The sequence below is a fragment of the Rhizobium sp. Root1204 genome (assembly GCF_001424965.1).
Taxonomy (GTDB): domain Bacteria; phylum Pseudomonadota; class Alphaproteobacteria; order Rhizobiales; family Rhizobiaceae; genus Pararhizobium.
Window position 1 is genome coordinate 1 of record NZ_LMCZ01000003.1, and the last position, 57,457, is coordinate 57,457.

At 58.2% G+C, this 57,457-nt stretch carries 50 protein-coding genes and 5 pseudogenes (1 of these 55 cut by a window edge); 28 read left to right on the forward strand and 27 right to left on the reverse strand.

Translation table 11 applies throughout. From position 1 onward, the window contains the following. The 3 genes and pseudogenes from ASC96_RS32450 to ASC96_RS04520 form a co-directional block, all read right to left on the reverse strand. Window positions 1-98, reverse strand: a pseudogene (locus ASC96_RS32450) (aldehyde dehydrogenase family protein); the annotation flags it as partial. 59 nt (window positions 99-157) lie between these two features. Further along, window positions 158-204 (reverse strand): annotated as a pseudogene (locus tag ASC96_RS33680) (hypothetical protein); the annotation flags it as partial. Window positions 205-302: 98 nt separating this feature from the next. Further along, window positions 303-1,064 carry an SDR family NAD(P)-dependent oxidoreductase gene (locus ASC96_RS04520; protein WP_060502053.1) on the reverse strand — a complete coding sequence of 254 codons (762 nt, stop codon included), beginning with the start codon at window positions 1,062-1,064 and terminating at the stop codon, window positions 303-305. Window positions 1,065-1,554: 490 nt separating this feature from the next. On the opposite strand from ASC96_RS04520, the gene ASC96_RS04525 reads away from it, so the two are divergent. Continuing rightward, complete coding sequence (locus tag ASC96_RS04525; protein WP_060501831.1) at window positions 1,555-3,753, forward strand: methyl-accepting chemotaxis protein; 2,199 nt, start codon at window positions 1,555-1,557, stop codon at window positions 3,751-3,753. A 196-nt stretch (window positions 3,754-3,949) separates the two neighbouring features. After that, a complete protein-coding gene (locus ASC96_RS04530) occupies window positions 3,950-4,162 on the forward strand; it encodes a hypothetical protein (RefSeq protein WP_060501834.1) in 213 nt (70 codons plus the stop codon). A gap of 229 nt (window positions 4,163-4,391) precedes the next feature. Here the strand turns inward: ASC96_RS04530 and ASC96_RS04535 are convergent, their stop codons facing one another. Further along, the gene (locus ASC96_RS04535; protein WP_060501836.1) at window positions 4,392-5,006 is read right to left on the reverse strand and encodes a TetR/AcrR family transcriptional regulator; all 615 of its coding nucleotides are present in this window, start codon (window positions 5,004-5,006) and stop codon (window positions 4,392-4,394) included. Window positions 5,007-5,112: 106 nt separating this feature from the next. Between ASC96_RS04535 and ASC96_RS04540 the strand changes: the two genes are divergently transcribed. The 4 genes from ASC96_RS04540 to ASC96_RS04555 all read left to right on the forward strand — a co-directional run bounded on the left by ASC96_RS04540 (window position 5,113) and on the right by ASC96_RS04555 (window position 8,696). Further along, window positions 5,113-5,970 (forward strand): DUF3313 domain-containing protein, encoded by an 858-nt coding sequence (locus ASC96_RS04540; protein ID WP_060501838.1) that lies wholly within the window; start codon window positions 5,113-5,115, stop codon window positions 5,968-5,970. Window positions 5,971-6,040: 70 nt separating this feature from the next. Then, window positions 6,041-6,895, forward strand: coding sequence for an NmrA family NAD(P)-binding protein (locus ASC96_RS04545; RefSeq protein WP_060501839.1), 855 nt, complete (start codon window positions 6,041-6,043; stop codon window positions 6,893-6,895). Window positions 6,896-6,980: 85 nt separating this feature from the next. Beyond that, window positions 6,981-7,448, forward strand: a complete 468-nt coding sequence (locus ASC96_RS04550; RefSeq protein ID WP_060501841.1) for a hypothetical protein — start codon at window positions 6,981-6,983, stop codon at window positions 7,446-7,448. Window positions 7,449-7,901: 453 nt separating this feature from the next. Then, complete coding sequence (locus ASC96_RS04555) at window positions 7,902-8,696, forward strand: alpha/beta fold hydrolase (protein ID WP_348270793.1); 795 nt, start codon at window positions 7,902-7,904, stop codon at window positions 8,694-8,696. 585 nt (window positions 8,697-9,281) lie between these two features. Here the strand turns inward: ASC96_RS04555 and ASC96_RS04565 are convergent. Then, a complete protein-coding gene (locus tag ASC96_RS04565) occupies window positions 9,282-9,875 on the reverse strand; it encodes an NAD(P)H-dependent oxidoreductase (protein WP_060501848.1) in 594 nt (197 codons plus the stop codon). A 129-nt stretch (window positions 9,876-10,004) separates the two neighbouring features. Between ASC96_RS04565 and ASC96_RS04570 the strand changes: the two genes are divergently transcribed. Then, window positions 10,005-10,328, forward strand: a complete 324-nt coding sequence (locus ASC96_RS04570) for a helix-turn-helix domain-containing protein (protein WP_244481888.1) — start codon at window positions 10,005-10,007, stop codon at window positions 10,326-10,328. A gap of 160 nt (window positions 10,329-10,488) precedes the next feature. Here ASC96_RS04570 and ASC96_RS04575 read toward each other — a convergent pair whose 3' ends face one another. From ASC96_RS04575 to ASC96_RS04620, 10 genes are all read right to left on the reverse strand, one after another. Beyond that, window positions 10,489-11,244: an SDR family oxidoreductase gene (locus ASC96_RS04575; protein WP_060501853.1), complete on the reverse strand. Its 756-nt coding sequence runs from the start codon at window positions 11,242-11,244 to the stop codon at window positions 10,489-10,491. 18 nt (window positions 11,245-11,262) lie between these two features. Then, window positions 11,263-12,021, reverse strand: coding sequence for an SDR family oxidoreductase (locus tag ASC96_RS04580; RefSeq protein WP_060501854.1), 759 nt, complete (start codon window positions 12,019-12,021; stop codon window positions 11,263-11,265). A 10-nt stretch (window positions 12,022-12,031) separates the two neighbouring features. After that, on the reverse strand, window positions 12,032-13,066 hold the full coding sequence (locus ASC96_RS04585; protein ID WP_060501856.1) for a proline racemase family protein: 1,035 nt from the start codon (window positions 13,064-13,066) through the stop codon (window positions 12,032-12,034). A 10-nt stretch (window positions 13,067-13,076) separates the two neighbouring features. Then, window positions 13,077-14,552, reverse strand: a complete 1,476-nt coding sequence (locus tag ASC96_RS04590) for an aldehyde dehydrogenase family protein (protein ID WP_060501858.1) — start codon at window positions 14,550-14,552, stop codon at window positions 13,077-13,079. 33 nt (window positions 14,553-14,585) lie between these two features. Next, the gene (locus tag ASC96_RS04595) at window positions 14,586-15,812 is read right to left on the reverse strand and encodes an FAD-dependent oxidoreductase (RefSeq protein ID WP_156397411.1); all 1,227 of its coding nucleotides are present in this window, start codon (window positions 15,810-15,812) and stop codon (window positions 14,586-14,588) included. Between the two features lie 62 nt (window positions 15,813-15,874). Then, the gene (gene dapA, locus ASC96_RS04600) at window positions 15,875-16,753 is read right to left on the reverse strand and encodes a 4-hydroxy-tetrahydrodipicolinate synthase (protein WP_060501862.1); all 879 of its coding nucleotides are present in this window, start codon (window positions 16,751-16,753) and stop codon (window positions 15,875-15,877) included. Window positions 16,754-16,782: 29 nt separating this feature from the next. Then, window positions 16,783-17,448 carry an amino acid ABC transporter permease gene (locus tag ASC96_RS04605; RefSeq protein ID WP_060501864.1) on the reverse strand — a complete coding sequence of 222 codons (666 nt, stop codon included), beginning with the start codon at window positions 17,446-17,448 and terminating at the stop codon, window positions 16,783-16,785. 9 nt (window positions 17,449-17,457) lie between these two features. Further along, complete coding sequence (locus tag ASC96_RS04610) at window positions 17,458-18,120, reverse strand: amino acid ABC transporter permease (RefSeq protein ID WP_060501866.1); 663 nt, start codon at window positions 18,118-18,120, stop codon at window positions 17,458-17,460. Window positions 18,121-18,130: 10 nt separating this feature from the next. Next, the gene (locus ASC96_RS04615; protein ID WP_060501867.1) at window positions 18,131-18,913 is read right to left on the reverse strand and encodes an amino acid ABC transporter ATP-binding protein; all 783 of its coding nucleotides are present in this window, start codon (window positions 18,911-18,913) and stop codon (window positions 18,131-18,133) included. 62 nt (window positions 18,914-18,975) lie between these two features. Then, complete coding sequence (locus tag ASC96_RS04620) at window positions 18,976-19,809, reverse strand: transporter substrate-binding domain-containing protein (RefSeq protein WP_060502054.1); 834 nt, start codon at window positions 19,807-19,809, stop codon at window positions 18,976-18,978. Between the two features lie 200 nt (window positions 19,810-20,009). Between ASC96_RS04620 and ASC96_RS04625 the strand changes: the two genes are divergently transcribed. From ASC96_RS04625 to ASC96_RS32460, 3 genes are read left to right on the forward strand one after another with little or no spacing between them, the layout of a single operon-like run. Continuing rightward, window positions 20,010-20,729: a GntR family transcriptional regulator gene (locus tag ASC96_RS04625; RefSeq protein WP_060501870.1), complete on the forward strand. Its 720-nt coding sequence runs from the start codon at window positions 20,010-20,012 to the stop codon at window positions 20,727-20,729. A gap of 3 nt (window positions 20,730-20,732) precedes the next feature. Continuing rightward, complete coding sequence (locus ASC96_RS04630) at window positions 20,733-21,521, forward strand: pyrroline-5-carboxylate reductase (protein ID WP_060501871.1); 789 nt, start codon at window positions 20,733-20,735, stop codon at window positions 21,519-21,521. A gap of 28 nt (window positions 21,522-21,549) precedes the next feature. Next, window positions 21,550-21,711 carry a hypothetical protein gene (locus ASC96_RS32460; protein WP_156397381.1) on the forward strand — a complete coding sequence of 54 codons (162 nt, stop codon included), beginning with the start codon at window positions 21,550-21,552 and terminating at the stop codon, window positions 21,709-21,711. An 8-nt stretch (window positions 21,712-21,719) separates the two neighbouring features. Here ASC96_RS32460 and panD read toward each other — a convergent pair whose 3' ends face one another. Then, window positions 21,720-22,172, reverse strand: coding sequence for an aspartate 1-decarboxylase (panD, locus tag ASC96_RS04635; protein ID WP_060501874.1), 453 nt, complete (start codon window positions 22,170-22,172; stop codon window positions 21,720-21,722). 664 nt (window positions 22,173-22,836) lie between these two features. Between panD and ASC96_RS04640 the strand changes: the two genes are divergently transcribed. From ASC96_RS04640 to ASC96_RS04670, 7 genes are all read left to right on the forward strand, one after another. Next, entirely contained in the window at window positions 22,837-24,069 is a 1,233-nt protein-coding gene (locus ASC96_RS04640) for an MFS transporter (RefSeq protein ID WP_060501876.1), read from the forward strand. A 291-nt stretch (window positions 24,070-24,360) separates the two neighbouring features. Continuing rightward, window positions 24,361-25,620, forward strand: a complete 1,260-nt coding sequence (locus ASC96_RS04645) for a M20 family metallopeptidase (RefSeq protein ID WP_162246320.1) — start codon at window positions 24,361-24,363, stop codon at window positions 25,618-25,620. Between the two features lie 237 nt (window positions 25,621-25,857). Continuing rightward, the gene (locus ASC96_RS04650) at window positions 25,858-27,399 is read left to right on the forward strand and encodes an ABC transporter substrate-binding protein (protein ID WP_060501879.1); all 1,542 of its coding nucleotides are present in this window, start codon (window positions 25,858-25,860) and stop codon (window positions 27,397-27,399) included. 17 nt (window positions 27,400-27,416) lie between these two features. After that, window positions 27,417-28,364, forward strand: a complete 948-nt coding sequence (locus ASC96_RS04655) for an ABC transporter permease (protein ID WP_060501881.1) — start codon at window positions 27,417-27,419, stop codon at window positions 28,362-28,364. After that, a complete protein-coding gene (locus tag ASC96_RS04660) occupies window positions 28,357-29,199 on the forward strand; it encodes an ABC transporter permease (protein ID WP_082511942.1) in 843 nt (280 codons plus the stop codon). The genes ASC96_RS04655 and ASC96_RS04660 overlap by 8 nt, the downstream gene beginning before the upstream one ends. Next, window positions 29,199-30,833, forward strand: a complete 1,635-nt coding sequence (locus tag ASC96_RS04665) for an ABC transporter ATP-binding protein (protein ID WP_060501883.1) — start codon at window positions 29,199-29,201, stop codon at window positions 30,831-30,833. Before ASC96_RS04660 ends, ASC96_RS04665 begins: the two co-directional genes overlap by 1 nt. A gap of 38 nt (window positions 30,834-30,871) precedes the next feature. Continuing rightward, on the forward strand, window positions 30,872-32,131 hold the full coding sequence (locus tag ASC96_RS04670) for a M20 family metallopeptidase (RefSeq protein ID WP_060501885.1): 1,260 nt from the start codon (window positions 30,872-30,874) through the stop codon (window positions 32,129-32,131). 375 nt (window positions 32,132-32,506) lie between these two features. On the opposite strand, the pseudogene ASC96_RS04675 reads toward ASC96_RS04670, so the two are convergent. The 3 genes and pseudogenes from ASC96_RS04675 to ASC96_RS04680 all read right to left on the reverse strand — a co-directional run. Then, window positions 32,507-32,755: pseudogene (locus tag ASC96_RS04675) on the reverse strand (ABC transporter permease subunit); the annotation flags it as partial. A 1-nt stretch (window position 32,756) separates the two neighbouring features. Beyond that, window positions 32,757-33,041: pseudogene (locus tag ASC96_RS33685) on the reverse strand (hypothetical protein); the annotation flags it as partial. Window positions 33,042-33,068: 27 nt separating this feature from the next. Continuing rightward, window positions 33,069-34,382, reverse strand: a complete 1,314-nt coding sequence (locus tag ASC96_RS04680) for an MFS transporter (RefSeq protein WP_060501887.1) — start codon at window positions 34,380-34,382, stop codon at window positions 33,069-33,071. A gap of 123 nt (window positions 34,383-34,505) precedes the next feature. On the opposite strand from ASC96_RS04680, the gene ASC96_RS04685 reads away from it, so the two are divergent. The 3 genes from ASC96_RS04685 to ASC96_RS04695 all read left to right on the forward strand — a co-directional run bounded on the left by ASC96_RS04685 (window position 34,506) and on the right by ASC96_RS04695 (window position 37,941). After that, the gene (locus ASC96_RS04685) at window positions 34,506-35,237 is read left to right on the forward strand and encodes a LuxR family transcriptional regulator (RefSeq protein ID WP_060502056.1); all 732 of its coding nucleotides are present in this window, start codon (window positions 34,506-34,508) and stop codon (window positions 35,235-35,237) included. Between the two features lie 216 nt (window positions 35,238-35,453). Then, on the forward strand, window positions 35,454-36,524 hold the full coding sequence (locus tag ASC96_RS04690; RefSeq protein ID WP_060502057.1) for a class I SAM-dependent methyltransferase: 1,071 nt from the start codon (window positions 35,454-35,456) through the stop codon (window positions 36,522-36,524). A 181-nt stretch (window positions 36,525-36,705) separates the two neighbouring features. Continuing rightward, window positions 36,706-37,941, forward strand: a complete 1,236-nt coding sequence (locus ASC96_RS04695; protein ID WP_060502058.1) for a hypothetical protein — start codon at window positions 36,706-36,708, stop codon at window positions 37,939-37,941. 175 nt (window positions 37,942-38,116) lie between these two features. Here ASC96_RS04695 and ASC96_RS04700 read toward each other — a convergent pair whose 3' ends face one another. After that, window positions 38,117-38,386 (reverse strand): helix-turn-helix transcriptional regulator, encoded by a 270-nt coding sequence (locus ASC96_RS04700; protein ID WP_060501890.1) that lies wholly within the window; start codon window positions 38,384-38,386, stop codon window positions 38,117-38,119. Between the two features lie 296 nt (window positions 38,387-38,682). Here ASC96_RS04700 and ASC96_RS04705 point away from each other — a divergent pair, with 296 nt between their 5' ends. From ASC96_RS04705 to ASC96_RS04725, 5 genes are all read left to right on the forward strand, one after another. Further along, window positions 38,683-40,275: an ABC transporter substrate-binding protein gene (locus ASC96_RS04705; protein ID WP_060501892.1), complete on the forward strand. Its 1,593-nt coding sequence runs from the start codon at window positions 38,683-38,685 to the stop codon at window positions 40,273-40,275. Between the two features lie 10 nt (window positions 40,276-40,285). Continuing rightward, complete coding sequence (locus ASC96_RS04710) at window positions 40,286-41,257, forward strand: ABC transporter permease (RefSeq protein ID WP_060501895.1); 972 nt, start codon at window positions 40,286-40,288, stop codon at window positions 41,255-41,257. 11 nt (window positions 41,258-41,268) lie between these two features. After that, the gene (locus ASC96_RS04715; protein ID WP_060501897.1) at window positions 41,269-42,144 is read left to right on the forward strand and encodes an ABC transporter permease; all 876 of its coding nucleotides are present in this window, start codon (window positions 41,269-41,271) and stop codon (window positions 42,142-42,144) included. Then, window positions 42,141-43,820, forward strand: coding sequence for an ABC transporter ATP-binding protein (locus ASC96_RS04720; RefSeq protein WP_060501899.1), 1,680 nt, complete (start codon window positions 42,141-42,143; stop codon window positions 43,818-43,820). Before ASC96_RS04715 ends, ASC96_RS04720 begins: the two co-directional genes overlap by 4 nt. Before the next feature lie 105 nt (window positions 43,821-43,925). Next, the gene (locus ASC96_RS04725; RefSeq protein ID WP_060501902.1) at window positions 43,926-45,161 is read left to right on the forward strand and encodes a CapA family protein; all 1,236 of its coding nucleotides are present in this window, start codon (window positions 43,926-43,928) and stop codon (window positions 45,159-45,161) included. A 110-nt stretch (window positions 45,162-45,271) separates the two neighbouring features. On the opposite strand, the gene ASC96_RS04730 is transcribed toward ASC96_RS04725, so the two are convergent. From ASC96_RS04730 to ASC96_RS04765, 7 genes are all read right to left on the reverse strand, one after another. Further along, window positions 45,272-45,844 (reverse strand): hypothetical protein, encoded by a 573-nt coding sequence (locus tag ASC96_RS04730; protein ID WP_156397389.1) that lies wholly within the window; start codon window positions 45,842-45,844, stop codon window positions 45,272-45,274. 128 nt (window positions 45,845-45,972) lie between these two features. Continuing rightward, the gene (locus ASC96_RS04735) at window positions 45,973-46,650 is read right to left on the reverse strand and encodes a hypothetical protein (RefSeq protein WP_060501906.1); all 678 of its coding nucleotides are present in this window, start codon (window positions 46,648-46,650) and stop codon (window positions 45,973-45,975) included. A gap of 812 nt (window positions 46,651-47,462) precedes the next feature. Next, entirely contained in the window at window positions 47,463-49,175 is a 1,713-nt protein-coding gene (locus tag ASC96_RS04745; RefSeq protein ID WP_060501910.1) for a phospholipase D-like domain-containing protein, read from the reverse strand. 46 nt (window positions 49,176-49,221) lie between these two features. After that, complete coding sequence (locus tag ASC96_RS04750; protein WP_060501912.1) at window positions 49,222-50,049, reverse strand: S1/P1 nuclease; 828 nt, start codon at window positions 50,047-50,049, stop codon at window positions 49,222-49,224. Between the two features lie 467 nt (window positions 50,050-50,516). Continuing rightward, window positions 50,517-53,780 (reverse strand): error-prone DNA polymerase, encoded by a 3,264-nt coding sequence (locus tag ASC96_RS04755; protein WP_060502059.1) that lies wholly within the window; start codon window positions 53,778-53,780, stop codon window positions 50,517-50,519. Next, window positions 53,780-55,291 (reverse strand): DNA polymerase Y family protein, encoded by a 1,512-nt coding sequence (locus ASC96_RS04760; protein WP_082511943.1) that lies wholly within the window; start codon window positions 55,289-55,291, stop codon window positions 53,780-53,782. The genes ASC96_RS04755 and ASC96_RS04760 overlap by 1 nt, the downstream gene beginning before the upstream one ends. Next, window positions 55,212-55,967 (reverse strand): ImuA family protein, encoded by a 756-nt coding sequence (locus tag ASC96_RS04765; RefSeq protein WP_060501915.1) that lies wholly within the window; start codon window positions 55,965-55,967, stop codon window positions 55,212-55,214. The genes ASC96_RS04760 and ASC96_RS04765 overlap by 80 nt, the downstream gene beginning before the upstream one ends. Before the next feature lie 208 nt (window positions 55,968-56,175). On the opposite strand from ASC96_RS04765, the gene ASC96_RS33500 reads away from it, so the two are divergent. The 3 genes and pseudogenes from ASC96_RS33500 to dinB form a co-directional block, all read left to right on the forward strand. Next, the gene (locus tag ASC96_RS33500; RefSeq protein WP_060501917.1) at window positions 56,176-56,436 is read left to right on the forward strand and encodes a hypothetical protein; all 261 of its coding nucleotides are present in this window, start codon (window positions 56,176-56,178) and stop codon (window positions 56,434-56,436) included. A 79-nt stretch (window positions 56,437-56,515) separates the two neighbouring features. Then, window positions 56,516-57,157: pseudogene (locus tag ASC96_RS33690) on the forward strand (SOS response-associated peptidase); the annotation flags it as partial. 45 nt (window positions 57,158-57,202) lie between these two features. Further along, window positions 57,203-57,457 carry the 5' portion of a DNA polymerase IV gene (dinB, locus tag ASC96_RS33695; protein WP_060502060.1) on the forward strand. The gene runs 828 nt beyond the window's last position, so only the first 255 of its 1,083 coding nucleotides appear in the window; its start codon is at window positions 57,203-57,205; its stop codon lies off the right edge, out of view.

A 57,457-nucleotide genomic window follows, 5' to 3' on the forward strand; every position in this document is an offset into this window, starting at 1 on the left:
ACAACGCCGCCAAGGCAGACGTATTTGATTTCCAGAAATTCCTCGAGACCGTACTTCGATCCCTCCCGGCCAAGACCCGAAAGCTTGACACCGCCGAACCACAACGCCGCCAAGGCAGACGTATTTGATTTCCAGAAATTCCTCGAGACCGTACTTCGATCCCTCCCGGCCAAGACCCGAAAGCTTGACACCGCCGAACCGCAACCGATGTGGTCACGGGCTACCGTGTCTTTCAGAGTCCAGGCGGGAGCGTCACAATCGGTTCTCCAAACAGCACCGCACGGAAGCCCCTTCATTGGGACTCAGCGGGCGGTGTATCCGCCGTCGGCCAACTGGACCGAACCTGTGACGAAACTCGCACGATCAGAAAGCAGAAAGACGATCATGTCGGCGATTTCCTGCGGCGTTGCCATGCGCTGCATCGGATGACGTTGGGCGACAAGATCTCGTTCGGCCTGAGGCCGAACCGCCATCAGAGGGGTGTCGACATAGCCTGGCGCTACTGCGTTGATTCTGATGCCCTTCTCCGCGTAATCCAGAGCCGCAGTTTTGGTGAGCCCTGCGACGCCATGCTTCGCGGCTGTGTAGGCCGAAGTATTCGCGACCGCGATCACACCGCAAATAGATGAAAGGTTCACGATCGCCCCACCCTTCCCGTGTGCGAGCATCTCGATGACCTGCGAGCGCATGCAGTTGAATACCCCTGAAAGGTTGACGGCAAGGCACAAATCCCAGTCATCCGGGCTTTGCTCGTGCAGCGGCCCTCGCGGCGTGGCGATTCCAGCGTTGTTCACGGCAAGCTCAAGCGGCCCCAATTGCTCAACGGTCGCGTTGATCGCCTTCGCTACCGACGCGCGATCGCTTACATCGAGTTCGACAGCCAGCGCCTTCTGCCCCATGGCCTTCAATTCGGAACACACTCGTTCTGCGCCTTCCATGTCGCGGTCGGCAACAGCGACACTTGCTCCGAGGATTGCCAGGGTCCGGCAAAGCACCGCACCGATGCCTGACGCGCCCCCCGTTACGAAAGCGGTTTTTCCGGTTATGCCAAGATCGAAGCTCATGCCGTCCTCCAATTCAAAATGCGATTTCATTGGCGTCACAAAGCGCGCCACCATGAATTTGACCACAGCCAGGGAAGTACTGGGGCTCCTCCGACGGAAGGCTTGATCGATTAGTGCGTCCTTTGTCGACGTCGCGATTCAACCTCGCCGCTGGCGCCAAATGCCGGCGAAGGCCCTTCGCGCTGTTCGTCGCTAACGACGATGTTCGACCCATCGGGACAACCTCTCAAGTCGCGTGAACTTCTCATTTTTGTAAATAGATTGCCTGTCCAAGAGTGCCATTTCGCATGACTGCAGGCGACAGTCCATTGCGCCAAAATCATGATCCCACCGGCATAACCATACTTGTCACGAAACCGTTCTCCTGTCCGGCGGATCGCATGATGATGACCTTGCGATCCGAAAAACGATTTCCTCTCAAGCATTATTATTAACTAGTTAAGTATTTCGCTGCAAATTGCCGAAAGAGTCAAGAGTGGGAGCCTCTCGCATGAAACATTTTCTTGGGACCGTTTCGGCCAAACTTGTGTTTACGACCGGTGTGGCCATTACGGTTATTTTTGCGGCTTACACGGCCATCGCTGCTTGGAACACCAAGCTTCAGACTGAAAGGGCAGTCATGGTGCTCGCCACCGAGAAAGCATCGGGGGTCACGCAGGAGCTCGCAAAGAATATTGCGCAGGCAACGTCTGCTGCAGCAACCCTTGCCGGCGGTCTGACGGGCTATATCGAGGAAGGTTCACGCAAGCGCAGCGATATTATCGCCTTGCTGAAAACGATCCCGCCACAATACGAGAGCGTCAATGGCGCCTGGATGTGTGACGTTGTCGGCAACAAGAGTCCGAAGCCGCTCTCTGGGCCGGAAGGCCTCAATCCGGAGGGGAATTTTGCAGCATACTGGGCCAAGGGCCTTGACGGCAAAGTGGGGTTTTCAAGCTTTTCCATTTCACCGGACTGGGAATTCTACGCGACGCCTGTCAGAACGGGCAAATCCGTCATTACTTCGCCATTTACGTCAAATCTCAAGCAGCTCGTGACGACTGTATCCGTACCTATTAGAATAGACGGTCAAATGGTTGCGCTAGCTGGCGTCGACATTAAACTTGACGACCTGACGGGTGCGCTCGGCGAGATGCGCCCCTTTGGCGGCGGACACGTCATGCTGCTTGCCAATAACGGAAACTGGCTTGCAAACCCCGACAAGAACAGCTTGATGAAGCCATACGCCGATCCGGGTGCAGATCAAGTGCAGCAAGCATTGTCAGATGGCAAGATGCAGGTCGTCAGGGACATGCCGAATGGTGTGGTTCGGTTGATCTACCCGTTCACCGCGCCCGGCATGAACACGACCTGGGCCGCCGTCCTCGATGTTCCCGGCTCTACCTTTACCGATCCGGTCTGGAGCCAGATCCGCAGCGCCCTCGTTGGAGGCCTGATCATCCTCATCGTGGCGCTCGCAGCCATCCAGCTTGCATCGCGTTCGATCATCGGGAGGCCGCTGGCTGCAGTCCTTGCCGGCGTGAAAAGGATGAGCGCTGGCAACTATTCAGACGTGATCGATAGCCGCAACCGAACCGACGATCTAGGAACATTGACCACCGCTCTGGAGAAATTCCGTCAGGATCTCGCCAGTGGTGAAGCAGCTAAGGTCGAACAGGAAGAACTGCAAAGGCATGTCGAAAGCCAGCGGCAACGTCAGGCGGATGTAGACAACGCTAAGGCCGAGGACCTGCGCCGCTTCGTCTATCTGGTTCAGAACGGCTTTGACGCCCTTGCGGCGGGCGATCTGACAGTACGCATGAAAGAAAGCGTGGCGCCGGAATTCGAAATCATTCGACAGAACTTCAACAGCTCTGTCTCCTCGCTAGAAGACGCGATCCGAAGCGTGATCAATGCAGTTGCCACAATCCGCTCTGGCCTTGGGGAAATCTCTACAGCTTCCAACGATCTCGCGCGGCGCACTGAGCAACAGGCTGCTTCACTCGAAGAAACCGTTGCGGCTCTCAGTGATGTGACCCGCGGCGTGAATGGCACGGCAGAAGGTGCAAGTCGCGCCCAGGGTACCGTCGCCACGGCCCGCGTCAATGCTGAAAAGGGCGGCGAGATTGTCACTCGCGCCATTTCGGCCATGACCGAGATACAGGGTTCCTCCGCCAAGATAGGCAACATCATAAGCGTCATCGATGAGATCGCTTTTCAGACGAACCTGCTCGCGCTTAACGCAGGCGTCGAGGCGGCTCGCGCGGGCGAGGCCGGCAAAGGCTTTGCCGTCGTTGCGCAGGAGGTGCGTGAGCTTGCCCAGCGTTCCGCGCAAGCTGCAAAGGAAATCAAAACGCTTATCTCCACCTCATCAACTCAGGTCGAGGCAGGCGTTCAACTCGTGTCTGAATCCGGCACATCGTTGAAGGAGATTGTCGGCCAAGTCGTGGCGATGAGCAGCACAATCAGCGACATCGCGATCAGCGCCCGCGAACAGGCTTCCAGCCTGCGTGAGGTTTCTTCTGCTGCCGATCAGATGGACAAGGTAACGCAACAGAACGCCGCAATGGTAGAAGAAACCACCGCGGCCGCGCAGGGCCTTGCCCATGAGACCGACACTCTGGCTGAGATGATTGCTCGCTTCCGCATCAGTGAGAGAAGCTGGAAGCAGCAGAGCCTTGACAGCCAGAGCTATGCCATGGCGAGTTGAGCAGCAAGGTTTCCGCAGAAGAGCGACCAATGCCGGGACATGTCCCGGTATTGGTTGTTGCACAAGGCCACCCTGCGGCGGCCTCAAAACGTCGTGCTATAGGCGGCGAAGGCTGATGCCACCAAAACGACTAAGGCACGTCAGTTCGTTGCTCTGCCACCGTCATCGCTCTAGGCGAACAGACTGATGAGGGCGTATGGCGGTACGTTGGAAAACCGCGCGCTTCAACATGGAGGCATTCGCGGCCATCGCCGCCGAGGTGCCGGCCAGCCGCATCGGCGTCCGGGTCTCTTCGCTCGCCAGCTACAACGACGCGCAGGATCCCGACCCGGCGCTAACTCGATACGGTGGGCGCGGGCTATTTGCACGCAGCGGACCAGAACGCCATGTTCGGCGTCTTCGAACTTGATCAGGTGTGGTGCAGGTGCGGCGGCATTACAGCGGTGCCATCGTCGCCAGTGGCGGGCTGACGCCTGAAAGCGGTGCGGAAGGTATACCGATTACCCGCCTTGGGCGCTTGACACGTTTCCCGCATGGTCTCGCGAACATTCCCGAGCCGCGGGGCCTCATCATCGGCCCAATTCGTCCTCGGCCGAGACAATCCGTGAGTTCGACGAGTCTGGCAACCATGACATGCTTCATCCCTGCAACGATGGTCGTCGAGACGGTGTCAGAAAACGGGCTACCATCAAGCGGAAGAGATCGACGCTCCTGCCCAAGTCAAGCTCCGGATCACGCAGCGACCAGGTTCTCAAGCCGTTGAACAGATCGAACAGCAGCGCCGCCGCCGCGTCCGGGTCAAGATCCGGATCGATCTCGCCGCGCAACTGACATCTGCGTAGCAGATCGGCAAGGAGCTTACATGTAGTCCGGTTTTTCTCCAGAACGATGCTGGCCAAAGCCGGGTTTCGGCTCGCTTCGGCGACTAGATCAAAAAACAGACTTCCCTTGTCCGGTTGTTGGCATGTCACATTGCGCCCGATTTCGGAAATCAGGGTATCGATGGCATTTGCACCCTGGAACATATGCTCAAAATAAAAGCGCGTGTCTTCAAGCTGCATTTCCGCAATCGCGGCGATGATTTCCTCCTTGCTCGCGAAGTAGTGATAAAGGTGGCCCGGGCTGATACCCGCTTCAGCGCAAATCTTAGCGATACTGGCTCCCTGGAAACCATCGCGCGCGAAACAGCGTTCGGACGCGTCGAGGATCTCCCGCCGCTTTTTCTCATGCTTGACGGTATCGACCGTTCTCATTCCCCATCCCTCAAAAATAGAGCAATCACTCTATCTTACCTTGACGGAGAGGCCAAGATGGAAATAAATAGAGCGATCACTCTAATTGTGAAGGCGCGGCATCAGGATGAACAGGGTCAAGGGATTGGGCGGGGCGTCGGCGATAATGACGCTGATGGTTCTCACGGCTTGCGCCACCGCACCAATGACCGAAGGTGGGACGTTGTCGTCCTATGAGAACCTCGCTCGGTCAGACGGGGTCGTCACCAGATCACGGCTTCGCGTCGACCGGGCAAAGGTGCTCTCCGCCAGGACAGTGCGTATCGTCTCGACTATGTTTTCCGATCGCGCGGCACCGAAGCTGTCCCAAACGCAGCGTATGCTGGTTGCAAATGTCGTGGACCGTTCATTGTGCATAGGCCTGAGCGATCGATTTTCGGTAGTCGACAGCGGCGCCCCTGCGGACCTCACTATCCATGCGACGGTGACGCATGCAACCGCCACGGACAAGCTGGCTGCGGCAGCTTCGAAGGTCGTGGGGTTCATTCCCTCGGCTCTCGGTGCCAACGGGATTCCAGTGCCCCGTATCCCTATCGGACTGGGCAGCCTATCGATCGAGGCGGAAGCAACGGACGCTACGGGCAAGCAGGATGCCGCAATGCTCTGGGGACGAGGCGCCAACGCTCTGGCAAGTTCCCCAAAGGTTTCGGAAGTCGGCGATGCCTACGATCTGGCTTCGGCATTCGGCGCGGACTTCAGCGGGCTGCTCGTGATGGGTGAAACACCGTTCGGGAAGCTGGGAAAACTCCCCTCGCTCAAAAAACTCGGCACCTCTCTCGGCGGCAGGCCTAAATTTGTCGCCTGCGAATCCTTCGGTCGCAATCCGGGGCTGACCGGCATCGTCGCAGGCGGCATCGGGCTTCCTCCGGAATGGTCCGACAAGGGTGCCACGTCGAGAACGGGTGCTGTGTCGACAACGCAATAAGCCGGGTTCGATCAACGTCGAAAAAAATGGGAAACCGTTCTTCTCATAAAACGGTCGTCAGGAGACAACAATGAAGAAAATAACGGTGTTCGGCGCCACGGGCATGCTGGGAAAGCCCGTAACCGTGCAACTGGTGAATTCCGGTTATGATGTCACCGCCCTTGTCCGGGATGTCGAGGACGCAAGACACGCCCTTCCCTCAGGCGTGACGTTCGTAAAAGGTGACCTGCAGAATCTGGCGGCCTTGAGGAAAGCGATGGACGGTGCAGACGGCATCTATATCAGCGTGTCCAACAAGAATATGAACCCCCGCTTTAACGCCGAGAAACACGGGATTGACAATATATTGAAGGTCGCCAAGGAGTTGGACATTGGTCATGTCGTGTTCCTGTCATCGTTCCTGGCGAGAAATTATCGAGGAGACTGGTGGGTTTATTGCGACAAGAAGGGCGGGATCGATGCCGTCAAGCAATCCGGATTGGCCTACACGATCTTCTACGCGTCCAATTTCATGGAAAATTTCTTTCACGGCATGATCATGGGCCGCAAAGTGCGGATTCTCAGTCATCCAATTGACAACAAATCGTATTGGATTGCGGCCGCGGATTACGCGAAACTGGTTGCAGCGGCATTCAGGAGCGATGTGTCGTTGAACAAGGAGTATGCGGCGCAGGGCCCGCAAGCATTTACGATGCGAGAAGCTGCGGAAGAGTTCGCGAGAAACTACGGGAAGCGGCAGCTCACGATTGGTTCGACGCCGTTCAAGATCATCAGACTTCTCGGCTATCTGATCCCGTCGATTGGCGTCGTGGCGAAAATGGCGGAAGTCAACATTCATAACAACGAGACTTTTGAGGCGCGGGAAACCTGCGACGAGCTCGGTGCGTCGGCGACCACCTTGGCGGCCTTTGCGAGCGCGGCGTGAGCGCCGCCATTACCCCCATTCAAAAAGCTGAACAGCCGGCACACACAGGCGCTCCCATGTTAATGGGGCGCTGAGAGGATCGACGATGACCCGACTTTCGCAAAGCCCCCCGCAGGAACCCGTTTTGATCTTCCTGCCAGTGGGGGCTGGTGACGTGATCGCTGCGAGACTGGCTGAACATGGCTATCGATCGACGGTGATATCATCCATTGCGGACGTTGCGTCAGCCCTGTCCACCCAAGCACATTGTCTTGCCATCACCACGCGTCCGGACATCGACATCGTCAGAAACATCCGATCCATACCGGTCGTCAATCTCGAGGTGTTTTTTCACTCTTCTCCTTCGCGGGACGGTTTGATGAAATCATCCAAGCAATTCGACAGCAAGGCGTTTCTTGCCAGGATAAGGGCACTTACCGAGCCCCGTCCGGCAAGAACGGAAATGATCGTATCCCCAGCGGGCGATGGCCTTGCTCTCAAAGTAACGACCAAGCGGTCGAAACCCTTCAAGTCCTTGCTGGAAGGCCTCGCTCCCAAGTGCGCAAAGACTTGATTCTTGAAACGACCATGGAGCGGCTCCAGTCGTGACCCACGAGGATCGAGATAGTCAGCCACCACTTTGTGCTTGCACGCGAGACGACATTGAGCAGGATCAATGAGAGCCATCTTCACATATCCTTGGAAAACGCGAGGGTCGCGTATTTCCCTTATCGCCCTCTTGGCCCTTGAACTCACGGCCTGTGCGACGCGACCCACTGCCTCCGTCCTTCAACCGAATGACGGGGCCGGGGGCGCGCGGCAACTCACTTTATTCGCTGCTACCAACAGGATCAAACACGGGCAGGGCTTCGGAAGTGGCCGCAGTCGCTCCCTGACGTTCGAGAAGTATGTTGTTTCGATTCCACCTACGCACAGGACGTCTTCCATCGAGTGGCCGAAAACCACACCCGATGCTCGCCGGGACTTCGTTGTCATCGAGCGAAAAACCGTCGACGAAAGGCAATTTATGGCGACCGCAGGCAGGCCGGTCAAAGATGGTCCGGTCGGCCTCTTTGTGCACGGCTATAACTACACCTATCAGGAGGGCCTCTTTCGGCTCGCACAAATCGCCGTCGACGCGAAGATCAAGGGTAGCCCGGTTCTGTTCTCCTGGCCATCGGAGGGTACTCTTGCCGGCTATATCGCCGACAGGGATGCAGCACTGTACTCGCGGGACGATCTCGTATCAGTGATCTCGTCGTTGGCCGCGCAACCGGGTGGAAAACCGATCATCCTGTTCGGGCATAGCATGGGAGGTTTCCTCATCATGGAGGCCCTTCGACAGTTGAAGCTTAACGGCCGTGAGGACGTACTCAAACGACTTGCTGTTTTTTTGGCGGCGCCGGACATCGACACCGACGTATTCCTTCGTCAGCTTGAAACGATCGGGCCAATGGTCGCGCCTTTGACGCTATTTGTCTCAAAGGACGATAGGGCGCTTCTTGTATCGAGCTTGTTTGGGAGCGATAGACAACGGGCCGGTCGCCTGGATATCAACGATCCAGCAGTGACGCAGGCTGCGCAGAAGTACCGTCTAAGAGTAATCGACATAACGGCATTGCCGGGACCGGACGAAACCGGGCACAACCGTTTTGCCAACCTGGCCGGGCTCGAGCCTCAATTTGCTTCTTTCAAAAGTCAACAAGGCGCGTCCCCCGCCGAGGTCGGCGCTTTCGTTTTTGATGCGGCTGCCATCGCGGTGGCGAGTCCGTTCAGGTTGGTGGGAAAGATAGTGACGGTCTCGGCAGCAACACCGAAGTGATCTCCCCGACGGAGGAAGACGCATTGAATAAAGCACCTGCCCTCGGCACTACTCGGGGGAAGAAAACACCCGGCTCACTCCTATTGTTCTTGCCGGATGACATGCGTCGTGGTCGTCGCCCCTGCGCGTTTTTCGGGGCGCGGTGCCGGCAGCATCAAGCCCTGTCTGCAAAGGCGTCATCTCCGGATGGGGCGATACTTTAACTGCATCCACCTTATGCCGTCCCAGCTAACTCGCGGTACAGTTCGACTTTGGGGGGCATGCTCGTCAATCGCTGCAACAACGTTGGCCGCCATCGGGAGGTTCTTCTTCTCCGCCTCCCAGATCGCCCTGAAGCGCTCGACGGTCTCGCGCACCGTGTCGATGACCAGCGTCTCACCCTAATGGTGGTCGTGTCAGGAATTCTATTGTCGGAAATCGCTCGGCGAGTGAGAAGACAGGTTTGGATTTTAGTGTTGCCTGATGGGTATCGGACCAGCAGCCCTGTTCGGGCTGCTGAGCTTGACGTCTCGAATACGCCGGTTACGATCATTGCCTAGCCACCCAAGGCTTCCGCCGGCGCTGGGCAGTCCCACGTACCTCCGATCAGACCTCGGCCGCCTTTGCCGCCATCGTCGCCTTGGCCCACCAGACCAGTTCGTCCAGCGCTGTTTTTGCCGCCGGCAGTAGGTTCGCTTCGATCTCCGCTATCGGCTTTTTTCCGAAGGCCGGATGAATGGCCATGAAATCGCCGCCGCCGATATGGACAGCGGCATGCGTAGAAACCATTTGCAGTTCCACCCCGATCCCCCGAAGATGTTCGACCGCGCGCGCGGCGCCAGTTCCACCATAGCCGATAGCGGTGAAGGGCTTGCGAACCCATTCCTTGTAGGCTTGATCGAGCGAGTTCTTGAGAACGGCTGTAATCGAGTGGTTATATTCTGCGACGACGAAGATATAGCCGTCGTAGCGTCCGACAGTTTCCTGCCAACGGACTGCTTCCGGGTTCTGGCTCGGCATCCACATGTTCGATGCCATCTCGTCGAAAAAGGGGAGCGGGTGATCGCGCAGATCGATTAGTTCCACGTCCATATCAGTGCGCGCCTGAGCCTGTTTCAATATCCATTGTGCTGGCGTGTCGGCAAATCTAGTCGGTCGAGTTGAACCGATGATAATGGCGATCCGGGGGTTAGAATTCAAAGTTAATCTCCTGTATGCCGGTTTCCAATAGTAACCAGATTACGTATTGTTTGTGGGATCGGACAAGGAGGCACTTTGTTGAAACCAGATAACCACGAGGATACCGCCACCTGCGATCACATCAGCCGGATGCTCGCGCGGATCAGCGATAAGTGGACGCTGCTGGTCGTGCGTGTGCTGGGTCATGGGCCGCTGCGCTTCAACGCACTGCGTCGCGAGGTGGGCGAAATCAGCCAGAAGGTGCTGGCATCGACGCTTCGTGAACTTGAGGAGAATGGTTTCGTCTCCCGGACCGTCACGCCCGTCAACCCGCCTCAGGTGGAATATGCGCTGACGGATCTCGGGCGGGAGTTCCTGGATCCTGTTCGGGGCTTAGCCGAATGGGTCGTTGCAAACTCCACGCGCATGGATGCGGCGCGAGCCGCATATGCCCGACGCCGCACGACTGAATGATAAACTCTCGAATGTCGGTATCGTAGTTTGATCCCATCCTCGGTTCCTAACAAGACTGTTTAGACGGTGGTCTGGAATAGGTTCGAAGACCGTTCGAACCCTGTGACATAGCGAAGTTTACGTAGTTCAAGGTTGCTGCTTCTGCGTTATGGCGGATTCACTAGGCTACAGCCTGGCCTCCTGTAATCTCGACCAACGATCCGCACATAAACGCCGCCTCATCGGACGCCAGAAACGCGACGAGCGCCGCGACTTCTTCGGGCTTACCGATACGCCCAAATGGCACGAGCTTGTTCAGATCGGCGATGGTGCGGCCCGACCGCTTCACACCCGCTTCCAGCATGGGGGTATGGATCTCACCGGGGCAGACTGCGTTGACCCTAACCTTATCCGGAGCGTAGTCACGCGCGAGATTCTGCGTGAAAGCCGCGACGGCGGCCTTCGTGGTATTGTACGCGATGTGGTTCGGCGCTGGATAAAGTCCCCACTGCGATGCGGTGTTGACAACGGCGCCTCCACCCGCACCGATCATGTGCGGAAGGACAGCACGGCACAGGTGAAACATTGAATCCAGATTGACGGTGAAGCTGATGTCCCAGTCCTCGTCCGACAGTGACAACAGGTTACCGCGCCGGTTGATGCCAGCGTTATTGACCAGTACGTCTATCCGGCTTTTCAGGCTGAAGACCTTGTTGATCAGGTCGAAGCATGCAGCCTTTTTCGATATGTCGGCAGCGATCGCGATTGCCGCACCACCTTCTGCCTCAATGAGGTTTGCTGTTTGCGCGGCGGCTTCGGCGTTCACGTCGGTGATAATGACGAGCGCCCCTTCCGCAGACAAGCGGCGCGCGATCGCCGACCCTATTCCGCCGCCGGCACCGGTAACGATCGCAACCTTGTCTTCAAACCGTTTCATGACATCTCCGTCTTGCAATTATCGAAGGTAGCTTCCGCCGTTAACGTCGAGTGTCGCGCCATTAAGCGAGGCTTGTGTTGGACGCAGCACGAACGCCACGAGTTCGGCTATTTCCGACGGGGTAGCCATCTCGCCGATCGGAATGTCGGCGACGGCCGCTGCCTTCCCGTGGGTGGCGATAAAGTCTTCCGCCATATCCGTGCGCACCCAGCCTGGAGCGATTGCGATCGCCGTCACGCCGTCCTGCCCGAAGCTGCGGGCGATGGACTTCGTCAAGTTGACAAGCGCAGCCTTGGTCGCCCCGTAGGGCATCGCATCGGCCGCGTAGCCACGCTGACCCGCTCGGCTTGCCATATTGACGATGCGACCCCCGCCGTTCGCCTTGAAATGGCGGATGGCCTCCTTGGAAAGATCCGCAGCCGCAAAGAAATTGATCTGGAATTCCTTCTGCCACGCGGCTTTCCAGTCCTCGGGCGAGGCGTCGACCGAAGTTTCCATACGGATCCCGGCATTGTTGACAAGTCCATGCACCCGTCCTGCGTCGCCGATAACCTTGCGCCAGAGTTCGAAGGGACCGTCCGACGTCGAAAGGTCTGCTTGCACGGTCAATCCGTCACCGCCGATACGGGCGAGAAGCGCCTCCGCCCCGTCTTTATCGCGACCATAGTGAATGATCGGACGGGCGCCCTCGACTGCCAGCCGCTCAATGATTGCCGCACCTATCCCACCGGATGCGCCTGTCACCAGGATTGTCTTCCCTTCAAGCGAAGTGCTCATCGATCTGTCCTCATTTTAACAGACCGACCTGTGGTCCCCAGGTGTCGGACAGTGCGAACCCCGTTGCAAACGGGTCGTCGTCCGAAAGGCGCAGCTCGGAACGTCCATACACATAGCCGCGACCGGTAATGCGCGGCAGGATGGCCTTGCGTCCACCAATTTCGGCCTCGCCTATCACTTCCGCCAAAAACTCTCCGCCGATGATGGAGCGCGATATGCGCCCGTCGCCCGGGGATACCATGCCTCGCGCGTAAAGAGTGGCCAGGTTGGCCGAACTGCCCGTGCCGCAAGGGGAGCGATCAACCCGGCCTGGCTGGAGCGTCGTGCACGTCCGAACGGCGCCGTCCGGCTCCTGGTCGCGGAACATCACGTAAGCGATCTCGTTCACGCCGGGAAGCGTGGGGTGGGCGACATCGATCTGTTTGGCAAGAAGCCGTCTCAGCTCTATTCCGGCCTCGGCAAGCGCATGCGCATTTCCCGGCTCGATCGTCAGACCGATTTGGTTGACATCGACCAATGCATAGTAGACCCCGCCGAAGGCGACATCGACCTTGATGCTGCCCCAGACCGGTGTGTCGAGCTCACGGTCGAGCAATTCGGCAAAGCACGCCACGTTATCGAGGCTGACGCTCAGGCAGCGGCCGTTCTCACAGCGCGCGCGAGCAACGATGAGGCCGGCCGGAGTGTCGAGCCGAACCGTCGTCTCCGGCTCCTGCATCGATATCCGTCCGCTCTCCAGCAGAGCGGTGACGACACAGATACAGTTGCTGCCCGACATCGGATGGGCGCGGTCGGCCTGCAGGACGATGAAGCCAGCATCGGCGTCGGGACGCGTCGGAGGCACGAGCAGGTTCACCGACATGGCGACATTCGCGCGCGGCTCGAACGTGACGAAACGGCGGAGGCTGTCGTCCACCGTATTAACATGATTCATCTTGTCGAGCATGGTTGCGCCGGGAATCTCTGCAGCGCCCCCGACGAGGACATGGCCGAGTTCGCCCTGGCAGTGCACGAGCAGTATGTCGAGGGATCTTTTGAAAAGCATCGGGCAACCTCTACTTGATATACCAGCCCCACGGCTTGTCCGTGACGTATTTGGTGATCTGCTTGGTCTCGAGATAGTTTTCCAGTCCCCAGCGTCCGAGTTCGCGACCGATGCCGGATTCCTTGTAGCCGCCCCAGGGCGCTTCCGTGAAGGTCGGCTGCGAACAGTTGATCCAGACGATGCCCGCCCGGAAGGCCGCGGCCACGCGCTCGGCGCGGATGTCATCCTTCGACATGACGGCGGCGGCAAGTCCGAAGCGGGAGTCGTTCGCCAGATCGATCGCCTCCTCTTCCGTCTTGAACGGCTTGACGCACACGACCGGACCGAAGATCTCCTCCACCCAGGCGTCGCTGTCGAGGGGGACGTCGGTCAGGATTGTCGGGCGAAGATAGTACCCCTTGTCGAAGCCTTCCGGCCGGGTTCCGCCGCATGCAACGATCGCCCCTGCCTTGCTGGCGCCCTCGATCGCGGCGACAACCTGCTCGTGCTGACGCTTGGATACCAGCGGTCCGAGAAGGACGCCGTCATCCATGCCGTTGCCGATCGTGATCTTCTCCGTCTCTTCGATGAGGCGCGCCAGCAGGGCTTCGTAAATCGCTTCATGAACGAGGACACGCGAGGTCGCGGAGCAAACCTGTCCCTGATTCCAGAAGATGCCAAACATGATCCATTCGACCGCCTGCTCGATGTCGACATCGTCGAACACCACAAAGGGCGACTTACCGCCAAGCTCCAGGCTCACACGCTTGATGTCGCGGGCGGCGGCGGCCATGATTTTCGAGCCGACCGGACCCGACCCGGTGAAGGCCAGCTTGTCGACCCCCTTGTGATCGACGATCGCCTGGCCGGCCACCAATCCGGCCCCTGTCACGATGTTCAGTACGCCCGCGGGTAGCCCGATCTCGTCGGCTACGGCGGCAAGTTCGAGCGCTGTGAGCGACGTCTGCTCTGCGGGCTTCAGAACGACCGTGCAACCCGCAGCCAGCGCCGGGGCGACCTTCCAGGCCGCCATCAGCAGGGGATAATTCCAGGGAATGATTGCCCCTGCGACGCCGATCGGCTCCTTGACGGCCTTCGAGGTGAAGCGGTCATCAGCAAGCGCGATCACTTCTTCCGCATTTTTGTCGAGTTCCTCGGCAAGGCCTGCATAGAAGTCGAAGCATCCTGCGGCGTCGGCGATGTCCCAATCGGCCTCCGGAAAGGGCTTGCCATTGTCGAGGACCTCCAATTTGGCGATCTCGGACTGCCTGGCCCGGATCCCGTCGGCGATCGCGCGAAGGTATTTGGCTCGCTGCGCCCCGGTCAGTTTGGGCCAGCCATCCCTGTCAAAAGCGCGGCGCGCTGCCTTGACGGCGATGTCGACATCCTCGGCGGTGGCGGCCGAGATCGTCTGGATCAGCTCTTCAGTAGCTGGATTGATGACGTCGCACGTGCCGCCCTTGACAGGCTTGACCCATTGGCCGTCGATGTAGAGTTCGTTGCGCATGTCTTTCCCTTTTGCCTTGATTCTGCGCCGTTCTCAGAAACGGTCGACGCGGTAAGGTTTCATGTCCACGGGCGGGTCGACGCCCGTAATGAGATCGGCCATCAGCCGGCCCGTCGTGGCGGCATAGGTAAGGCCGAGGTGTCCGTGACCTGTTGCGTACCAGACGTTCCGGTGCCTGGCGGAGCCTCCCATGACCGGGACGGTGTCGGGCAATGCCGGTCGATGGCCCATCCATTCCGTCGCCTGTCTCGCCTGAAGGTCTGGCAAGGCTTCCTTCGCGCGCTTCACCAATACCTTCGCACGGCGATAGTCGGGAGGAGCATCGAGGCCGGCCATCTCGACCGTACCGCCGACGCGAATGCCGCCCGCCGTCGGCGTGACCATGAAGGCACGGGCCGGCCAGATGATCGAATGACGCATCGAAACGCCGGGATCCATGATCTGCGTATGGTATCCGCGTTCGGTTTCAAGCGGTATGTGTTCCCCCAGAAGGGCGGAAAGCCGGGCGGTAAATGCGCCGGCAGCGAGAACGATCTTGTCGGCCTTCAGCGCGCGCCCATCGCCCAGCGTCACGGTGGAGACGCTGTCGTCCTGATGATCGAAACCTTCAACCGCGCCCCGCACAATGACGCCACCCAGAAACCGGAATTTCTCCGTCAGGGCAATCACCAGCTTGTAGGGATCGGCGACGGACCGGTTGTCGGGAAAGAGCACGGCCTTGCCGATCTTCCTCGTCAGCGCCGGCTCAAGGTCCCGAATGGCGTTGCCGCCGAGGATCTCATGCCTGAACCCGAACCGCTTGAGGATTTCGATATGCTGGCGGTCGGCGCGGAATTCGGCTTCGTCCGTGTAGAGGCTCAGGCACCCTTCGGCGCTCAGCATGTGTTCGAGCCCGGTTTCCTTCAACAGGGCGTCAAGGTCCTCGTACACGCGCCCGCACAGCGCGGCGCCCGCCGATTCCAGCTCCCGCAGCTTTGACGGGCGACTGGCTGCCAGGAACCGCAGGAACCATGGCAGAAGCTTTGGCATATATCCCGGCCGGACGCGGACAGGGCCTTCCGGATCGAGGAGCCACTTCGGCATCTGCGCCCATATGCCAGGGCGCGAAGCGGGCATGAACTCGGTCACCGCAATGCTCGCCATGTTGCCATAGGATGCGCCTCTGCCGGGCTCATCCCTGTCCAGGAGGGTGACGGTCTCGCCGCGGCGCTGGAGTTGGTAGGCAATGGTGGTGCCGATAATTCCGGCACCAACGACCATGATGGATGACACGACCAACCTCGCAAAAAATGGGGAAAGGGCGACAGGCGCCGCCCCGAGTTCTACCAGTTGAGAATGGGTTGCATGGCCGTCTTGAACTCGGCCTTTTCGTCGGCGGACAGTTCGCCGAGCGGGGCACGGCAGTTTCCGACCGGCAGGCCTTGAAGCTCGCAGCCATACTTGACCTTTTGCACGAACTTGCCACTCTCGAGGATGTTCATCGCGCGATAGAGCACGACCATCTTGTCGCGCGCCTTTTCCAGATCGCCCGAGCGGAAGGTCCTGTCGAGATCGACACATGCCTTCGCCATGCAGTTCGCCGGGCCGCAAATCCATGCGTTAGCACCCCAGAACATGAAATCGAGCGCGATATCGTCGGACCCGGAGATAAGATCGATGCGGCCCTTGTAGCGGGCGTGAATGTCGATCGCGCGCTGAAGCGACCCCGAACTCTCCTTGATGCCAAGCACACGCGGATCATCGGCGAGCGCGTCGAGGATGTCGAAGCCGATCTCGACGCCGTCCTTGTAGGGATAACTGTAGAGAACAAGATTGACGTCGGTCTCGTCGAGCACCGTGCGGAAGTGGGCAAGCAACTCCTCCTGCGTCGGACGCGTGTAGAAGGGGGTAGCCAAAAGGACGGTGTCGTATCCAATCTCCTTGGCGCGCAACGTGTTCTCGATGACCTCACGTGTTGCCGGCGCATTGGTGCCGGCGATCAGGGCCTCGCCTTCATTGGCGAAGCCCTTGACGAATTTGAGGACCTCGTCGCGCTCGACGTTCGAAAGCGCGGAGTATTCCCCCGTCGAACCCATCGGCACCCAGCCAGTGACGCCGGCGGCGCGCAGGGAGGTCAGGTGCTTTTCGAAGGCTTTGAAATCGACCTTGCCGTTCGCGTCGAACGGAGTGATGAGCGCGGGCATGACGCCGGACAGTTTCATGGAAGTCTCCTGTATTGAATCGATTGCGATTAGATTGCGAGTTTCCTGAGGATCCGGCTCTCGATGACCGAGACCGCGCGGGTCAAAGGAAAAGCGATGACGAAATAAATCAAGGCGACGACCGTCAGGACTTCGACGGGACGTGCCGTACTGCTCGAAATATTCTGACCGACGAACATCAGGTCAGCCATGCCGACGGCTGAAACGAGGGCACTCTCCTTGAACAGGCTGACACAATTGGAAAGCAGCGTGGGGACCGCACGCAGCACAGCCTGGGGCAGGATGACGTTGAGCACCTGCGTGTTCTGCGGCAGGCCGAGTGCAACGCAGGCGTCAAATTGTTCCGGGCCGATCGCCTTGAGGCTCGCACGGAACGTCTCGCTTGTGATCGCGCCCATATACAATGCCAGTGCAATGATGCCTGACGTAAGGTTCGAGAGCTCTACGCCGAGGACAAGCGGCAGGCAGAAGAAAATCCAGAAAAGCTGGATGAGCACGGGCGTGCCACGGAAGAATTCGACGTAGATGCCGGATATGGCACGGAGACCGATGTTTCCAGACGTTCGAGCAAGGCCGACCAGGAAACCGAGCGAGCAGCCCAGCACGATGCAGATCGCCGTCAGCTTCAGTGTCGTCCAGAGCCCGAGCAAAAGCGCATGTTCGAAGCGGAAAAGTATCGAAAAATCGAGTGTCATGGTGGCCTCCTAGCTAACGAGTTGCTGGCGGCGGCGCTCAAGCAGACCGACGATTTGGGTGACTGGAAAAGATACTGCGAAGTAGATCAGGGCGACCACGGTGAATGTCTCGATGGGTCGGTATGTTTCGGTCGCCAGGTATTTTCCCTGGTACATGAGGTCCTGGATCGCAACGATGGCGACCAGCGCGCTCTGCTGGAAGATCACGATGCCGTTCGTCAGAAGGACAGGCACGGAAGCGCGGAATGCCGTCGGAAATACAATATGCACGATCCGCTGCAAGGGATTGAGACCGAGCGCTATGCCCGCATCGAGCTGTTCGCGGGGGACCGCCTGGATCGAGGCCCGGTACGCCTCGGCGTTGAACGCCATGAGATTGAGGCCGAGTGCCAATATGCCCATTGTTATCGGATCGAGAAAAACATCGAACAGCATCGGCACGCAATAGAAGATCCAGACGATCTGAACGATGGCCGGGGTGCAACGAAAGAATTCGACGAAAAGCATGAAGGGCAGCTGAACGATCCGGAGCGGACTCATGATCAGAAGCGCGAGACCGAAACCGAGGACGATCCCGATCAGATTGGCCGCCGCCGTCAGCTCCAGCGACACCCACAGCCCTTTAAGGAGTGGGGCAAACGACACGGAATTGAAATCGAACGTATAGTCCATCGGTCGCCTCCTACTGCTTGATATGAAAGACGCGGTCGATGAATTCCTTCGTGCGCTCCTCCTTCGGAGCGCCAAGCACCTGTTCCGGCGGTCCGTCCTCGACAACAACCCCGCCGGCACAGAAGATCACGCGCGATGCAATATTCCTGGCAAACCACATGTCATGGGTCACGATCATCATTGGCATGTTCTGGGCGGCGAGTTGCAGGATGACCTGCTCGACCTCGCTGACGAGTTCCGGGTCGAGAGCCGACGTTACCTCATCAAACAGCATGAGCTTAGGATCGAGCATCAGCGCACGGGCAATGGCGACGCGCTGCTTCTGCCCGCCGGAGAGTTGTGCGGGATAAGCCATGGCCTTGGCGCCGAGGCCGAACCGGTCGAGCAAGGACTGCGCACGCGCCTCGGCCTTTGCCCTGGGCTCCCCGCGAACCTTGCAAGGGGCGAGAACGAGATTCTGGACGACGTTCAGATGCGGGAAAAGGGTATAATGCTGAAACACCATCCCGATCGAGCGGCGGACGTCCGTGTCGATTGACGTCTTCCTGTCAGCTGCCTCCGAAGAAATGTAGGGCTTGCCATCGAAGCTGATTGATCCGCTGTCGATTTTCTCAAGGCCCATCATCACCCTGAGCAATGTGCTTTTGCCGCCGCCGCTCGGGCCTATGACAACGACACGCTCCCCCGGTTTCATTTCGATGTCGATGCCCTTGAGAACCTGGACAGCACCGTCGCCGTAGCTTTTGTGAAGCGCCTGCATTTTGACGAGGGGAAGGCTGAAAGACATGGTCATGGCCGATCTCGGTTTTCAAAGAGAAAAAGGAAGCGCCGGCGACGAACGCCGACGCCCGCAACTTACTTTGCTCCAGCGAGGACTTCGTCGACAGCCTTGTGGATCAGCTCCTCGACGTGGCCGGTGGCGACTTTCTCTTCCAGGAAAATGTTCACGACATCGACGTCTGCTGCCGACAGATCGTGCGGCAAGCCAAAGGCGACACCCTGCTTGGCGAGCGCCGGCGTCGGGTTCATGGCAACCGCCCAGTCAGGATTGGACTGGGTGAAGAGCTGGTTGGTGTCGGAGGCATCGACCAGGATGTCGGCTCGCTTCGACGTTACCGCCAGGCGCGTTTCATCATTGCCGGGCAGGCGCATGATGGTCGCGGTCTTCACCGCCGCTGAAATTGCCTTGTCCTGTGCCGTTCCCGACATGACGGCAAGCGTCACGCCTTCCTTGTCGATGTCGGCGACGGTGGCAGCGCCGGCAGGGATCTTCGGGTTGTCTTTATTGTAGGCGAGCGAGATCTGGTACTCCATCGCCGGGACGGAGAATTGTACGGCCATGGCACGCGCCGGCGTGCGGTTCAGCGCAAGCGAGACATTCCATTTGCCGGCCTGAAGACCGGCAACGATGTTGTCCCAAGTCGTATCGACAAATTCCGGCTTGACCTTCAGCGCGTCCGCGAACTCCTTGCACAGGTCGGCGAAGAAGCCGGAATACTCGCCGGTTGCCGGATCACGCATGACGTAGGGAGGAGCGACAGCGGCACCACATTTGAGAACTCCAGCTTTCTGAACGCCCTGCCAATAACCTTCGGCCGTCTGGGCGAGAGCTGTAGTTCCTGAAAGACTTACCATCAGAGCGAGCGCGGGCGTCGCCCGCAAGGCGGACGTTATCAACTTCGAAAGCATCGGCATTCCTCTTTTGCTGTGCGCAAAGCGCGCGGGTTCCACTCGTCGGCTTCAGCCGTTTCTTTTGCTTTTCGTGTCGGCTTGGTGTCGACTGAGCAATATGTGTCAACAGCGTGTCGACAAAGTCAAGCGGAAAAATTACATTGCCCGAGCTGGGAATTTCTGGCCCAATGGCCCAACTGCGAAGGAAAGGGACTTAAGTGTCTGACGAGTCTGAAGTGAAACGGGTCCGGGGTACCGGTTGGAAAAGCGTATACGACACGCTTCGCAACGAGATTCTTGCGCTGGCCCTTCCCCCTGGCCAACTGCTGGACGAGACGACGTTGGCAGCGCGGTTCGACATGTCGCGGTCACCTGTTCGCGAGGCGCTGATCCGGCTCGGGGCAGACGAACTGGTCGTCACGCTGTCGAACCGAAGCACAATCGTCGCACCGATCGAGGTTGCGACGTTTCCAAAATATGTCGAGGCCCTCGATATCGCCCAGCGCATGAATACGCGGCTGGCGGCGGCCCTTAGAACCGACGCGGACCTCAAGGTAATTGCAAAGCGTGACAAGGCATTCGCAGCCGCGGTCAAGACAGGCAATCATCTGGCGATGTCGGAGGCCAACAAGGATTTCCATATGGCGATCGCCTACGCTGGCAAGAACCAGTATCTGGCCTCGTTTTACGACAAGCTGCTCTCCCAGGGGCAACGCATGCTGCACCTGCATTTCGAGTACCTGGAGCGGACCCACGAGGGCTACCTTCTGACAGACGAGCATAGTCAAATGCTGGACGCAATCCGCGACCGGAATGTGGATCTTGCCGACGAACTCGCACATGCCCACACCCGCCAGTTCCAGGATAACTTCATCAACTTCATGCGCGAGAATTATACGACCGACGTAGCGCTTGGCCCATTGCGCGCGGCGGAGTAGATCATGACAATGAAAAGCATCGGATTCGTTGGAACCGGAGCAATCACCGAGGCGATGGTCAGAGGTATCTTGGCCGAGCCGGCCTATGTGTCGGAAATTTTTGTCTCACCTCGCAACGCCGACATCGCGACAAGGCTCGCGGTTGAATTCAACGCCGTCCAGATTGCGAGCGATAACCAGGCTGTAATCGATCGAACCGATGTCGCAATTCTTGCCATACGCCCTCAAATCGCAGAGGAGGTGTTGACGGGGCTCACTTTCAGGAGTGGTCAATCAGTCATTAGCGTCGTTGCGGCGACAGAACGCCAAAGTCTCCTTCAATGGATCGGCGCTGACGTCCATCTCGTACAGGCCATACCGTTACCCTTCGTGGCGGACCGGCAAGGCGTCACGGCGCTCTATCCTCCCGACGAGGCGGCAGCGGAATTGTTCGACACGCTTGGCCGTGCCATCCAGTGCAATTCCGTCAAGGAATACGATCTCCTTGCTGCAGCAAGCGCACTGATGTCGACCTACTTCGGATTCATGGAAATCGCAGTTGACTGGTTGGAAAAGAACGGCCTGGAAAGGGCGAAAGGACAGACCTTCCTTGCACCACTATTTCACGGTCTCGCCCTGCGGGCAGACCAGCCTGACATAGTGTCGTTCGAAGCTCTGAGCAGGGAGTTCGCGACAAAGGGCGGACTGAACGAGCAGGTCCTTTCGCAGTTCGGCGGTTCCGGCGGCCGCGACGCGCTCTGGTCCGCGTTGGACTCTGTCCTGGCTCGAATCGAAAGGGCCAAGCCCCGCTAACCGGCTGCGACAAGGAGCCGCCGGGGTAGTGTCGCTGATCACCTACGCCTTGAAGGGATGCGAACCGGCGGCCACGCGTCGTCCTTATCTGGAATCCCGCATTTTCACCCTGATCACGTCGCAGTGCAGCGACGCTTCGATCGAAAGGACGCAGTCGCTTGTTGAAAGCGCCCGCGGCTTGCGCCTGTAGCGAGCTTGCTACGCACCAGACACCATCAGCGGTACGGGCAAAACGGTGCTTGCCTCGTCGAGGATGCTGAACGTGTATCTCCCCTCAGGATCGACATTGACTGAGTAGCTCAGGCGGTCGCGTACATGATTGCTTTCGTCGAACGTTAGCACTTTCGGTTTCAATAAAGTAATTCGGCTTTCGTCGAGATAAACCGAGTTGCAAATGATGATCTGATCGCCGGGCTGACAGGTGCGCGCTGCGGCTCCGTTGAGAATGCAGCATCTCGAGCCGCGTTGCCCAAGGATGACGTAAGTGGAGATCCGGGCGCCGGAATTCTTGTTCCAAATCTCCACAAACTCCATGGGCAGGATGCCGGCTTCCTCGCAGTGATCAGGGTCGAGCGTGATTGATCCATGATAATTGAGATTTGCCTCAGTCACGTAAATGCCATGCAGTTTGCCTGCGACCAGCTTTCTCATAATTTCCTCACCGTCACTTTCGTCGGCGCTTTATTAGAGGAAAGCTCACTCCATCGGAAGGCCAAATAGTCAGGCGTAAGTAGAGTTCCCTATGAACGAGCGCATATCATGCCGTCGCCTTTCTGTTGATTCCGGGCGGCCGGCTCACAGCACGCAATCGCCGTGCCACACTGAAATCCCGCGTCTTCACCTTGATCGCATCGAGATGCAGATAAGGATCCACGTTACTCCTCGACCGCGGCCCCTTGGGCAATCCCAGCGGGTCGGGTGCCGGTCCTGCAGGATGCACCGCTCCGGAATATGAAACAACACATCATTGGTGACGACCATTGGAACGCGCGAAGCGGCTGCCATAGTCGACAGTTCATGCAGTCGCATCTGATCGTTCGGCCGGCGACGCAGCGTCAATGCCAGATATGTGTCGAGACACCCGTCCCGGACGGCGCTCAGCCGCGTCAACCTTTCGGCAGATGACGAATTGCGCGGCCACTGGATTGCAGCCTTCCTTGATCCGAGGTGCTGAAATCAGCGGAGTTGATCGCAAGCGCCAGAAGTCCGGCCTGATTGCGCCAACCCCTACAACTCGGGCGATGAGGCCACGAGATAAGCAACACCTTCAAGCCAGGCCAAGTCTGGCCCTTTACGATACAAGCGGTAGGTATGCATGCCAAATCTCAGCAGCTCCGGTGAACGAATTGCGCTCTACACGGCACTGACTTCGCTTAGTGCGATCAGCATCGACACTGTCCTGCCAGCCTTGAGGTCGATCGAGACAGACCTGGGCTCCGGAACCTATTTTTCTCCCCCACATATCGTTTCGCTGTTTGTCGTCGGCATGATCTTCGGCGAGCTTTTGTTCGGTCCCGTTGCAGATCGGCTCGGCCGAAGGAAGGCGATGTTGATTGGCTTGGGCATTTTCATTGTGGGGACATTGTTGGGGGCGATCGCGTCATCGCTTGAGGAAGTTGTCCTCGCGCGTATTATTCAGGGAATTGGCGCGTCCGGCCCCAAGATCGCATGCCGGGCCACAATACGAGACCAGTTTGCGGGCGATCAGATGGCACGCGTGATGTCTTTGATCTTCGGGTTGATGGTGGTCATTCCGATGTTCGGTCCGGCTGTAGGCCAGTTTTTGATGTCATTCTGGAATTGGCGCGCCATCTTCGTGATGTACGCCGTAGCTGCAATCGCCCTCGGAGCATGGGCTGCCTTGCGCCAGCCTGAGACCTTGCCGCCAAATCAGGAGGTCGACAGTCACCCTAGGACTGTGCTCGTCAACATCGGAAAAATAATCAAGAACGGTCGGGTCATGTCGATGACGGTTGCCATAGGCCTGATTTTCGGCGCCGAGCTGGTCTACCTCAGCACAGCGGCCGACCTGTTCTTCGAGGTCTATGGGATCGAGAAACTCTTTCCGGTATATTTTGCAGGGCTTGCGCTGGGGATCGGTATCGCCTGCTTCATCAACGGAATGTTGGTCGAGCGCTTTGGTATGGAAAGCATCACGCGGATTGCGTTGTCGCTATTCTCCCTGTTTTCGCTTCTCCTCCTTGCCGCTAGCGTTTTCTACGACGGCGCGCCACCCCTGTGGATGTACTTCTCTATTCTGTTGGTGGCGTTCTTCTGTCTAGGGCTGCTGTTCGGCAACATGGGAGCCTTGGCGATGGCCTCCCTTGGAAACATTGCGGGTCTGGGTTCATCAATTGTTTCGTCTGGATCAGGCGTCGTGGCCGTTGCTTACGCTTTGGTGATCGGTATGCTCCGCCAATCGCCTCTAACTGCACTTGCTATCGCACTAGCGATAGCTGGTGTCGCGTCCCTACTGCTGGTGGAGTTCGCTCTGAGAGCGGATGCGCAACCGTTGAGCCCGGCCAATCGCAAATGCCTTGCTTGTTGACCGTCCTTTCATGCTCGTTGAAATCGATTGAGCCTTTTCGCAGACAACCCTGTGGCATTCTCAGACCAGAGAAACGTCGCTCTCATACATGGGCGATCCGTGCCGTATCTGCGACGGTGCAACACCGCATACCAAACAGACGGCGCAGTGACATCCGGGTTGTAACCGTTTGGACGCAGCTGAAGCGATGAAACGTCTCGTCGCAACTCACATCCTGACCCAACACTCATGCCCGCCTCATGTCAAAAGTCGGTTTGGCCGAGCGGATCAATCAAAATGGAAGGTTTGAAAATGACGGATATTTCGGCCGATGCAACGGCTGCGCTCGCACAGGTCAACAGGGGCGAACTCGTCGATCTCGCATGCGACCTTGTTCGAACTCCGAGCGTGAAAGGTGATGAGGCAAAGCTTGCCCACAAGATGGCAAAATGGTTTGAAGAACGCGGTTATGACGTTTGGCTCCATGAACTGGACCACGGCCTCGCGCAAGTCATCGCCACCCTCAAGGGCACCGGGGGTGGCAAGAGCCTGATGTTCAACGGACACCTGGACATCGATCCGGTGACAACCTTTGGCTGGTCACGTGATCCATTCGAACCGCACGTAGACGGAAATCGCCTTTATGGTGCCGGCATCATTAACATGAAGGGTCCGGACGCAAGTTTCATCCATGCTGCCGAGGCTATCCGCAAGTCCGGCGTGAAGCTCAAGGGCGATCTCGTCGTCGCTCTGGTTTGCGGCGAGCTTCAGGGCGGCTACGGCATGGAAGAATTGCTGAACACCGGGTACCGCACCGACATGGCAATCTGCTGCGAACCGTTCGGTACGTGGAACGTTCTGACGATGAATGTCGGCGTCACCACATTCGCAGTCTCAGTCAAAGGCAAAACCGAGCACATCATGTATAAAAAGAATGGCGTCGATGCCATTCAGAAGATGCTCAAGGTCATCCCGGCGATCGACGCGATCGAGTTCACATACGAGTATCGAGCCGACCTGCCGGATGTGCCGGCTGTCCACGTCGGCGCGATTATCGGCGGCCGCGGCGATAACTACAATCTGAAGGGTCCGAACTACGTCTCGGATTATTGCACCGTCCTGGTCGACGTGCGCTTCCTGCCGGGCCAGACCATTGAGACTGTGCGCCAAGACTTCATCCGCGCAATCGACAAGGCGAAGGCACTCGATCCGGAGATAGAATACACTGTCGAAGCGCCGCCGCCGGCTTACTTCGGGACCGGACTGACGCGTGGCCACGAGCCTTTCGAAATATCACCTGATGAGTACATCGTTCAAACGGTGGTAAAGTACCGCTCCCAAGTGATGGGAGAGCCACCTGAACTGGTTGGCGTCCACAATCCTGGCTCCTATTCCGGCGATGACACCTCTCACTTGTGGCGTGCCGGCATTCCTTGCGTTCTGTTCGGCCCTGGTCATCCCAACGGCATCAAGAGTGCTTTCGCAGACGAATTCATGGATATCGACGACATGGAGGCGCATAGCAAGATTCTCGTGCTCACCGCCCTCGAGGTCTGCAACCTCGACGCATAACCCCGTAGATGGCGGCGGTCTCGTAGCTATCCACAACGCCAGCTCGGCGCCCCATATCGGTATATTTGTATGCTGATTTATCACCGAGCTGGCACTCTCGAACACTCCTTCTAAGCGGCATCCTCGGAGTCGTTTTGTCACTCTGGGTCAACTGAACAGTCGCTCTCGTTCATGGTGTCAGCGCCGATCTCTGTCAGACTTCCGCCAACACAACAGGGGTCCAAAAAGGAGACTGGGATGCTTTCGACAAATCGAAGAAATCTATTGAAATCCGGCGCGGCCGTGGGGGCGGCACTGCTTTTGTCCCAGGGCTCGTGGCGCAATGCCGAAGCCCAGGAAGACGGCGTTCTTCGGATGGCCTGGTCGGGATCAGCCCAAATCCTGGACCCGGCAGCCCAGAACCTGCTGGATGAATTCCAGTTCACTCGCCTGGTGTATGAAACATTGACAGAAATGGGACCGGATTTCATCCCGAAGCCTCTTCTGGCCACTGAGTGGAGCGCCAGCGAAGACGGGCTCACCTGGACCTTCAAGCTGACGCCTGACGCCAAATTCCACTCCGGAAAACCGCTAACTTCCGCTGACGTGGTATACACCTACTCGCGGCTTACTGACCCCAAGACAGCGCTCGTCGGAACGAGCTTCTTCGATGCAATCGCCAAGGTGACCGCGTCCGACCCGCATTCCGTTGTATTTACACTGAAGTACCCCTACGCAGACCTTCTGACGGCCCTGGCGGGCAACTACGGCTCGATCATTCCGGACGGATCGACAAAAGAAAGCCTGTCGACGAAACCCGATGGAACAGGCCCCTTTGTCATGGCCGAGTTCGTTCCTGGCGCAAGGATTGTCTACAAAGCAAACAGGAACTATCGCACTCCCGGCGCAATCGGTCTGTCGGAGATCAGGCAGGAGACCATCGCACAGGGAAATGCGCAGGTTTCGTCGTTGACTGCCGGGGAGGTAGACCTGATCAATCAGGTGTCCCCGCAGCTAGTTCCGTCCCTGGAGGGACAGACGGATGTAACGCTCCTGAAAACTCCGGGAGCGGGCTTCCACAGCATTTATATCAACACGTCGGATGAACGCTTTGCCAAGTCGCAGGTCCGCGAAGCAATGAGGCTAGTCATGGACCGGCCGGCCCTCGCCCAGATTGCCTACTCCGGGCTCGGAGAACCATCTGCGGACAATGTCATTCTGTCCTCGAGCCCCTATTTCGATGCGGCAGTCGTTCCGCCCGAAGTGAACATCGAGAAAGCGAAGACTCTTCTCGCCGAGGCGGGTTATCCTTCCGGTTTCGAGGCGAACATTTATACAACGGCCGAACGCTACGGCCTCCAACAGATGGCTGTTGCCTTTGCTGCGATGGTTGGCCAGATCGGGATCAATCTGAAGATCGTGACCTGGACGAACGGCGACCTCGGCACACAGGCCTATCGACAGAAGGAACTCGTCACGTTCTACTGGACGCTGCAGTCTGGAGCAGACGCTTCTATTGCCCCATTCTATGAGTCCAACGGTTCCTACAATGGCGGAAAGAGCACTGCACCTTTCTTCTCCGATCCGGAGATCGATAAGCTCATCCTGGCAGGCAAGGCGGAGCTTGATGAAAACAAGCGCAAGCAGATTTACTCGTCATTGCAGAAAATCATCGCCGATCGCGGGTACATTCTAGTGCCTTATGAAATTCCTCTTGTGGTCGCCGTGTCCGATCGCCTGAAGAATTTCCATGCGTTTCCGCGCGGGTTCCACGACTTCAAATACGTCACTTTGTCGTAATTCTCGGCGGCCGGAAAATGCTTAGATTCACTCTTCGTAGGCTGGTGTCGCTTGTCGGCACTCTGCTGACGATATCACTGCTGATCTACCTCGCGGGGTCTGCGCTGCCGAACGACGCGGCGCAGATGCAGCTCAACGTTTATGCGAATGACGCCAACTTGGCTGTCCTTCGTGAGCAATTGGGGCTGAATCTGCCCCTTTGGCAACGTTACCTGATGTGGCTGCGCCATGCTCTGAGCGGAGACCTGGGAACTTCACTGAGTTTCCATTCTCCGATCGGACCGTTGGTCTTCGCACGCTTATGGCAGAGCGCGATACTCGCGTTCGGCGCGATGTTGGTCAGCGTTCCGCTAGCCATTCTTCTGGGGACGCTCTCGGGCATCTATCGTAATCGTTTTCCCGATTATGCAATGACGGGCGTCGGACTATTGGGGGTATCCGTTCCAGAGTTCGTCTGGGGCGTTCTCCTGATCCTGCTGTTTGCGGATACCCTGCATCTGTTGCCGCCGACCAGTATCAGCAGGGGTTCGCCGTTGTACACGCCACGGGTTCTGGTTCTTCCTATCCTTACGTTGACCTTCCTCACGCTCGCCCAGGTCGGCAGGCTAATGCGATCCGGGGTTGTCTCGACTCTGCGTGAGGATTTTGTCCGGACGGCTCGTCTCAAAGGAGCCGGCGAGAGACAGACGATTTTCCGTCACGTTTTGCCAAACGCGATCGCGCCGGCGATCAGCGCGATCGGACTTAACTTCGGATGGATGTTCGGAAGTCTGGCCGTCGTTGAGACGCTGTTCTCATACCGTGGGTTGGGCGAACTGATTGTGTTTTCCGTTCAGAACCGAGACATACCGCTCCTGCAGGCCGCAGTCCTTGTGGTCGCGCTTATCGTGTGCCTCGGCAATTTGATCGCCGACCTCGTCATAATCGGACTCGATCCGCGCCTTAGGAAATCACTCAATGGTTGATCACACTTCAAGCCTCGACGTGGTACCAAGCCGTCGCTTCAAGCTTCCTCGGCAAATGAGCGTCCCGGCATACGTCGCAATTCTTGCGCTGCTGGTGGTCGTGATCGCAATTGTCGTGGGTCCGTTCCTCTCTCCATACGGAGCGGCACAGATCAATCCGATGGATGCTCTGCAGGGTCCGTCATGGAGGCACTGGCTGGGAACGGACCAGTTCGGTCGAGACATCCTCACCCGCATAAGTGTCGGCGGCGGAGCCACTTTGGGCCTGGCGCTGATTTGTACTGTCGCCTCGATGACCTTCGGCACTGCGATAGGACTTGTATGCGGCTACTACGGCGGTGCGGTAGATCAAGTGCTTATGCGTTTGATGGACGTCATTCTAGCAGTACCAGCGCTCTTGATCGCACTGCTGATCCTCGCCGCTTTCGGCAGTAGCATGCCTACGCTCGTCGGCGCGATCACCGTGATGTTCATCCCACCGGTTTCGCGGGTGGCCAGGACCGCCGCGATGCGTGTTGCGCATCTTGCCTACGTCGATGCGGCACGTGTCCGACGTGAAAGCTCGGTCGGCATCATGGTCCTGGAACTTCTCCCGAACATGCTTCCTGTATTGGCTGTAGAGGCAGGGATACGTCTCAGCTACACGATCCTCAACCTTGCCTCGCTCGGTTTTCTGGGCCTCGGAGTTCAGCCACCTACACCTGACTGGGGCCTGATGATCAGCGAGGGCAGCGCCAATCTTACGACCGCCCCTTGGGTCGTTGCGGGACCCGCGGCAGCCATTGTGATCCTTGTTCTTTCTGTAAACATCCTACTTGATGAGTTCGCAAACTGATGTCGTACAATAGCGCCGCGAAGGAACCAGCTGTAGAAATTCGCAATCTGAGTATTCGCTACAGAGGCTCGAACGGGCTTGCGATAGAGGGTCTGTCGCTGACGTTGGAACCAGGGGAATGCCTGGGGATCGTCGGGGAGTCCGGCTCAGGAAAATCCACCGCCGGACTGGCGATAATGGGATATCTCCCCGCCAGTGCCGAAATCCTGTCCGGTGAAGTCCTGGTAGCAGGCTCCGACGTCACCAAGCTGGACCGTCGCAAACGCCGCGAGCTTCGGGGCCGTCGGATATCGATGGTCTATCAAAGCCCGATGACCGCCCTAAACCCATTGATGACCGTCGGCGATCAAGTCGCCGAGGCCCTGACCGTTCATGGTCACTCAAAGGCGCAAGCGCACCAGGCGACGGTGCGGTTGTTTGAGCAGGTGCGAATGCCTGATCCGGCAGACATCGGCCGTCGCTATCCTCACCAGCTCTCGGGCGGCCAGCTGCAGCGTGTGGTTATCGCCATGGCTCTGTCTTGCAAACCCGATCTCATCATCATGGATGAGCCGACCACGGGGCTCGACGTCACGACGGAAGCAGCAATCCTCAGCCTGATTGACGACCTGAGACGAGAAACCGGCACCGCAATTCTGCTCATCAGCCATAACCTGGGCCTGGTGGCGAAGCATGCGGACCGGGTTGCGGTGATGCTCAAAGGATGCGTTGTGGAGCAAGCGTCGGCTCGCGAGCTTTTCGCGAACCCGACCCACGAATATACGCGTGCGCTCCTGGAAGCCGTTCCTAAGATCGCCGAACCGAAAGGTGGAAGGGTTTCCACCGTGAAGGATGGTGCGGCCCCTACCCCGAAGGAAACGGTCCTTGGCATTCGATCACTGAACGTCACGTTTCCCGCCCGCCGCAGCAACAATGACAGCCCCAAAATATTCAAGGCATTGGATCACGTTGATCTAGACCTCCACAAGGGTGAGATTCTGGCGATCGTCGGCGAGAGCGGTTCCGGGAAAACCACTCTGAGCAGGGTTGTGGCGGGTCTGCATCGCCCCGACTTCGACAGCCGAATTGACCTTCGGCCCTCTTCAACCGCCTCATCTGATGTCGCGATGGTCTTCCAAGACCCGACAAGCACCCTGAACCCCGCGAGAACAATCGGTTGGACACTGAAGCGCACCCTTGCTTCGGCGGGCGTTGCGCGCGACGAAAGGGCGGATCGAGCGGCGAAGCTGCTCGAGGATGTGAAATTGCCAGCCCATTATATGTCCAGGCTGCCTCGCGAGTTGTCGGGCGGGGAAAGGCAGAGGGTAAGCATTTCCCGGGCGTTGGCACAGAATCCGTCGGTATTCATCCTTGATGAACCGACGTCTGCGTTGGACGTATCGGTTCAGAAATCTGTCTTGAATCTCCTGCTGGAGCTACGAGACAGGTACGAACTTTCGATCTTGTTTGTAACGCATGACCTTGGCGTCGTTCGCTACATCGCTGACAGGATCGCGGTTCTCTACCGGGGTGAGTTGGTCGCAGTTGGTGATGTCGAGGAGGTCTTCGAAAAACCCGATCATCCATACGTAAGCCAGCTGATCAACGCCAGCATGGCCAATCAGATGCCGCGTCGCGACGAGCTGGTTGCCTAAACTCGCCCCTAAGAAACTCAAATTGAAAGGCATGAACCATGTCCGATAATTCGGCCGTTGCAACGGCTGCGCTTGCGCACATCGACCGAGATGAGCTGGTTGACCTCGCTAGCGAGCTAATCCGCGTCCCGACCGTGAAAGGCGATGAGGCCAAGTTAGCGCGTACCATGGCAAAGTGGTTCGAGGAACGCGGCTATGAGGTATGGCTACAAGAACTCGACCATGGCCTGGCACAGGTCATCGCAACTCTCAAAGGCTCGGGTGGAGGCAAGAGCCTGATGTTCAACGGGCACCTGGACATCGATCCGGTAACAACCTTCGGCTGGTCACGCGATCCATTCGAGCCATTTGTTGACGGCAACCGTCTCTATGGTGCCGGCGTCATCAACATGAAGGGTCCAGACGCGAGCTTCATTCATGCTGCAGAGGCGGTTCGCAAATCCGGCGTGAAGCTTAAGGGCGATCTCGTTGTCGCCTTGGTCTGCGGCGAACTTCAGGGCGGCTATGGCACTCAGGAACTGCTGAAAACCGGGTTCCGCACCGACATGGCGATTTGCTGTGAGCCGTTCGGCACCTGGAACGTCCTGACGATGAACGTCGGCGTCGCGAAATTCGCAGTTTCAGTGAAAGGCAAGACTGAGCATATCATGTACAAAAAGAATGGTGTCGACGCCATTCAGAAGATGCTCAAGGTCATCCCGGCCATCGATGCGATCGAGTTCACGTACGAATATCGTGCCGACCTGCCGGATGTGCCGGCCGTGCACGTCGGTGCGATCATCGGCGGTCGCGGAGATAACTACAATCTCAAGGGCCCAAACTACGTGTCGGACTATTGCACTGTCTTGTGCGACGTGCGTTTCCTCCCTGGTCAGACGATCGACACGGTCCGCGAAGACTTCATCCGCGCAATCGACAAGGTGAAGGCACTCGATCCGGAAATCGACTACGTGGTTGAGGTGCCACCACCGCCGTTCTTCCGGACCAGCCTGACCCGCGGCCACGAGCCTTTTGAAATATCGGCCGACGAGTACATCGTCCAGACGGTGGTGAAATACCGCACCCAAGTGATGGGAGAGCCACCTGAACTGGTCGGCGTCCACAACCCGGGCTCCTACTCCGGTGACGATACGTCCCACCTTTGGAAGGCCGGCATTCCCTGCGTTCTGTTTGGCCCTGGTCATCCCAACGGGATCAAGAGCGCTTTTGCTGACGAGTTCATGGACATCGACGACATGGTAGCGCACAGCAAGATTCTCGTGCTCACTGCGCTCGAAATCTGCAATCTCCAGGTCTGATCTGGTCGTGGAATCGATGTATCCCGGCCCGCTGGGCCGGGATCGCTTCTGCATACAGACGTAAGAATGCGATGGCTTTCTAGCCGCCACTTCGTTTTGATTGCGATCAGAGCGCTCAGCCTTTAGCAGCGGGCAGCAATCAGTCTGCTCGCGTATACCCACCAGACCGATGGCGCACATCCCAAAATCGGAAACCCGATTATCAAGGCCGACTCCGGCGTTCGGCACCAACCACCCGACAACACGAGCACAGAGAGAGCTGCGAACGCCCCAACAGCGTACCCGGTCAGCGAATCGCCGCAACAAGGCGTCGAAACGAGGCGAAGGCATAACCACTATCGTCGCCGCCAAGTCGGCTAACGCTGTTATTTAGACGCGCTCCATCGCCGGCCTTAAGCCGACATGCCAATAAAGCTTCACCGGAGATAAGCCCAGGCACTCCCCTGCCTCCCATTGGCCTTTTTGAATGGAATCAAAACCGGCGCGCATGATCTCGGCGGTATATGCGCCGACATTGATCGTCAGAGCGATGATCGCCACTGTGATCGCCGAAAACGAGAAGCCAAGGCTCGACAGGCCAAAATAGACGAGAAAAATCTGCACTACGAAGGGTGTGTTGCGGACAAACGACGACATTGGCAATGCCTTTCTCCTCCTCAATAGTCATGAACATCACGCCCTTGGCACTGCCCGGCTTCTGACGGACGAGAACAAGGCCTGATGTCGTCAACCATCGCCCGTCTCGCGCGGCTGTTGCATCAGCGCAGGTGACGATGTTTCGGCGGGTGAGATCGTCGCGCAGGAAGCTGACCGGATGGGCACGCAACGTCACACCGGTATGGCCATAGTCCTCCACGACATTGGCACCTTCGGTCGTCTGCCCAAGCGCCACATCCGACTCCTGCAGTTCGCTATCGCAGCTAGGAATACAACCAATTTAGGCCAGGCTCAGGACGAGATTGTTGAAAATTTTCGTGGTTACCGGAGTTGGCGATCCGGACGGCGACCAACCTAGCCTCGGCGCCGGCGAATTAAAAATCTCGCACTCGCGCGCGACCCGCGTGCCAGTTCTCGTATATGGAGGAGGCATTCGTGTCCCGGCTGCAAAGAAGAGCGCACCGGCGGCCGCGAACCCGGCGAACAGAAGAAACATCGCGGGCCCTCCAAGAATGCCAAGCGTCGCGCCCCCAAGCGTCGGCCCAACAAAACTACCAATTGTCGAGATGGAATGAGCGCCGAAGTAGCTCCCTCTGTTTTGCGCGCTCGAGATGCCGTCAACCAACATGTACTCTGAAGGGACGATAAGGATTTCGCCGGCGGTGAAAATCACCATCGAAATTGCGAACCCCGCCAAGCCCGTAGAAACTAAAAAGCCCACTTGGCTTACCAGAAGCAGAATGCACCCCGTCACGAGTGCGCTCAACGCGCCCCTACGTTCAATGAAACGTCGGGCAAAAGGATTGCCGCTCAAAACGACCACACCGTTGATCGAGACAAGATAGGCAAAGATTTCAACACCGCCCGCCAAGTTGTCAGCGAGGTATGGCGCTAGCGTTGCCGTCCATTGCCCATGCACCGCAATGAGCAACGTGCCACCACCAATGAAGTGGAGCAAGCGCCGGTCGCACACCGCGGCCCTGATACCTGCGATCAACTGCACTGGCTTGGGAGGGTAACTGCCGGTGCAAATAGATGATGGCAGATTTAGCAGTTGCAGGACGAACGCGAGCGTTGCGTAGACCGCGGCGGCGGCAAGAAAGAGCGGGGTGGAGACAATGCCGGCTGCAATGCCGAGCAGAGGACCGATGGCCCAACCAATGTTTGATGCCGTGTAGCGCCATGAGAAGTATTTAAGGCGAACAGGCTCGGCACACAGGTCACTCATCAGGGCGCGCGAAATCGGCCCGTAGATTGAAATTGCGACAGCAGCAACGCATTGGGCGAGACAGAATACGAGTATCGTTTCCGCAAGCCCCAATGCGACCGTTGCGAGTGAGAGCGTAATCAGGACGAGCGTCAGCATCGCCTTGCGGCCCGTTTTATCTGAAAGCGATCCTACGAACGGCCCGGCAAGAGCCCCTATCAAGGGCCCCAAACCTAACAGAAACCCAATCATTGCGGGGCCAAGGCCGAATGTCTGCTGCAGCTTTATTGCAAGGAACGAGAAGGTCATTGCCCTTGCAAGGGTGACAATTCCTGTTCCTGCAATAAGAAACAGGACGCCGTGCGGTATGCCTTTCCGCTTGTCCATAAAATCCACTCATCTTTTTGGCAGTTTTGAAGCCACGGCGACCTCCCCGCATGTCTGATTCCCCTATAGCTCCGCATCTAGGCTGCAATGTTAGAATAGATGGCATGCAACGCGTACTATCGGATCGGAGAGCAAATGCGGCTGGCACTATCATTGTCTGATATTCAGGCTGCCAAGGAACGTGGGGAACTGAAACCGGCACTCTGTCAAATCTGCACGCGCTATGACCTTTCGCATATTACTTTCCTTGTTGTACGCAACGGAGTTAATTCGACGCGCTATCCGTTCTACTGCACGACCTATCCGGCGGCTTGGAGCGAAGCCTATTTGACCCGAAACCTTTTCGAGATAGACCCGGTGATCGACATCGTTCGCGCGGGTCATTTGCCGGTGGACTGGTCCTCTCTCGATCAGAAGTCTGCGCAGGTACGCCACTTCTTTGAAGAAGCCCGTTCTCACGGAATAGGCCCCAATGGCCTAACGATTCCCGTTCGCGGGGCACATGGAGAACGCGGTCTTTTTTCCGTGGCTTCAGATCGTTCCAAGCGGGACTGGTTAAGCCTATGTGCTTCGAGCACCCACGACCTGCATATTCTTTCTCATTACCTCCATGAGACGGTGCTTGCGGTAACAGGGCTTCGAAGGGCCGCCCGCTACAAGGAACTGTCGAGGCGGGAAAGGCAGTGCCTTCAGTTGCTTGCCGCTGGCAAGATCCACAAGCAGATTGCAGCGGCATTGCAAATTTCGGAGAGTTCCGTGCGCCTCTACCTTCGGTCAGCAAGAAACAAGCTCGGTGCTTCCACGAGTCATCACGCGGTCGCCAGGGCAAGTTTCCTGGAGTTGATCAACCTCTAACGGTGCTTCGTTTTCCTGCAGCCTTGGTCACGGCAACCATAGCTAGCTTTTCTGGTCGCCAGTCAACCTAGAGAATCCGACAGATTGCGGCATCCTCCGCCGAGGTCCAAAAATCGTAGCCAGAAGTTCACGAATGGCAGAGGAAGACGGCGCTCGCTAAACCATCTCAATTCGGGAGATGGTCAGCACCACCGTCGACTTCCAACGGAGGCGATGATGTTTGATCCGCGCGCAATTGAACTTTGGCGACAGGCTCCTCGGCTAACGTCGTTTGCTGCGTTCTTCGAGAGAACGGCCAGCGGTAAGGGAGGCGCGCCGGACCTTGCAGAGCCACAGCCGGATTTGAGCCTGCTTGATTATGACGTCGATTGTGCAGTCTTTTCAGATACGCATAAGCGTCTGTGGGGACACTTTGACAGCCATTACTTTGCCAGTATCCCATATCGACTCGAAGAGGAATGCAGGCTGGGCGCCGCAATGCTTGCGTACGCACTGAGGGGTTGGGCGCGCAACGCTTCTCCAACGACAATCTATACCCTGGGCACCGGGACCGGTTGCCTCGCACGAGCGCTAGCAGCACTTGGTGGCGGGCGCATCAAGACGCTTTGCTGCAGTCCGACGGCGGCGAATCGAGAAGCTTTCCTCGGGAACCGGGGAAGCGAGCATGCACATTTCTTCCTTGGGCCCTTCTTCGAACTGGACGGCGACCGTTACGCAACCGATACCGACCTCCTGCCGTTTCGGAACGGTTTTGATATCCTCTTCGAGGACACGACATTTCAAATGTACGATCGGGATAGGGTGAAGCAACTGGAGTTCATTGCCCCTCGCATTCGGCATGGTGGTGTCCTTGTACAGGTACAAAAACTAGCTCACCAGGACCGCGATCTCTATGACGAGCGGGAGCGCCAGAAAGATGAACTATTCAAAACCCGGTATTTCTCGACGAGCCACATCTCCGAAAAGAAAGATGAAATCCTGAATACAATGACGGATTTTCAGGTCGACTTGCAGGCCACGGCGAGCGCGCTGAGATCGTTCTTCCGCTACTCCGTGCTGACGTGGAACAGCGGCAACTTCTACACTATCGCGTCCTCCAACTCCCGGGCATCAATACTAGCGCTCGTATCGCTGATGACAAAGCCAGCGATACCCCCCGCCTACTGCTACGAGCAACTGCCGGCCGCGGTCATCGATACGGAAACAGACCCTCTTGGCCCCGAACTTCTGTGGCGCGGCGCCGACATGATGGCTTCGCTCGCGTCGAAACGGCCGGCGGCGGCGTGACATGAGCCCAGATCGATCGACTGGATCAGGTGAGCATTGCAGCGCAATCGATGTGCAACGCTCACTATCCTCTTTGATACCGCATCTGGCCCCCTACTGGGCACGCCCTCTTCGCGCATATGCGTCCACTGTCTACGAGGCCGAGCCTTTCCATTCGGAAAGTTCGGTGCGCGATCATGCCATGGATCTCCTCCGCAAGTCCGTCGAGAACGCGGCGCGAAGGTCAGGCTTTGGGGATGAGGAGGCGCAGCGGGCTGGTCGTGAATTGGTGGCGTCGCCGGTGCTGCAGACCGGCCCGCATTGCCTGCTGCTCTTCGAACCGGACGCGTTCTACACCCATTTGTTCAGTCTGCTGGGTTTGCAGGCCCAAAAACGGGAATGGCACATCACCTATTTCGTCTCGACGACGACGTTCAAGGAGACGGCAAAAAAGGGTGCCGGCTGGCTGCGCCTCGAAGACACCCCCCTCAATCTCTTCGGGCTCCCCCGGAGCCGGATGGATGGCTGCAGTATCGGCTGTTTGAACGGTCCCTACCGCTTCGCTCTTTCGAATGCCAAAGGCGAGGCCGCGCCGAATGCATCCGCTGCTCGCCTCCTTGCCGAGCTGCCTTCCGATACGTTTCCGTCCGCGGCGGAAGCGATCAAGACAGCCAATCAAGTTCTCTGGCACCGCAGATTTTCCACTCAGGTGAAGCTGCTTCAACTCGATGATTTCGATATTGCCGACCTGATTGCCGACCACCTCGAAGAGGCGGGATCATGGATGTCGGCGCATTTTATAGGAGATGGTGCTGTCGCTGAATCAATATTGAACGCGATTGACCGCCTGAACGCAGGTCCGTGGGTCGGTTGGATCCGCAGAACGACCGATCTCTTCTGGCGGGTGGAAAAGGACAGAGTGGTCCCATTGCGCCTTCAAGACAGCATTCTCAGGGCCAGCGGATCATCGAACTTCGAACTGAAGTTCAACCCGAACGAGCTTGCCGCAGCGCTTCGACAGCGCGCAATCCTCCCCAGCCTGTTCGTGGCATTTCTGGTGACCTCGATCCTACCCGGTGTGAGAGTTCTCGGGGGTTGCCGCCAAACAGTCTATTTTCCGCTCATGCGGTATCTAACGTCGATCGGCGTTGAACGGTCTGGCGATCTCAGCCTCCTGAAAGCACTCGAGGAAGACGATCGACCCGGCCTATGGGGGCACCGCGTCTTGAAGCCGGACAACAGCGATCCGTTTCAGGAGATCGAACGAGCGGGGGGCGTCTCGCCCCTTTTATCGAAATATGCTGACAGCTCATTGGCACAATCCAGCGGCGATTTTGCAAGTTTTACGAAGGACCCGATTTGGGCCGAGCTGTCAGGGCACATTGCGGCTGGCACAATCACTCGCACGTCCAATGAATGGGAGTGGTCCGGATCCTGATCAAGAACGAATTCAGGTAGTCTGTTGCCCTCGCAATTTTGATGAGATTCCGTCTGTTCGAATGGATTTCCGGCTACGAACTCAGTCCGGCGTTCGAGAAATTTGATCGTGGAATAGCTGCCATGACCGGCACATGGCGATCTCTGGAACGCAATGTGAACCAGAAACGCTCCCCCTACGTTCGATCCCTGAAACGAACGCCGACACCGCCGCCGTTCTCGGGGATGAACTCTATCCCGGCGCTTTCCAGAGCCAACCGGATCGCCTTCAAATTCGCGGTTGTTAACGTGGTGCGTCCCTCTTCCACCTCTGCGCGGCTTACGGTTGCGACTCCGATTCTGGCTGCTTGCGCGAGATCCTTCGCACTCCACCGGACCAGAGCACGTGCCGCTCGTATCTGCGCGCCGGTGATTTCTTTGTTATCATGTGATTTCAAATTGATCATCTTAAGATTGTTTGGTAGAGGTGATTTGCCTGAATAAAAGTTTGGGCGGCCACACCCGATGTTGCTGCACTGGGTGAAGCCTAACCACAATCAAGCTGTTTGGGAGCTCGGATCATGGCTGATTCTGAGAATAGCAGAACTTTGCCCACAATCATCCATGGAAACTCCTCCCGGCTTCCGAGTGCGGCAGACCTCACCGTCTGAGCGATAGATCCATCGCTTCGCGGGCGCGAAAGCGTGCGTGGTGGAGAGCTCAATCACCGCGGCCGGCTCATAAAAAAGAAGGGAACATAATAATGCCATTACTGCATCGACTCCGCACGACCATACTCGCCGCAAGCCTCGCTACGGCACTGTGGCCAGCGTTTCTCGGGACAGCCGCTTTCGCGGAGGAGCTGCGTATCGGGACGCAACTCAAGCTGATGACGCTCGATCCGCATTATGCGGACCTCAACGAGAACAACTCTCTGCTTGCCCATATCTACGAGCGTCTCGTGAATCAGGACGCGCAATTGAACCCTCAGCCGGGCCTTGCCGTTTCGTGGAAGCGGCTCTCGAAAACGCAATGGGAATTCAAGTTGCGGGACGGCGTCCGGTTCCATGACGGTTCGCCCTTCACTGCACAGGACGTCATTTACTCGATCGAGCGCGTCAGGGATTTCCTGAAGCCGCCAAGTGGTGGTTTCCAGTCATATACGCAGGCGATAAAGTCGGTCACGGCGCCTGATCCATTGACCGTCGTTATCGAAACGAGCAGCGACGTCCCGACGCTTCCGCTCTCACTAACCTCCATTTTCATCATGGCGCACAAGGCTACCGGCTTTTCGACCACCGAGGAGCTCAATTCCGGAACACAGCCCAACGGGACCGGACCTTATAAGTTCCTGAGCTGGCAATCGGGCGAAGTCCTCAGCCTGGCACGGAACGACGGATATTGGGGTGGGGTACCTGCCTGGTCGGACGTAGCTTTCCGGGTCATCGAAAGCCCTGCGGCGCGCGTCGCCGCACTAACGACCGGAGACGTCGATGTCGCGGACTACATTCCAGCGCGCGACGTCGAAGGGCTTGAGCAGCGCGGTATACAGGTCGAAAGCACAAGTGCCGCGAGGTCAAACTTCTTGCAGTTCGACATCGGCCGGGAGAAGCCGCCGGGTGTAACCGACAAATCAGGAAACCCGATCCAGAATCCTTTCCGGGACAAGCGCGTGCGTCAGGCTCTGACAATGGCGACGGACCGCGCCTTCGTCGCCGATAAGATCCTCCTCGGATATGGAACGGCCGCAGCGCAGCTCTTTCCGACTGGATTGTCGGGAACCTCTGCGAACCTCAAGGTGGCGCCGCCGGACTACGCCGGGGCAAAGGCGCTTCTCGCAGAAGCGGGTTTTCCGGACGGCTTCAAGGTCGTGGTCGCTGGCCCGGCGGGACGATATCCCGGTGACGGCGAATCTTTGCAGGCCATCGCGCAAAACTGGGCCAGGATCGGCGTTAACGTCCAACCCGTCGTCGCCCCGTTCTCGGTTTTTGCCACGCAACGGTCAAACGGCGACTACCCGGTCTGGTATGGCGGCTGCTCCGGCGAGGCGGTGACGTTCTGCCTCAAAGCGGTTCTCACTTCTCCAGACACTGAGCGTGGGACGGGATCGCTGAACTACGGCAAATACAAGAACCAAGCGTTCGACGAGATGCTGGAAAAGGCCATGTCCATGGAGGACGGCCCCGATCGGAACGCAGCGCTCGCTGGCGCAACGGAATTTGTCATGGCCGACTATCCGATGCTTCCGCTCTATCATTTTCACTTGATCGTCGGGCACGGGCAGAAAGTTGGCTCCTACGCGGTACATCCGCGTGGATGGACAACCGCCATGCAGGCCGTTCCCTCGGAAGAGTGAGGGCACATTCATGATGAACGTTGTCTTTGGAAGGCTTTCTCAAGCCTTCCTTCTCCTCCTCGTCATGTCGTTGATCGGGTTTGTCGGCGTCCACAGCGCCGGTAATCCCGTCTACAACATCGTCAACATCGAAACAGCAACCGTCGCAGATATTCGCAATGCGACGATTGCTCTCGGATTGGATCAACCGCTCTGGCGGCAGTACCTTCTCTTTATGGGCAACGTCGTCACCGGTAATTTCGGTTCGTCCTACGTCTATCACCTGCCTGCCTTCGGGCTGGTAATGAGCAAGCTGCCTTCGACACTGGAACTTGCCACCACCGCCATGTTGGTCGCGGCTCCCTGCGGGACCCTGCTCGGCCTGCTGGCAGGTCGAAATCATGGTGGGCTAATCGACCGCGTAGTCCTCAAGGCAAGCGTCTTTGCGCTGAGTATTCCATCGTTCTGGCTGAGCATGGTGCTCATCCTGATCGGCGCAATCACGATGGGCTGGTTTCCGTCGGGTGGCCGCGGACCAACGGTCTCGTTGGGCGGCCAGGAATGGAGCTTCCTGACGCTCGGCGGCCTGCGGCAGCTGACACTCCCCGCATTGGCCCTCGCCATTCCGAACACCGCGCTTATCGCGAGGCTTGCAAGGGCCGGAACGCTTGAGGTGGAAAGCCAGGATTTCGTCCGGTTCTGCAGGGCCAAAGGCCTCTCCCCGCGCCGCATCCTGTTCAGGCACACGCTGCCGAACATCAGCATCCCCATCGTGACGATCGTGGGGATGCAGTTCGGCGGAATGCTGGCCTTCGCGGTCGTGGTGGAAACCATCTTCGCGTGGCCGGGCGTAGGCAAGCTTTTAATAGACTCTATTCAACTCCTCGACAGGCCAGTCGTGATGGCAACCTTGACCTTCATCTCCGTCGCCTTCGTCGGGCTGAATGCGCTCGTCGATCTTTTCTACGCCGTGCTCGATCCGCGGGTGCGTCTTTCCCGATAAAAGGAAGTTCCATGAAGGCCGAAACAATCCGTGCGCTGTGGAAGCGCCCGCAGGGGCACCGAATCCGGTTGTCCACATTGCTGCTTGCAGCCTACATTCTCCTTGCGTTGGCGGCGCCGCTCATCGCACCGCAAAACCCCTATGACCCGTTGCAGATCTACGGATGGGAAGCGTCATCGCCTCCCGGAACCTTGAGCGGTGGCGGCTACACTTATCTACTTGGGACGGACGGTCTCGGGCGAGACATTGTCAGCTCCATTCTCTACGGTCTGCGCATCAGCCTCGTCGTCTCCATCACCAGCACCGCCATTGCAGCTCTAATCGGCCTCACGGCAGGGGTCAGTGCAGCATACTTCGGCAGATGGGCCGATGCCGTCATCATGCGTATCGTCGACCTCCAGCTCAGCCTCCCGACTATCCTTGTAGCCCTCATCGCCATTGTCACGCTCGGACCGGGGATCGATCGCATCATTCTGGCGATCGTCATCGTGCAGTGGGCAACCTATGCCAGGGTCATTCGAGGTGTTGCGTTGAGCGAAATCGGCAAGCCCTATCTGGATGCAGCGCGCCTCCTGCAGTTACCCAGGAGGCGCGTCATCTTTCGGCATCTGCTCCCAAACAGCGTGGCCCCGGCGATCACGTTGATCCCGATCGAATTGGGGCATGCCGTGGCGCTCGAAGCGACCCTGTCATTTCTCGGGCTGGGCGTGCCAATCGACAAGCCCTCGCTGGGATCCACCGTCGCGAGCGGCTTCCAGTACCTGTTGACCGGCCAATACTGGATCAGTCTGTTTCCCGGCCTTGCACTGTTCGGCCTTATCGCAAGCATCAATTTCGTCGGCGAGGACGTCCGCCGCCGCCTGGATCCAAGGGGCCGTTCGATATGACAGAGCACAGTACCCAAGAACCCTTGCTGGTCGTCAGCAATCTCACCCTGAACTATCGTGCGCCGGCAGGTTTAACGACAATCCTGCGCGATGTGAGCCTCAACCTTCAGCGTGGCGAAATCCTGGGCATTATCGGTGAATCCGGAGCCGGAAAGTCCACGCTCGGTAATGCGATCCTCGGCTTGCTCGCGCCTGAATTCGAACAGACGTCCGGCACGATCCTGTTCGACGGGGATGCACTCGATGGCATGGACGAGCGGAAACGGGACGCCATCAAGGGGCGGAGGATATCCGCAATCTTCCAGGACCATACCGCCTCGCTCGATCCGCTGATGACCATTGGCGCTCAACTCGAAGAGACAATTTTCGCCACCAACGCCCATATTTCCGGTCAACAGGCTCGTACACGCGCGGTCGATTTGTTGACCCGCGTAGGCATTCAGAATTCCAATGAACGATTTCACAGCTACCCTCATCAGTTTTCCGGAGGCCAGCGCCAGCGTGTCGTCATCGCCATCGCGCTCGCAGGGAAGCCCGACATCATTGTTGCCGACGAACCGACCTCGGCGCTCGACGCAACCGTCCAGAAGCAAATTCTCGAACTCCTCCGCGAACTCGTGGAGGAAACCCGCGTAGCGATCATTCTCGTCACACACGACATGGGCGTCGTCTCGGAAATCACGGACAGGGTGGTCGTGATGAAACACGGGGAGATCGTGGAACAGGGCGCCACATCGTCGCTCCTGGATGCGCCTCAAAAGAACTACACGCGCAGCCTTCTCGCCGCCGTTCCAAGACTGCGCATGGCCGGCGCCGAGGATCGAGAGGAAACCGCCGAAGGCCTGGACATCACGGCCTCGCAAGATGGCGGGGCGGTATCCGGCACGACACCGATCCTCAGCGCACGCGGAATAACGAAGTCCTTTTCCGGGCGCGGGCTCGCGTGGGTCCATAAGAACTCACCGAAACCCGCACTTCAGGATGTTTCCCTTCAACTGGAGCACGGCTCGATTATCGGGATCGTTGGCGAAAGCGGCAGCGGCAAGAGCACGATAGGCCGGATCATCGCAGGTCTGGAAACCGCCGGCGAAGGACGGCTCGAGATCGATGGCACGTGTTTCGATATTTCGCGGGCCGGATCGCGCAGTGGCCTGCTGGGAAAAGTCCAGATGATCTTCCAGGATCCGGCGGTATCGTTGAACCCGCGAATGTCGATCGGTGAGACGCTGCGGGAAAGTGTCCGGTTCGGCACTCGCAGGACGGCTGATGAACCGTCGGCCGTTGCGGTGATGATGGATCGGCTCGGTCTGTCGCTAAGCCTGCTTTCCCGGTATCCGCATCAACTCTCCGGGGGGCAGAAGCAGCGCATCTGCATCGCGCGCGCCCTTCTCGCCAGCCCGCGGATCATCGTCGCTGACGAACCTACTTCGGCCCTCGATGTGTCTGTGCAGGCGGAAATTGTCACCCTGTTGAGGGAGAATGTGAGCGAACAGGGTATATCCATGCTCTTCATCTCGCATGATCTCGCTCTCGTGCAGGAGCTTTGCAGTTCCATCTACATTTTCAAGGACGGCAAGGTGGAAGACGCAGGCCCTTCGGAATTCATCTTCGCACATTCACAGAACCCGTACACGCGGAGCCTGATCGATGCACGCCCCCGGCGTTTCACGCACTGACGGCGGCATTGCGGCCTTAGAGCTGGAAATAATTGTCTTCTCGGAATTCGTTCAACTTCATCCACATCAACGCAGCGGTCACGCGCAGCGAAGGAAGGCTTACTCATGACGAACATGTTCACGATTGCAGTCACCGGACAATCTCTTATCAAACACGATATCCGCGGCGTGCATACGCAGGGATTTCAGGGCGTGCATGAAGTGCTGTCCCAAGCCGATTTTTCGTTCACCAACTTTGAAAGCACGATCCTTGGAAGTCATGGTGGATGGCCGCTCAAAGGGTCGTTCTTCGGATGCAGCCAGCCGGTTGTTCTCGACAGCCTTCAGGCGCTCGGATTCCAGGCGCTTTCGTTGTCTAACAATCATGCTTTCGATCTTGGTCCGTCCGGGATCCTTTCAACCTTGGAGGAGGTCGATAGGCGCGGCTTCCTTCATGCCGGCATCGGCCGCAATCACACAGCGGCAGCTCGCGCTGCAAAGGGTTCGTTTGGTGGCAGGAAGGTGGCCCTTGTCGCCATGGATGGAGGTCCAGGACCCGATTTCATGTACGCTGCAGACGCCGCCAACGGTCGTCCCGAGCGTCCGGGCGTGAACCGGCTAAGGCTGACCAAGGTGATAGACGTCGACACCGACACGTTCGAACAGTTGCGGACGGTTCGCGACAAGGTCGGCTACACGAGGATGGACCTGGGCAACGACAGCCAACCAGACGACGCCCCTCATGTCGAACTCGAAGCCGAAATCAGTATAGCTCGTGCAATTTTCAGACGCTCCGACAGGTTTGGACGAAATGTCAAAGTCGATGAGGACGACATGTCGCGAAACCTCACCGCGATCACGTCTGCGGCAGAGGAAGGGTGCCTGGTAATCGCCTACCTGCACCACCACCATTGGGCCTCGGACTGGTATCAGGTCCCTGAGTGGGTAGGCGCCGTAGCAAAAAAATGCATCGATGCGGGTGCGGCAATGTTCGTCAGCCACGGCGCCCCTGTTCTCCAGCCTGTCGAAATCTATCGTGGCCGACCAATCTTCTACAGCCTGGGCAATTTCATCTTCCACGTGAAATCCGAGAAATCGCAATGGCGGTCGCGGGAAGTGTGGGAGAGCGTTATCGGGTTATGCTCGTTCGACGGAGACGGCAAGTTTGCCGGTATGTCTTTCCATCCGGTGGTAATCGGCGTCAGCGAAGCGTCGAGCAGTGACGCCCTGGAACAGCGCCTCGCCCCCGAACTTGTACGCGGCGTTGATGCCGAGAGGATATTGCATCGCTTTCGAGACCAATCCGCGAGGTTCGGTACAGAGATCAAAGTATCGGATGGTACAGGGTTGCTAAAGTTTTAGCCGGAAAGAGCTTGGGCCGGAGCCAAATCGCGATATTCCGGCGAACGCGGATGAACGGATTTGAACTGACGCGCCATCAAATTGCGCGGTGAACGGAAACCATTTCGTGCTTAGCGCTCAAACCGCTCCAGCATGATCCTCAATTGTGCATTTTGCAGTTGAAGTTTGCGAGCCAACTGGTCGCGCAGCAGCCTGATCTCCTCATCGAGGTTTTGCACCTCATCGGGAAAAGTGGGCGCGCTTGTGGGAGGCTGCGGAAAGACTTCAACTGACTTGATTCCGCTGGCTTCCCGGCTCCGCTTTTGCTTCGAGCTCGGTCGCTTCTTGGAGGGCGAGAGTGTCAGTGCGTCGTGAGTTGGAGTGGCGGTGAAATCGGGGGCATCCGATAAGGCAGGATCAACGGCATTCCCGAGCTCGGCGCTTTCGAGGTCGACATTCCCCTGCACACTGCCACCTGCTTCTGCAGACGGCTCCAATACTGATCCCAGCGCATCGGTTTGATCGACAGGTTGCGGCTCCCCTTCTTTCAGGCGGTCACTGGAATTTGGCGTATTGTCGGGTGCCGCTTCGACAGGCTCGAGGCTCGCCGCCTCTTTCGATCCGTCGATGAGGCCGTCGCGTTGTTCTTTCGAACCCCCCAGCCTCGACGTCAGGCGTGCAAGAAATTTCCAAGGTGACGCCATTGTTATTCGACCTCGCGTTCTACCTCGCATGTAGGTTGCGAGCTTGAGCTTTGGCGGCGGCATGACCGCCGCCAAATCGCACATCGTGAGGAGTACAGAAATGCGGCCGGCGATGACCCCGCCTGGGATCAACCGAGGTTGAGCCGTTTACGCAGATCTGCATTTTCGGCACGAAGCTTCTCAGCGAGCAATTTGCGCAGGCGCTGGTTTTCCTCTTCCAGCTGCAGAAGATCCGCCATCTCGCCGATTTCAGCAGCCGGTGCTGGAATCGCTGCTTGTACAGCCTTCGGACCGCGTTTCACAGGTGCCTTCTTGGCGCTGACTGCAACCTCGATCGACTTCGGCTTAGGTCCTCTCGTCGGCTTGCCGCGCTTGCCAGCTGTGGTGTTCAAAACAGCTGCTGGTTCCGCCGCAACTTCGACTGACGCCGTTTCGGGTGCCGCCTTCTTGGCGCGAGGTTTACGCTGTTTCTTTGGAGCATCTGCGACGACAGAAGCCGGCGCGTCATTAATTGTTGTCGTGTCGTTTTCGTCGGCCATGATTGTCTCCTGTGTAGCCGTTGCAGTTGTCGGATACCCGATCGCTGGTGTCAACAACGGCCCTGTCCATTTGACTTTAGGTAAGGAGACCTCGCTGTCAGATGCTTTGTCTTGCTCGCCCGGCGTTAGGAATGGCATTGCCTCTTCCTGTACATCTCGCACCACTGACTTGAGATCCATGTTGCCCCAGATCGAGTTCGGCTTGGGATCGGTTTTTCTTCGCCCGGATTTGTACTCAACAACGAAACTCCGTTGAACCTTTTTCACGAAATGTAGCCTCGAAATTTCCGCGGTGATGTATCAGCGAAGTGTTTAGCAACGCAACAAGGCCTGCAGATAGCGATTGTTGCGTTGGCGGTCTAGACCCGAACTGCTATCAGGTCCTGTGCGCGCCGTCAGATGTCGCTGCCATAGATACGCCGATGCCGTTGAGGGCTTCGCTCATACCATCAATTGTCCCCCTCTCAGCCGCTAAGCGCCCGTCGATAGGCAATCGCCAATCCCCGTTGCGCCGAACTCAGAGACGGGTTCATGCGTATCGTGACAACGAACGCCGGTAGACAGGTATGCGCGACGACACCGTGCCAAAGGCGGCACGAACTTCATAGCCGAAGTCCCCCGCAGGAGACGGCTTGGAGCATTCTAGTTCCAGAGCCGGCGAAATATTCCGGCGAAGCGGCGAAACTCGCCCTCCTCATCCTCGAACCCTGCGTCCAGAGCACAGCACAGTAGGCGACCGCGGTCGCTGCTTCACTACCAAAGAGCGCGTGTGCCTGGCCAATGATAGCGTCACCGGCCGGATCGCCCTGATCGGCGAATTGAGGACTTGTGTGCTGCGGTCTATTGGACCGGAATGGATTGCGCGACACCAAAATCTCCCCGTCTCTGAAGTGCTTTTGAACGACTTGTTGGACGCTTGTCGCCACTGCACGGCGACTCGAAACGCTCATCGCGATAGCGCTGTTGCAGCGCGTCTTGCCGAGCCGGCAATGTCGATAGTATCGTCGTGAGGCTGTCGGATCCTCCGTGCGGCATGCGCTTGGCTGGGGACCGCGAGGAACCGGCCAAAAAGCGAACCGCTACGCGAACAGCAGGCGATCTTTGATTTTCCGTGTCACCTCGTAGTCTTCTGCCCACCAAGTCCTGTCGCCTGTGGCCCGTGGTGGTCTAGCGAGCTGAAGCTTAGTTTTCGCGGTCGCTGCTTCCTTTTGCGCAATTCTGAAATGATAGTGGTCGAAGATGCGGATCGCCTCTATCATGTAGGATACCGCGACCCGCCGATCTTTAAAGAGGAGGAGGTTTTCTCCATTCTGCCCGTCAGCTGGGTCGGAGAAATTATATGAGCCGGTGTAGACACGCGCCGTGGGCTTGTCGAAATCAATCACGATGAATTTGTGGTGCATCCGGTTGCCCACGTTGCCGGCGGTAGGTTCCTTCTTGAAGGGCTGCGGAAGATTCTCTGCCAGTTCGGCAGGAAAAACAGGAGCGACCTTGCCGTCGGGCAACTGCACGTCGATACCTCCAACTTCCTTGTCCGAAATGCCATAGACAAAAATCTCTTTGTCCTTAACAACTCTCTTGATTGCTTCGGTTACCGATCCAGGTGTCTGGTGCAAAAACGCAAGGGAGAAAAATAAGGATGATTTGGTCTCCCCTATGTCGGCAGCAACTTCGTTGAGAAGGGCATTGTCTCTGGAGTGCGGAGAGAATGCTACTTTTGCATCAACTCCAGCCAGTCCGAGGTCCGCCCATTCCGCGGAAGCCAAATTACCGAAAACGTCGGGATCTTCCGACGCCCAATAGCCGTCGAAGGCAAGAACGTAGGACTGGACGGCGGCCGGGCCATCGACCACCAGCGCGTTGTTGGACTGTACGAAGAAGCCGCGCCATGTGAAATTTGTCGAGCCACAGACGACCTTCTGAATATTGGGACCGTCGATGACGATCGTCTTGTTGTGCTGTAGGCTGCCCATATGATGCCGCTTAACATTGCCGCTGCCAGCCGATTGCGAGAGTCGCTCTGCTGCCTGGTTTTCACCTGATCCCGCTTTCTTATGCTCGCGGCTGTCGTCAATAATGATCTTGAGTTTATTGCCGAGCTTTTCGAGCCGTGAAACTACATCTGGTTCGCTAAGATCGTACGCCACCACCCGCACATCCGCGCCGGCCGAAATGGCCTGGTCGAGGGCCTCCAGAATGGCATGGCGGGCCTCGAAACCCATCCACGCCAAAGCATCTTTTGCCTTTGGGTGTGTTGGAACAAAACTCAGACCCTTGGCAGCCGATTTGGGGAGTAGCGTCGATATCTTACCAGCAGATTCATAGCGATCCACAAATGCCTGTGACGACACGAAGCCCCGCGTGTAGCTGATGTTCAACTGTCCTGGATAGGTTTCTCGTCGCAACTCAATGGCGGCGTGCTGCGGCTCTCCATAACTCAATTCGTCCCATTCGTTCATAAAGACCGGCGACACGCGATATCCAAATTCGCCCTCTAGTTCGGCATCGCGTGGAAAGTGAACCCAACGAAACTTCTGAATAGGTGATCTCAGAGTAGACATACGATTCGGGTCGACCTTTCCGCCAGGTCCCGGAAAGGCGAGGCGATTTTTGAGCGCGTAGAACCGGTCACCCTTAGGTTCCTTGTATTCGATGGCAAAACCGACAAACTCCTTGGGAGGCGTGCCTTCCTTCCAGTTCATCGCGACCAGGGTCATCCCGTCGCCTCGGTGCAGTTTGAGTGAAAAGAGAGCGGCACTGTTCTTGCCGCTGACCTGGAATTCACTTGTCATATTCCTCTCCCGAAATGACCATGTCGTTTGCGATTTGAATTCGTCTCTACGGGCATCCACGGACCTGGAATGCCTCGTTGAGAAGCGCTGCCAGTCTAATCCCGCCCCTGCCGAGTTGACGGTCGAGCATGCCGAGCCTCGACTTGCGGTATTGATCGTCGAGAACGATGTTCGCTGGCACTGAAGCAAGAAGCTGCTGGGCTTCAACGTGCGTTTCCTCGGCCCAGGCGATGACGTCGGCGCTGGCGCTGGCGGCGGCCTCTGGCGTTTTGAGCCATCCAGACTCAAGACGATCGACATATGCTCCCCATGACCAAGTCGTCTTTTGGATCATGGTGGCGTCCCAGGCGGAATGCAGATTTCCGTTGAACGGCAAGTTTCCATTGACTCCCTCTTTGGTGACAATAGTTACCGCGACGCCATTCCCTCCTCCAAACTCCTTGACCGTATGGAGTGGCTGATGCACATCGCCGACGAGATGCACGAGAAACCTCAGGGCGCGGGAACGCTCGGAGATGGGCCGATTAGCACAACCTACAACAAGCCGCTCTCGTTCAATCGCGGCGATGATGCAGTCGCCCTTACCCTGAATTAATTCGCAGTCCCGCTCGACAGAAAACGATTTGTCAGAAGCCGGGATTTCAACGAAGTGCCATCGAGCCGTCGTCCCGTCCCTTGCTCGCTCGTCGTCAGCCCAACTGGCGACAGAGCTTAATGACCAGCCTTTGCCAAGAATTTCGTCGACACCGGCGGCGGCAGCCGTCGACAGCCGATGTTGGGCGATCTCGGCGACAATGGAATGCCCCTCCTCCCCCCATGCCCAAGCGTGAGAGGAGAACGACAAACAAAGTGATACAATCAGAAAGATTCGCATCCGCAAACTTCCCCCTGGCAATCAACTAGCAGTATTATTATACCTGTTTGTGACAATCCCAAAGTGCGTGTGCCGCGCCAGGTCTATTGGTCAATCTGCATTTCAATCGATCCCGCGCGCCGCAGCCCCTGAGGGTGCATTTTCGGACAATGGCCGAAGCCGTCAGTTTCCCGTCGTTGCCCGGATCCACACGACCCTTCACCAATTTTCAAGATTGACCGGCAGGCGTGTGGTCGCCTTGGTGGGGTTCGAACCGCTGTCCTCCATTTTTCTGGACTCGACTCAAATCACTCGGAATGCTTCATTGCCGCTCGGAGGACTGAGCATGGCATATGAGTGGGACGAAGGCCGAGCGCGAAAAATGCGCCTGATTAAGTTGGCATCTGTGTGGGCATTGACCGCGTCAGCGCTCAGCGTTCCCGTCGCCTTGCTTTTGACCGCATCGCCTCTTTAGCCGCCCACCGAACTCACTGAAAATTCCGGCTCTTCACCTTCAGCGTATCGATATGAAGATCATCTATGTAAATTTCCCGCGGCTTAACACCCACTGGGGGCCGCTCGCGGCTGTCCGGACTGCCCGGCGATCCGTGCGCGAACTCGTCGCCACGTCCGCTCGGCACGCGGAAAGTGTCCCGTTCGCCCAGGCTCGCCAGATCGCTGGTCAAATCGAACATCCGTTGCGCCACCAGGTGCACGACGCCCCCTTCGCGCTGGATCTTGCCGTTGATCGCCACCATCGAGGATCCGAGCACGACGCGGCGCTGTTTTTCAAAGAGGCTCGGCCAGACGACGACATTGGCGACGCCGGTCTCGTCCTCGATGGTCATGAACATCACGCCCTTGGCACTACCGGGCTTCTGCCGGACGAGGACAAGGCCGGCGGTCATCAGCCAGCGTCCATCGCGGGTCGAGGTTGCCTCGGCGCAGGTGACGATGCTTCGCCGAATGAGATCCTCTCGCAGGAAGCTGACCGGATGGGCACGCAGCGTGACACCGGTATGGCCATAGTCCTCCACGACGTTGGCGCCTTCGGTCATCTGCCGAAGCGTCACATCCGGCTCCTGCTGTTCGGCAATCACCGCCTGCTCGCGATCGGCAGCAGCCGCGAATAGTGGAAGTGGCTCGTCGCGTAAGGCCTTGATCGCCCAAAGCGCGTCGCGTCTTTCAAGTTTGAGAGAAGGTCGAAACGCATCAGCTTCGGCAAGCTTTACGAGGGAGGCCGACGACACGCCGGCGCGCCGCCACATGTCATCGATGGAAACGAAGGGCACGTCGCCACGCGCCACCGCAATTTTCGCTGCATCCTGTTCGGGTAGGCCCTTTACCAAACGCATACCGAGACGCACCGCATGGTCGTCGGTTCCCCTGATCTCTTCCAGCGTGCAATCCCAACGCGAACGATTGATGCAGACCGGCCGGATTGCAACACCGTGGGCACGCGCATCGGTGACGATCTGCGCTGGCGCATAGAACCCCATTGGCTGCGCATTGATGAGGGCCGCACAGAACACATCCGGATAGTGGCATTTGATATAGGACGAGGCGTAGGCGATCAGGGCAAACGAAGCGGCGTGGCTTTCCGGAAAGCCATAGGAGCCAAAGCCCTCGAGCTGCGAGAAGGTTTTTTCGGCAAACTCTTCCGTGTAGCCGTTTTTCACCATCCCCTGGACGAGCTTGTCCTTGAACTTGCTGACACCACCGGTGAACTTGAATGTCGCCATTGAACGCCTCAGCGCATCAGCCTCGCCGGCCGTAAAGCCGGCACAGACGATCGCGACTTTCATGGCGCTCTCTTGAAATAGCGGCACTCCCAAGGTCTTGCCGAGAACTGCCTCGAGTTCGGGCTTGGGATAGACGACCGCCTCCTTGCCCTCGCGCCGTCTCAGGTAAGGATGCACCATATCCCCTTGGATCGGCCCGGGGCGAACGATCGCCACCTGGATGACCAGGTCGTAATAGGTCTGGGGTTTCAGCCGCGGCAACATCGACATCTGCGCGCGGGACTCAATTTGGAAGGTGCCGAGCGTGTCGGCCTTGCGGATCATCGCGTAGGTCGGCGGATCTTCCGGCTCGATGGTGGCGAGATCGAGCGTTATCCCCTTGTGCTCCTGCAAAAGGGCAAAGCCCTTGGCCATGCAGGTGAGCATTCCTAAGGCAAGCACGTCCACCTTCATGAACTTGAGCGCCTCGATGTCGTCCTTGTCCCATTCGATCGTTTGCCGATCCTCCATCCGGGCCTGCTCGATCGGTACCAGTTCGTCGAGGCGGTCATTGGTCAGGACGAAGCCACCCGGATGCTGGCCCAGATGACGGGGAGCACCCATCAGCTGCTGCGCGAGCTCCAATGTCAGCCGCAATCGCCGGTCGGACATGGTCATGTTCAGCTCGTTGACCTGCTTTTCGCCGACGCCCTCCTTGCTCCAGCCCCAGACACCGGCCGACAGCGCCGTGATCATGTCTTCGGGCAAGCCGAGCACCTTGCCGACATCGCGAAGCGCACCCTTGGCGCGGTAGCGGGTGACGGTCGCGCAAAGGGCAGCCTTCTGCCGGCCGTAGGTCTTGTAGATCCACTGGATCACCTCTTCGCGTCTGGCATGTTCGAAATCGACGTCGATGTCGGGCGGCTCGTTGCGCTCGGCTGAGATAAAGCGCTCGAACAGCAGATCGTTTGCGGCCGGATCGATCGCCGTGATCCCCAGCACATAACAGACGGCGGAATTGGCAGCACTGCCTCGACCCTGGCAGAGAATATCCTGAGATCGCGCAAAGCGGACGATGCTGTAGACGGTCAGGAAATACGGCGCGTAGTCGAGTTTGCGGATCAGATCGAGTTCATGATTGAGGATCTTCACCACATCATCAGGCACCCCTTCGGGATACCGATCGCGAACGCCCTCCCAGGAAAATTTCTCCAGCGACTGCTGTGCCGTCAATCCGGGAATGATCGCTTCCTCGGGATATTGGTATGTGAGCTCGTTCATGTCGAAGCGGCAGCGATCGACAATCTCGCGAGTGCGGGCGAGTGCCTCAGGATAGCGGCTGAACAGACGGTGCATTTCCTCAGGGGGCTTCAAAAAACGATCGGCGTGCCGTTCGCGCAAGAACCCGGCCCGGTCGATGGTCGTGCGATGGCGAACGCAGGTGACGACATCCTGCAGCTGTCGCCTGCCCGGCTCGTGAAACAGCACGTCATTGGTGACGACCGGCCGGACTTTGTGCCGGATGGCCAGGGTGTTGAGCTCGTGCAGACGCAGTTGATCGTTCGGCCGCCGGCGCAGCGTCAGTGCCATATAGGCGCGGTCGCCAAATATCTCTTTCATCTTGCGCAACTGGACGGCGCATGCGTCATCGGCCTCGTCGGGGATCAGGATGGCGAGCAGTCCCTCTGCATAAAGGGCCACATCCATCAGATCGAGAACACACTTGCCTTTGCCGCCCCGCTCCTTGCCGAGCGACAGAAGCCGACAGAGCCTCGAATAGGCGGCCCGGTCCGTCGGATAAACCAGGATCGACATGCCGTCTGTCAGATCCAGCCTGCAGCCGACGACCAGCCGGACGCCGGTTTCCTTGGCCGCCTCCCAGGCGCGCACAATCCCGGCAAGGCTGTTGCGATCAACGACGCCAAGCGCTTCGATGCCGAGTGCCTGAGCCGTGGCAAACAGCTCATCGCAGCCTGACGCACCACGCAGGAAGGAAAAATGACTGGTGACCTGGAGCTCGGCGTAGCGCATCAGCCATAGATCCCGTGCAAGAACCATTTGGCCGTTCCGGTCACGGGATCCACACCGTCGCCAGAGCGGTAGACCCAGAAGCGATTGCCGTCCTCGTCCTCAACGGAATAGTAGTCCCTGACAGCCTCCATCTCGGATGAACGAACCCACCACTCGCCGAAGACCCGTTCCGGCCCATCACCGCGCTTGATGCGCCGACGTTTGCCACGCCAGGTCATCGACGCCGGTGGATGGTCGGGCGTGAGCGCAATCACCTCAATCCGTTCCGGGTGCGCCAACATGCGGCTTGGCCGGGGCCAGCGGGTTGGCCAGGCTTGACCCAGTTTTTCGGAAACCGGGGAGACGCGCCCGACATTGCGTTCGGGAACGTCGCTTTCGACCGGGGCCAGCCGGTACATGCGCTGGCCGCGATTTCCCAAACTGTCGAGCAGAGGCGTGACGTCGACGATGGTTTCTTCGATAAGCGAGGAGATGGACTGCTTTTCCTCGAATGGCTCGATCATCGTCGCGGCAAGGGACAGCTTTTCGATACCGAAACCGGGATCGATGTTTTCGATGCTGGAACAGAGAAGCTTTGTCAGACGCTGGACATCGCGCACCGGCTTAGCCGTGCCGGCACGCAGGGACTGCAATGTGTTGTCGACGCGGTAGATGATCAGATCGGCGCGACGAACGCCCTGCCCGTGCGTCTCCAACGCGGCGCAGAGGTCGATCACGAGCTTTCCGATATATTTGGCGATGGTCTCAGAGGCTCCGATAGGCTCGGAAAAGGAACGCGTCACTTCGATCAGCTCTGCGGTGCGAATGGGGTCGATCGGTTCGGCAAGGTGTCCAAGCATCTGATCGAGCCGGCGGCCGACCTCCGGCCCAAAACGCAGAGCCAAAGGCGCCCGCGGCGTTACTGAGACCTCGCCGACGGTCCGGAACCCGAGCACGGTCAGGCCGCTGACAATATCGGGCGACAGGCGAAGGCTGGAAATCGGCAGGTTGACGACGGCCTTGGCCGTCTCGCCAACCGGGACAATGATCACCTCGCGACGCGTGGCGCGCGCAATGGCGTGGGCACTGCCCCAGGTATCGGCAATGGCGCCGCGGGCCTGAAGGCCATGGCCTCTCAGAGCGTTGACAAGACCAATGAGCATCGGCAACTCACCACCGCGCAGGTGATCGGCGCCCTCGGTATCCATGACGATGCCATCGGGACTGTCCATCGCTACCACCGGCGTATATTGGCGCAGCATCCACAGCGCCAGGCGCTCGATCGCCAAGGCGTCGCCGTCCGGATCGGCATCGACCAGATGCAAGCCGGATATCATCGCCTGGGCTTTGGCAGCGGGCATGCCGATGCGGACGCCGGCCTTGAAGGCCGCAGCGTCGACCGCCGCGACGGTGCGTTTCGATCCACTGCGCGCGACGACCACGACCGGTGTTTCAGGCAAGATTCCGGGCTCGGCGCGCCTGATCCTGTCCGTCGCGAGCGTGGGGAGAAAGACTGATACGACCCGTGGCATCGCAGGCACCTATTTCAAATTCCGCGGCTTCTCCCGCTCTTGCTCTGATCAATTCCGCCAGCCACCGTGCCCGCCCGATGCCCGGCACAGGCAGCGGCTCGGAGGGCAGGACGCTGATGCGCCACCGTGTCGTGGCGGCTGTCGGCTGTCCGAAATCAGCTGCCTCCGTCGGGCGACGCCATCGTCGAAGCGCAATGCCAATCGTTCCTGAAGCCTCGGCCGCCAGCTGCAGGCGCCGCGAGGCGGTCATCGGCAGGCGTACGAGTTCGGCAACGACAGCCCCAAGCCCGCCAAAACGCAGGCCTTCTTCGAAATTCGTGAGCACGTCCTCTTCCCGGTCGGCCTCGACATAGATCACCCGATCATGATGAAGGCCTGCTTGTGCCAATGCCGGCGCGAACAGATCCGGCCGTGTCAGGCACCAGAGCACGTCGCCTTTCGTGCGCGCAACGATCCCGGCGACAAAAAGGGCGGCGGCCGCGCCATGAACCGCATCGGCCCCACCACCAGCCACTTCGTGCAGGGCACCGCAGGCCAGCCCACCACCGGGAAGCTTTGCGTCGATCTCGGCTATCCCGAACGGCAGCACCTCGCCCTTGCGCACAACTCCGCCTTCAAGCCGCCGGATGCGGTCCTGAAGCTCGGAAATGACGGGGTTCGCGGCAGTGATTGGCATCGGTTTCCAAATTCAAGAGTGCATTTGCATAGCCAGAAAAAGGCTGATATGTTCTGTTTTTGTTCTTTAAACGGCGATGAGTCAACGGGCAAGAATCGGGTGGACTGCAGGCGGCGTCACGAGACGTCTGTTGCTCAATCGATTCATCAAGCAGATTCAATTCGATGCTGAATGTGACGAAAAATATCGTGGATGAGAAAATTGAGATATGCCCGGCCTGCTGACGCTTAGGGATTTCAAGGGACCGGTGATTACCGTCGAATGCAAGCCGTGCGGGCAACAGGGCGAGCTTGATCGCAAGGCGTTGGTGAAACAGTTTGGCGCCAGCATGCGTTTTGTGGACCTGCGCCGTCGCATGGCGATGGGTTGCGAGAAGATGCATTGTTCTGACGGGCAGGATAGATGCGGGACGGGATTTCCCTGTTTGCTGGAGGCAGCCGTAGTTCTTGAGCTGCAAAAGCCCACGTGATCGGTGAAGCTCAAAGCTTGATTGCGATCCGAAAGGGTCAGAAACTTCGTCTTGACCCGCATTGGATAGGAGGACGGCAATGTGTAATCTCTACAACGTGACCACCACGCGCGACGCGGTTCTGCAATTTACAAAGGCGTTCCGGGATCGAGCCGGCTGGAATGAAGCCTCCTTCGATGTTTATCCAGGCTATCAGGCGCCGATTGTCCGCGTTGCCGAGGACGGACAGCGCGAGATTGCCCGGGCGACCTGGGGAATGCCGTCGCCGCCAGCCTATGTGAAAAACTACGATCCCGGCGTCACCAATATTCGCAATGTGAGTTCGCCGCACTGGCGGCGCTGGCTCGGCCCGACCAGCCGCTGTGTCGTGCCGTTCACCTCCTTTGCCGAACCGGATCCAGCCAGCAAAATCGAAGGCGGGCGTGTGCCGAACGCCTGGTTCGCTGGCAATGAAGATCGGCCGCTGATGTTCTTCGCAGGCTTCTGGACGCCCTGGAAAGGTGTGCGGAAGGTCCGCGATGGTGAGCAGGAATACGAACTGTTCGGCTTTCTGACCACGTCACCCAACGAGATCGTCTCGCCGATTCATCAAAAGGCCATGCCCTCCATCCTGACCACGCCTGAAGAAGTCGAGACCTGGTTGACAGCACCGTGGGATGAAGCCGGACGAGGAAGGTCTGTTGCTTTGATCACGAGCGCTCAGCACGACCGGTGCAGTCAGATGCCTGTCCACCAAATGCCGGCTTATCCTATGGGGACTGAAGTGATGGGGAAAGTGCAACCCATGCGCAAAATCATCCATGTGGACATGGACGCATTTTACGCGTCAGTCGAACAGCGAGACAACCCGGAGCTACGTGGACTACCATTAGCTGTTGGAGGATCCGCGGCACGCGGCGTTGTGGCGGCCGCAAGTTACGAGGCCCGCGTCTTCGGCGTGCATTCGGCAATGCCGTCGGTCACCGCCAAGCGCAAATGCCCGGAGCTGATCTTTGTGCCTCCGCGGTTCGACATCTACAAG

Excerpts from the sequence above, each read along its gene's own strand:
- ASC96_RS04520 (WP_060502053.1), bottom strand. The coding sequence starts at position 1,064 with ATGAGCTTCGATCTTGGCATAACCGGAAAAACCGCTTTCGTAACGGGG.
- ASC96_RS04525 (WP_060501831.1), top strand. The coding sequence starts at position 1,555 with ATGAAACATTTTCTTGGGACCGTTTCGGCCAAACTTGTGTTTACGACC.
- ASC96_RS04530 (WP_060501834.1), top strand. The coding sequence starts at position 3,950 with ATGGCGGTACGTTGGAAAACCGCGCGCTTCAACATGGAGGCATTCGCG.
- ASC96_RS04535 (WP_060501836.1), bottom strand. The coding sequence starts at position 5,006 with ATGAGAACGGTCGATACCGTCAAGCATGAGAAAAAGCGGCGGGAGATC.
- ASC96_RS04540 (WP_060501838.1), top strand. The coding sequence starts at position 5,113 with ATGAACAGGGTCAAGGGATTGGGCGGGGCGTCGGCGATAATGACGCTG.
- ASC96_RS04545 (WP_060501839.1), top strand. The coding sequence starts at position 6,041 with ATGAAGAAAATAACGGTGTTCGGCGCCACGGGCATGCTGGGAAAGCCC.
- ASC96_RS04550 (WP_060501841.1), top strand. The coding sequence starts at position 6,981 with ATGACCCGACTTTCGCAAAGCCCCCCGCAGGAACCCGTTTTGATCTTC.
- ASC96_RS04555 (WP_348270793.1), top strand. The coding sequence starts at position 7,902 with ATGGCGACCGCAGGCAGGCCGGTCAAAGATGGTCCGGTCGGCCTCTTT.
- ASC96_RS04570 (WP_244481888.1), top strand. The coding sequence starts at position 10,005 with ATGCTCGCGCGGATCAGCGATAAGTGGACGCTGCTGGTCGTGCGTGTG.
- ASC96_RS04575 (WP_060501853.1), bottom strand. The coding sequence starts at position 11,244 with ATGAAACGGTTTGAAGACAAGGTTGCGATCGTTACCGGTGCCGGCGGC.
- ASC96_RS04580 (WP_060501854.1), bottom strand. The coding sequence starts at position 12,021 with ATGAGCACTTCGCTTGAAGGGAAGACAATCCTGGTGACAGGCGCATCC.
- ASC96_RS04585 (WP_060501856.1), bottom strand. The coding sequence starts at position 13,066 with ATGCTTTTCAAAAGATCCCTCGACATACTGCTCGTGCACTGCCAGGGC.
- ASC96_RS04590 (WP_060501858.1), bottom strand. The coding sequence starts at position 14,552 with ATGCGCAACGAACTCTACATCGACGGCCAATGGGTCAAGCCTGTCAAG.
- ASC96_RS04595 (WP_156397411.1), bottom strand. The coding sequence starts at position 15,812 with ATGGTCGTTGGTGCCGGAATTATCGGCACCACCATTGCCTACCAACTC.
- dapA (WP_060501862.1), bottom strand. The coding sequence starts at position 16,753 with ATGAAACTGTCCGGCGTCATGCCCGCGCTCATCACTCCGTTCGACGCG.
- ASC96_RS04605 (WP_060501864.1), bottom strand. The coding sequence starts at position 17,448 with ATGACACTCGATTTTTCGATACTTTTCCGCTTCGAACATGCGCTTTTG.
- ASC96_RS04610 (WP_060501866.1), bottom strand. The coding sequence starts at position 18,120 with ATGGACTATACGTTCGATTTCAATTCCGTGTCGTTTGCCCCACTCCTT.
- ASC96_RS04615 (WP_060501867.1), bottom strand. The coding sequence starts at position 18,913 with ATGACCATGTCTTTCAGCCTTCCCCTCGTCAAAATGCAGGCGCTTCAC.
- ASC96_RS04620 (WP_060502054.1), bottom strand. The coding sequence starts at position 19,809 with ATGCTTTCGAAGTTGATAACGTCCGCCTTGCGGGCGACGCCCGCGCTC.
- ASC96_RS04630 (WP_060501871.1), top strand. The coding sequence starts at position 20,733 with ATGACAATGAAAAGCATCGGATTCGTTGGAACCGGAGCAATCACCGAG.
- panD (WP_060501874.1), bottom strand. The coding sequence starts at position 22,172 with ATGAGAAAGCTGGTCGCAGGCAAACTGCATGGCATTTACGTGACTGAG.
- ASC96_RS04640 (WP_060501876.1), top strand. The coding sequence starts at position 22,837 with ATGCCAAATCTCAGCAGCTCCGGTGAACGAATTGCGCTCTACACGGCA.
- ASC96_RS04645 (WP_162246320.1), top strand. The coding sequence starts at position 24,361 with ATGACGGATATTTCGGCCGATGCAACGGCTGCGCTCGCACAGGTCAAC.
- ASC96_RS04650 (WP_060501879.1), top strand. The coding sequence starts at position 25,858 with ATGCTTTCGACAAATCGAAGAAATCTATTGAAATCCGGCGCGGCCGTG.
- ASC96_RS04655 (WP_060501881.1), top strand. The coding sequence starts at position 27,417 with ATGCTTAGATTCACTCTTCGTAGGCTGGTGTCGCTTGTCGGCACTCTG.
- ASC96_RS04660 (WP_082511942.1), top strand. The coding sequence starts at position 28,357 with ATGGTTGATCACACTTCAAGCCTCGACGTGGTACCAAGCCGTCGCTTC.
- ASC96_RS04665 (WP_060501883.1), top strand. The coding sequence starts at position 29,199 with ATGTCGTACAATAGCGCCGCGAAGGAACCAGCTGTAGAAATTCGCAAT.
- ASC96_RS04670 (WP_060501885.1), top strand. The coding sequence starts at position 30,872 with ATGTCCGATAATTCGGCCGTTGCAACGGCTGCGCTTGCGCACATCGAC.
- ASC96_RS04680 (WP_060501887.1), bottom strand. The coding sequence starts at position 34,382 with ATGGACAAGCGGAAAGGCATACCGCACGGCGTCCTGTTTCTTATTGCA.
- ASC96_RS04690 (WP_060502057.1), top strand. The coding sequence starts at position 35,454 with ATGTTTGATCCGCGCGCAATTGAACTTTGGCGACAGGCTCCTCGGCTA.
- ASC96_RS04695 (WP_060502058.1), top strand. The coding sequence starts at position 36,706 with ATGGATCTCCTCCGCAAGTCCGTCGAGAACGCGGCGCGAAGGTCAGGC.
- ASC96_RS04700 (WP_060501890.1), bottom strand. The coding sequence starts at position 38,386 with ATGATCAATTTGAAATCACATGATAACAAAGAAATCACCGGCGCGCAG.
- ASC96_RS04705 (WP_060501892.1), top strand. The coding sequence starts at position 38,683 with ATGCCATTACTGCATCGACTCCGCACGACCATACTCGCCGCAAGCCTC.
- ASC96_RS04710 (WP_060501895.1), top strand. The coding sequence starts at position 40,286 with ATGATGAACGTTGTCTTTGGAAGGCTTTCTCAAGCCTTCCTTCTCCTC.
- ASC96_RS04715 (WP_060501897.1), top strand. The coding sequence starts at position 41,269 with ATGAAGGCCGAAACAATCCGTGCGCTGTGGAAGCGCCCGCAGGGGCAC.
- ASC96_RS04720 (WP_060501899.1), top strand. The coding sequence starts at position 42,141 with ATGACAGAGCACAGTACCCAAGAACCCTTGCTGGTCGTCAGCAATCTC.
- ASC96_RS04725 (WP_060501902.1), top strand. The coding sequence starts at position 43,926 with ATGACGAACATGTTCACGATTGCAGTCACCGGACAATCTCTTATCAAA.
- ASC96_RS04730 (WP_156397389.1), bottom strand. The coding sequence starts at position 45,844 with ATGGCGTCACCTTGGAAATTTCTTGCACGCCTGACGTCGAGGCTGGGG.
- ASC96_RS04745 (WP_060501910.1), bottom strand. The coding sequence starts at position 49,175 with ATGACAAGTGAATTCCAGGTCAGCGGCAAGAACAGTGCCGCTCTCTTT.
- ASC96_RS04750 (WP_060501912.1), bottom strand. The coding sequence starts at position 50,049 with ATGCGAATCTTTCTGATTGTATCACTTTGTTTGTCGTTCTCCTCTCAC.
- ASC96_RS04755 (WP_060502059.1), bottom strand. The coding sequence starts at position 53,780 with ATGCGCTACGCCGAGCTCCAGGTCACCAGTCATTTTTCCTTCCTGCGT.
- ASC96_RS04760 (WP_082511943.1), bottom strand. The coding sequence starts at position 55,291 with ATGCCACGGGTCGTATCAGTCTTTCTCCCCACGCTCGCGACGGACAGG.
- ASC96_RS04765 (WP_060501915.1), bottom strand. The coding sequence starts at position 55,967 with ATGCCAATCACTGCCGCGAACCCCGTCATTTCCGAGCTTCAGGACCGC.
- ASC96_RS33500 (WP_060501917.1), top strand. The coding sequence starts at position 56,176 with ATGCCCGGCCTGCTGACGCTTAGGGATTTCAAGGGACCGGTGATTACC.